We start from the raw sequence: 42,117 nt of genomic DNA, 5'->3' as shown, positions 1-42,117 counted from the left end.
AGGCCGAAGCCCACGTCCGCCCGTCCTTCCTGCACGGCCACGGCGACCTTGTCGCTGGAGAACTCCTGCTCGTCATACCCGTTGATCTGGTCGGGGTACAGCCCCGCGGCCACCAGCAACTGATCGAACAGCAAACGCGTGCCCGAACTGCGCTGGCGGTTGATGAAGCGCGCTTGCGTGCGCGCCAAGTCCCCCAGCGACTGCACCCGCCCGGCCCATTCCGCCGACATCATCAGCCCCTGCTCGCGATCAGCCAGGGCGATCAGGCGCACCGCGGTCGGGCGCAACCACTTGCGCAGTGTCTGGTGCGCGATCGAGCCCGCACCCTGCTGCGGGGCCACATAGAAGCCGGCCACTTCGCATTGTTTTTCCTGCAGGCAGATCAGCCCTTCAACGGCGCTGCAGAACACCGTATCGATGTGTGCCCCGTGGCTTTGCCGCGCAAACGTCTCAGCCAACACTTCCACGGCCGGGTCATGGCTGCCCGAGAACCGGATGCGCGCCTGCGACTGGGATGCGTCTTCCAGCTCCGACAGGAACTGGCCCATGGCTTGGTGGAGCGCCGGATCGAGCTGCTCGCGCAGGCGCATCTCGGCGCGGAGCATGCGCTCACCAAAGAGCGTAAGCGACGCACCCCGGCCGCGCTCCATGTCGAGCAGCGAGCGGCCGAGCATTTCTTCCCACGCGCGCATCACCCCCCAGGCGTGCCGGTACGACAGGCCCACCTGTTTGGCCGCCCTGTGCAGCGACCCCGTCTCGCGCACCGCCCGCAGCAACTGAAACACCTTGCCATTGGCGCGCGGGTTGTCGTCCGGCCCCACCACCGGAAATACCTCGAACTGGAATGTCATTATGTTTATGGTTTCCTATTTACTTCCGCCGGGCCCCAGGAGAACAATTCTGCTCATCCTCGGGGCGGGCTTATCGTGGCCGCTGGCTGCCCCTGACGTTGCCGACATCATGCAGCATCCGACATAAAGCGTCCACGCCTTCCCGCACCCCCCACAACATGCCTGGATTGTCCCAAACCCTTCGGCTGTCTGCAGTCATCTGCATGACACTCGCGGTCGCCACTGCTGCATATGCTGGCGATCTCCGCATGGCCACCACCACCAGCACTGAAAATTCCGGCCTGCTGAAAGTCCTGTTACCGAAGTTCGAAGCGGCCACTGGCATCCATGTGCAGGTGATTGCCGTTGGCACCGGCAAGGCGGTCAAGCTGGGCGAATCGGGGGATGTCGATGTGGTGCTCGTGCACGCCCGCCCACTGGAAGACGCCTTCGTCGCCTCAGGCGGCGGCATTGACCGCCGCGACGTGATGTACAACGATTTCCTCCTCGTCGGCCCCGAGACAGACCCGGCTCACGTGCGCGGCCAGAAGAACGTCATCCAGGGGATGGAGACCATTGCCGCGGCGGGCGAAAAAGCCGGCGCCAAGTTCATCTCGCGCGGTGACAACTCCGGCACCGACGTCATGGAAAAGGCTTACTGGAAGACAGCCAACATCGACCCGAAGGGCAAGCCGTGGTACGTCAGCGCGGGGCTCGGCATGGGCGAAGTGCTGAACATGGCCGCGCAGATGAACGCCTACACGCTTTCGGACCGCGCAACCTACGGTGCCTACCGTGCCAAGACGGGCCTCGACATCGTGCTGGCCGGAGACCCGCGCATGTTCAATCCCTACGGCATCATCGCGGTCAACCCGAAGAAATACCCCAGCGTCAACTACACCGACGCGACCAAGCTGATCGAATGGATCACGTCACCAGCCGGTCAGCAGGTAATTGCCGGCTTCAAGGTCAACGGGGAACAGGTGTTTTTCCCTGATTACGGGAAGTCCGTCACAAGCGGAAAGTAACGCGGCCCGGCGGCATGGCAAAGCGGCGGCGGTGTCGCGTCAAGCCACCGCCGATTCCAACTGCGAATGCTGCGGCAACTCTGCCGCCACCTCGCCGATCATCCGGCGCAACCACATCACATCGGGCGCTGCGTGGCTGCGCTCATGCCAGAGTTGGTAAAAGCGCATCTTTGGGAACGCCATAGGCGGCGGGAGGATGCGGATCGGCAAATACTGGGCGCAGTGCGCGGCGAACTGGCGGCCGGTGGTGAAGACCAGATCGGTGCGCATCAGCACATATGGCACCAGCCCGAAGTACGGCAGCGACACCTGGATCTGGCGCTTGAGCCCCTGCTCTGCAAGTGCCTGATCGATCATGCTGCGCTGCATGACGGCATACGGCGCGGGCGCCAGATGCGGCATCTCCACATAGTGCTTGAGCGAAATGCCCTTGCGCGCGAGCGGGTGCTGCGCCCCCAGCATGCAGACGACTTCATCGTCGAACAGCGGTGAAATATGCAGATGTTCGGGCGGCGACAGCCAGTTGCCGATCACGAGGTCCATGCCGCCCTGCTCCAGTGCGGCCAGGTAATCGACGCCGGCATTGAGCGGATGCACCACCAGCTTGGCTTGCGGGGCCTGCTTGCGCAGACGCTCAACGATGTTGGGCAGGAAGAAGGCATCGAGATAATCCGGTGCACCGAGGTGAAACGTGCGGGTGGTGTTGCCGGGGTCGAATTCCTGCGACGGGCGGGCGATGCGCTCCATCGCCTCCAGGCTCTGCTGGGCGAGCGCCAGCAGATCATGGCCGCGCTCGGTCGGCACCATGCCGTTCTTGCCACGCACCAGGATGGCGTCGCCGGTGATCTCGCGCAGGCGCTTGAGCGTGTTGCTGATGGCCGGCTGTGACTGGCCGAGCTTGACCGCCGTGCGCGTCACGCTCTGCTCGGTGAGCAGCGTGTAGAGAACGCGCAGGAGGTAGGTATCGAGGTGATCTTTGCCGTGCATCTGGAGGCGGGTAACGGCTGCGCCGACCCTTCTAAAAGAAGTGCTTGGGGACGCTGTCAGTGTATGTCACCTGCACGCCGCGCCGCCAGACCGCTACCGGCGGGTATACCCCGGATTTTGGCTTTCCGATGCGGGTTATCACATGGGCCAAATATTGCATTCCTGGCCCGGTGCTATGGTTCCGTTACACACACAAACAGGCGTAGAACCCCCATGGAGACTCAGCCCATCCGCTTCTTCCACCGCGGCCAGGTCCGCACCGTCACGGACGCCCCGATCACTCGGACGGTGCTTCAATACCTGCGTGAGGACGCACACTGCACCGGTACCAAGGAAGGTTGCGCCGAAGGCGATTGCGGTGCATGCACCGTGGTGCTCGGCGAGCTGCAGGAAGACGGCAGCGTCGGCCTGAAGGCCGTCAACGCGTGTATCCAGTTCCTGCCCACGCTGGACGGCAAGGCGCTGTTCACCGTGGAAGACGTGCGCGGCATGGACGGCACGCTGCACCCCGTGCAAGAGGCCATGGTGGAGTGCCACGGATCCCAGTGCGGCTTCTGCACGCCGGGCTTCGTCATGTCGCTCTACGCCCTGTACGAGAACACCGGCAATCAGGCGGCGATCCCGTCGCGCCAGACCATCTGCGATTCGCTGACCGGCAACCTGTGCCGCTGCACCGGCTACCGCCCGATCATCGACGCTGGCGAACGCATGTTCGAACTGCCCGCGCCGGCAGGCATCGACCGCACGCAGTTGGCCGACACGCTGCGCAAGCTGCAGCGCCAGGACACCTTCAGCTATGCACCCGTCGGCACAGAGAACGCACCGCGCTTCTACGCGCCGCGCACCGCATCGGCCTTTGCCGCCATCAAGGCCGCGCATCCGAACATCCGCATCCTGGCCGGCAGCACCGACGTCGGCCTGTGGGTCACCAAGCAGTTCCGCGATCTGGGCGACATCCTGTACATCGGCCAGGTAGCCGACTTGTACGCACTGGAAAAGCGTGACGGCTGGATCGAGATTGGCGCGGCCGTCTCGCTGGAAAAAGCCTACGAATTCCTGGCCGCCGACTACCCCGAGACGACCGAGTTGTGGAAGCGCTTTGCCTCGCTGCCGATCCGCAATGCGGGCACGCTGGGCGGCAACATCGCCAACGGCTCGCCGATCGGCGATTCGGCACCCGCGCTGATAGCCATCGGCACGCGCGTCGTCCTGCAGCGTGGCGAAGTCCGCCGCGAATTGCCGCTCGAAGACCTCTACCTCGCCTATCAGAAGAACGCGATGGAAGAAGGCGAGTTTGTTGCCGGCCTGCGCATCCCCGCGCGTGAGGGCCGCGATGCTTTGCGCTTCCGTACGTACAAGCTGTCCAAGCGCTTTGACGAAGACATCTCTGCCGTGTGCGCGGCGCTGGCCATCGAGCTGGACGGTGACATGGTGCGCAGCGCACGCATCGCTTACGGCGGCATGGCAGCAACTTCCAAGCGCGCCGCTGAAACCGAAGCCGCCATCGTCGGCCAGCCGTGGAACGAAGCAACGGTGCGTGCTGCCATGGCAGCCATGTCGCGCGATTACACCCCGCTGACCGACATGCGCGCGACCGACAACTACCGCCGCATATCGGCTGCCAACACGGTGTACCGCTTCTGGCTGGAAACCCGCACAGATGCGCCGCTCACGCCCGAACAGATCAATGTGCGCGCGGTCGAATTGAATACCCTCACAGCAGCGTAAGAACATGAACAAGCAAACCGAAGCCTTCCTGCTGGCTGAAGCCGATATTGCTGCCGCCATGCCTGATCAGCGCGGTGCTGTGGTGGGCATTTCGCGCCCGCATGAGTCTGCGCACCTGCATGTCGCGGGCACTGCCACGTACACCGACGACATTCCTGAGCTGGCCGGCACGCTACACGCGGCGCTCGGCATGAGCACGCAGGCGCATGCGCGCATCGTCAACATGGATCTGGATCGCGTGAAGGCCGCGCCGGGCGTGGTGGCGGTATTCACATCAGCCGACATTCCGGGCACGAACGATTGCGGGCCGATCATCCACGACGACCCGATCCTCGCCACCGACACCGTGCACTTCATCGGCCAGCCGATGTTCATCGTGGTGGCCACGTCGCACGATGCGGCCCGCCGTGCGGCGCGTCTGGGCAATATCGAATACGAAGTCCTGCCCCCGCTGCTGACGCCTGAAGAAGCGCGTGCCGCCGGCAAGTCCGTGCTGCCGCCGATGCACCTCAAGCGCGGCGAACCGGCTGAGCGCATCGCCTCTGCACCCCACGCTGAAGCCGGCAAGATGTCGTTGGGCGGGCAGGAGCAGTTCTACCTCGAAAGCCAGATCTCGTACGCCGTGCCGAAGGAAGACAACGGCATGCACGTGTGGTGCTCGACGCAGCATCCGACCGAGATGCAGCACATGGTGTCGCACATGCTGGGCTGGCATGCCAACCAGGTGCTGGTCGAATGCCGCCGCATGGGCGGTGGTTTCGGCGGCAAGGAATCGCAATCCGGTCTGTTTGCCTGCTGCGCTTCACTGGCGGCGTGGAAACTCGCCTGCCCCGTCAAGCTGCGTCCGGACCGCGACGACGACATGATGATCACCGGCAAACGGCACGACTTCCGCTTCGCCTATGAAGCCGGCTACGACGACGACGGGCGCATCCAGGGCGTCAAGGTCGACATGACCTCGCGCGCCGGTTTCTCGGCCGACCTTTCAGGCCCCGTGATGACGCGCGCCATCTGCCACTTTGATAACGCCTACTGGCTGCCCGAGGTGGAAATCGACGGCTTCTGCGCGCGCACCAACACGCAGTCGAACACCGCATTCCGCGGCTTCGGCGGCCCGCAGGGCGCGTTCGCCATCGAATACATCATGGACAACATCGCGCGCTCGGTCGGCAAGGATGCCCTCGACGTGCGCCGTGCCAATTTGTACGGCAAGGACAAGAACAACGTCACGCCATATGGGCAGACCGTGGAAGACAACGTCATCCATGAGCTGCTCGACGAACTGGAGGCGACATCCGACTACCGAGCCCGCCGCGAAGCGATTCGCGCATTCAATGCGACCAGCCCGGTGCTCAAGCGCGGCTTGGCGCTGACGCCGGTGAAGTTCGGCATCTCGTTCAACGTGAAGCACTTCAACCAGGCCGGCGCACTCGTGCACGTCTACAACGACGGTTCGATCCTCGTAAACCACGGCGGCACCGAAATGGGCCAGGGCCTGAACACGAAGGTCGCGCAGGTCGTCGCGCATGAACTGGGCGTGTCGTTCACGCGCATCCGCGTGACGGCCACCGACACCAGCAAGGTGGCCAACACGTCGGCTACGGCTGCATCGACAGGCAGCGACCTGAACGGCAAGGCCGCGCAAGACGCCGCACGCCAGATCCGCGAGCGCCTGATCGCGTTTGCCGCCGAGCATTACGAAGCGCCCATCGAAACGGTGGCGATCGTGGGCGACCATCTGGAAATCGGTGCACGCCGCGTGCCGTTCAACGAACTGATCGGCAAGGCCTACGTTGCGCGCGTGCAGTTGTGGTCCGACGGCTTCTACGCCACGCCCAAGCTGCACTGGGATCAAGCCAAGCTCAAGGGCCGGCCGTTCTACTACTACGCCTATGGCGCGGCAGTCTCGGAAGTGGTGGTCGATACGCTCACAGGCGAATGGCGGCTGTTGCGCGCCGACGTGCTGCACGACGCCGGTCGCTCGATCAACCCGGCCATCGACATCGGCCAGGTGGAAGGCGCGTTCATCCAGGGCATGGGTTGGCTGACGACCGAAGAGCTTTGGTGGAACAAGAACGGCAAGCTGATGACGCACGCGCCGTCCACCTACAAGATCCCGACGGTCAACGACTGCCCGCCGGACTTCCGCGTGAACCTGTTCAACAACGCCAACGTGGAAGACAGCATCCACCGTTCTAAGGCGCTGGGTGAGCCGCCGCTGCTGCTGCCGTTCTCGGTGTTCTTCGCCATTCGCGATGCAGTGGCTGCGGTTGGCGATGGCCGCACGAACCCGCCGCTGAATGCGCCGGCCACCAGCGAGGAAATCCTCAAGGCCGTGGATGCGATCCGCAGCGCCCCGCTGACCGCCTGAGTTGGGAGACACCATGGACCACACGCAACTGCGCCCATTCCGCTTCGCCGATGTGCTTGCCACCGTGCAGGCCGGGCAGCCATGCGTGCTGGTCACGGTGACGGACGTGCAAGGCTCTGCGCCGCGAGAACCGGGCACGCTCATGCTGGTGGGCACCGACGGCTTCTTCGGCACCATCGGCGGCGGCCACCTGGAATGGCGCGCGATGGAAATTGCGCAGGCGATGATGGACGTGCCCGAAGCCACCGGCGAAGCGCGCCGTCAGTTCGTACGCATTCCGCTTGGGCCGGCACTCGGCCAATGCTGCGGCGGCGTGGTCCGTCTGTCGTTAGAGCGCCTCGACGCGCGTGATGTGGACTGGATCGCCCTGGCCGATGACGCCATGCGCCAACGCCGCAGCCTGCGCCGCTTTGTCTCCGCTGATCCTGCGGTAGCGGTTGAAGCAAGCGTGGGCGACGCAGCTGCGGCCGGCGTGCAATTCGACGCCTGCGGATTCACCCAAACCGTGCTGCCGCCCGACATGTCGATTGTGCTGTGCGGCGCGGGCCATGTCGGGCACGCGATCGTGCGCGCGCTGGCGCATCTGCCCTGCCGCGTGACATGGGTGGACGAGCGCGATGCGATGTTCCCGTTTCCAGCGGAAGTGCCGCCGAACGTCGTCATCGAATCCACCGATACGCCGGAAGCCGTGATCGATCACGCGCCCGCCGGCAGCTACTTCCTGGTCATGACGCACAACCATGCGTTGGATCTCGCGCTGTGCGAACGGATCATGCGCCGCACGGACTTTGCCTACTTCGGCCTGATCGGCTCCAAGACCAAGCGCGCGCGCTTCGAGCACCGCATGGTCGAGCACGGAGTGGACCCGGCACGCCTGCCGGAAATGGTGTGCCCCATTGGCGTGGCGGGCATCGTGGACAAGGCGCCGGATATCATTGCGGTATCCGTCGTCGCGCAACTTCTGCAGGTGCGGGAGCTGCAACAGCACGCGCTCACCAGCGCCAGCAGCGGCGCGGCGGTCCCTTACCGAGTCCCCACGCCTGTCTAATCATGCCGATTTCCACCGCGCTTGCAGAACGCATCGCCACCAGCCCGAAAGCTGAACTGCACATCCACATCGAAGGCTCGCTCGAACCCGAACTGATGTTCGCGCTGGCTGAGCGCAACGGCGTGAAGCTGCCGTATGCGTCCGTCGAGGAAGTGCGCGCCGCCTACGCCTTCGACGATCTGCAGTCGTTCCTCGACCTGTATTACGCCGGCGCCAGCGTGCTGCTTACCGAGCAGGATTTCTACGACATGACCGCCGCGTACGTGGCACGCGCACTCGCCGACAACGTCCACCACGCCGAAATTTTCTTCGACCCCCAGACGCACACCGCGCGCGACGTGCCCATGCATGTCGTCATCCACGGCATCGTCCGCGCATTGGATGACGCCGAGCGCGAGCACGGTTTTTCCAGCGCGCTGATCCTCTGCTTCCTGCGCCATCTGAGCGAGGAAGACGCATTCGACACGCTCGAAGCGGCCCTGCCCTACATCCAGGACCCGGCCAACCGCATCATCGGTGTGGGGCTGGATTCATCCGAGCGTGGCAATCCGCCGGAGAAGTTCGCGCGCGTGTTCGCGCGCTGCAAGGAGCTGGGCCTGCACCTGGTGGCGCACGCCGGCGAGGAAGGCCCGGCGCAATACGTGATCGACGCCCTCGACATCCTCAAGGTTGAGCGCATCGATCACGGCGTACGCGCCATCGACGATGCCGCACTCGTCAAGCGCCTCGCCGCCGAACGTATCGCGCTGACGGTCTGCCCGCTCTCGAACGAGAAACTGAAGGTCTACCCCGACTTGCGCGACCATTCGCTCAAGCAACTGCTGGACGCCGGCTGCGCTGTGACGCTGCATTCCGACGATCCGGCCTACTTTGGTGGCTACATGAACACCAACTGGCTCGCCACCTTCAATGCCCTCGACCTGTCTGCGGCCGATGCGCACACGCTCGCACGCAACAGCTTCGAGGCGTCCTTCCTGCCCGAACAGGACAAAGCCCTGTGGCTTGCCAAGGTCGACGACCACTGGAAAGCCACACACTAAAAATCTACGAAACGACGATGACCACGATGCCCCCGACTTCCAACAACGTTCACGCTTACCGCGGCCGCGTGCTGCATTTCCTGCACGATCCGCAGTATCGCGAGCGCGATGCCTATGAGTACTGGGAAGACGGCTTGCTCGTAGTCACGGGCGGCAAGGTCGTGCAGGCCGGCGACTACGCGGCACTGCGCGAGAACCTGCCCGCCGGCACGCAACTGCACGATTACAGCGGCAAGCTGATCGTCCCGGGCTTCATCGATACGCACATCCACTTCCCGCAGACGGACATCATCGCGTCGCCGTCGCCTGGCCTGCTGCACTGGCTGGAGACATACACCTTCCCCGAAGAGCGCCGCTTCGAGAGCGAGCAGTACGCCGCTGGCGTCGCATCGTTCTTCCTCGACGAACTGCTGCGCAACGGCACGACCAGCGCCATGGTGTGGAGCACCGTGCATCGCAGCTCGGCCGAGACGCTGTTCACGCAGGCCCAGCAACGCGGCATGCGCATGATCACCGGCAAGGTGATGATGGACCGCAACTGCCCGGAATATCTGCGTGACACGGCCGAATCGGGCGCCCGCGACACGGCTGACCTGATCTCCCGCTGGCACGGCAAGGACCGTCTGGCCTACGCCATCACACCGCGCTTTGCGCCCACGTCAAGCGAAGCGCAACTGCAAGCGTGCGCAGAGCTCGCCAAGCAATACAAGGACGTCTTCATCCAGACGCACGTCGCAGAAAATCCCGACGAAGTGAAATGGGTGGCCGACCTGTTCCCGAACGCACGCAGCTACCTGGACGTCTACGACCGTTACGGCCTGCTGCGCAAAGGCGCCTTTTACGGCCACGCCATCTGGCTGGACGACGGCGACCGCCAACGCATGGCCGAATCCGGTGCAGCCGTGGCGCACTGCCCCACGTCCAACCTGTTCCTGGGCAGCGGCCTGTACAACTTCCACAAGAACGACGCGCACCGCCTGGCGCTCACGCTGGCCACTGACGTTGGCGGCGGCAGCTCGTTCTCGATGCTGCGCACGATGGGCACGGCGCATAAGGTCGCGCGCATGGGCGGCTATCACCTGACCGCCCTGAGGATGTTCTACCTGGCCACGCGCGGCGCCGCTGAAGCGCTGGGCTGGGAAGACCGCATCGGCAGCTTCGTGCCGGGCGCGGAAGCCGACTTCATCGTGCTGGACTCGGCAGCGACGCCGCTGCTGGCCCGCCGCAATGCACGCTCGGAAACGCTGGAAGAGCTGCTGTTCTCGCTCGCACTGCTGGGCGAAGACCGTGCCGTATCCGCCACTTACATCCAGGGTGAGCCGGCCAAATTCGCGGTTGGCGCCAACGCCTGATGCACTTATAATCCTCGCTCCCATTGGGGAGTAGCCGCCCGGGGTCGATACCCTGGGGGCCACGTCAACAGACTTGACCGCTGTCGCAATGACAGGTGGTTATGGCGTGGTCAGCCGCACTCAGGGTGCCACCCCGGCACCCGGTGACGCGCCTGGCGAGACCGATGACAACCCACTGCGGACAGGGCCGGCAGTGGCGCGTCATTGGTTCGCACACGGCCCGGACACCACAACAACATGGAAGCCTTTCTCGTCTCCACCGGCATCGTCGCGCTCGCAGAAATCGGCGACAAGACGCAACTGCTGTCGATCTTGCTGGCTGCACGTTTTCGCAAGCCGGTGCCGATCATCCTCGGTATCTTCATCTCCACCCTTGTCAACCACGCACTGGCCGGCGCTGTCGGTGGCTGGATCACACATGTACTTGGCGAGAACGTCCTGCGGTGGATCCTGGGGGTGGGCTTTATCGCCATGGCCGGGTGGATGCTGATCCCGGACAAGCTCGACGACGAAGAGGCGCCCTCCACAGCCCAGCGCGGTCTGGGCATTCTCGGCACCACCATCGTCGCGTTCTTCTTTGCCGAAATGGGCGACAAGACGCAGATCGCGACCGTGGCACTGGCAGCGCGCTTTAACGACGTGTTCTCGGTCGTGGCTGGCACCACCGTCGGCATGCTGCTGGCGAACGTGCCGGCCGTGCTGATGGGCAACAAGTTCGCTGCGCGCATGCCGATCACGCTGGTGCATCGGATTGCGGCGCTGATCTTCCTGGTGCTGGGTGTGCTGGCGTTGCTGGGCGTCGGGAAGTAAGCCGTCAATTAGAGGCTCTGGGGCTGCCCTGTCGGCGCCCCTTGCGGCCGGTGAGGCAGCGGTGAATCGTGCCCGGCCAAGGACACATCGCTGCAGACGCTTCAAGCGAAAAAAAACGGGGCCGTAGCCCCGTTCAACCCTCACCGGTCATGCCACCCGCTAGGGAACGAATGGCATGCTCCGATAAACCGTTCTGTTGTTGCTCAGCGTGCGCCTCAGTTCGTCTTGGCGCCGTCCTCAAACCACTTGGCGATGATCGCGCGCTCGTCATCGGTGATCTGCGTCACGTTGCCCAGCGGCATCAGCTTCTGCTGCACGACTTGCTGGTAGACGAGCTGCGCATGCTTGCCCAGCTCTTCCGGCGTATCGAGCAACACGCCCTTGGCCGGCGAAGGCATCAGGGTAGGATGAGCCGAGTGACATTGGTAGCACCGTGCGGTAACGACTGCCTGTACTTTGGCGAAGTCCGAGCCGCCAGCGGCTGTCGGGGTGGCCGCTGCGGCCGTACCCGTCGCTGCCGCAGCAGGCGTGCTTTCGGCGCTAGGCGCCGCCGGACGCGACACCGGAGCGAGCCACACCGCCACCCCCAACAGCACGGCCACGCCTGCTGCCGGATAACCCCAGTTCACCACGCCCTTGTGCTTGAGGATGAAGAACTGACGGATCAGCACGCCAGCCAGCATGATCAGCACCAGCACAGCCCAGTTGTACTTGGCGGCGTACGTCATGCTGTAGTGGTTCGACAGCATCGCAAACAGCACCGGCAGCGTGAAGTACGTGTTGTGCACGCTGCGCTGCTTGCCGCGCTTGCCGTGAATCGGGTCCGGCTTCTCGCCTGCCTTGAGCGAGGCCACCACCTTGCGTTGCCCCGGAATGATCCAGAAGAACACGTTGGCACTCATGATGGTCGCGATCATCGCGCCGATCAGCAGGAATGCCGCCCGGCCCGAGAACAGGTGCGTCGCTGCAAAGGCCGCGATCACCACGTAGATCGCCACCAGAATGCCGACCACGCGGTCGTTCTTGCCAAACACGCGGCAGATGGTGTCGTACACCAGCCAGCCGACCACCAGGAAGCCCAGTGCGAGCAGCACGGCCGTCGTCGCCGTCATGTCGAACACGCTGCGATCGATCATGTAGACGTTGGCGTTGAACAGGTACACCACCGTCAGCAAGGCGAAGCCCGACATCCAGGTGGAGTACGACTCCCAGTAGAACCAGTGCAGATGGTCCGGCAACTGCTTCGGTGCCAGCAGGTACTTCTGCGGGTTGTAGAACCCGCCGCCGTGCACGGCCCACAGCTCGCCGTCGACGCCCTTGTCCTTCAGATCCGGCGCGGTCGGCTTGGTGAGGCTGTTATCGAGCCAGACGAAGTAGAACGACGACCCGATCCACGCGATCGCAACGATCACGTGCAGCCAACGCAAGAGCAAGTTGGCCCAGTCGAGGATATAGCCTTCCATGATTGCCCCGCTCCTTAGCTACCGCGATAGGTCGAATACGACCACGGCGACACCAGCAGCGGCACGTGGTAGTGCGCGCTCGTATCGGCCACGCCAAAGCGCAGCGTCACCACGTCCAGGAACGCGGGCTCGGGGAGTTTGACGCCGGCGGCGCGGTAGTACTCGCCCACGCCGAAGTCCAGCTCGTACACGCCGGTTTGCAGCGCGTCGCCTTCAAGCAGCGGCGCATCGCAACGGCCATCGTGATTGGTGCGAACCGATTTGATCGGTTGCCGCTGATTGTCGACAATTTTGAACAGTGCAATCGCCAGGTTTTGACCCGGCGTGCCTGCAGCGGTGTCGAGCACATGGGTGGTCAAGCGTCCCATTTGTCTTCCTCTGTAGTTCGAATTTTCAGAAGCGCCGCTGCCTCCACTTGCACCTCGCGCCAAACCCTTGTGGGACAAGGGCTGGCGTCGGGGCCCGCTCGGTACGTGCTGTGCACGCATCCCGGCGCGCGTCCAGCCGGTTTACGCCTGCCGTCCATCGGGGGAAGACATGCCAAACCGGCAAAGCCGTCGCTCGTTCTGGGTCCGACTCCTTGTCTTCGCCGTGTCTCTAGACCAGGCTCCAAACAGGGATTTCCCTAGTTTGTCGGATTCCCGAACGCATTTTGTTGACAATATTGAAGGCGCCCACGAATAATTGTCAACAGATTTTCGCAGTGGCTGATGCCGCGGCGCACTAATGAAAGGCAGGTCTGCCATGTCCAAGAATCTCAAGCTGGTCTCCACGGAAGCGGTGTCGAAGTCGGGCGCCAAAGCATCGGGGGCAACACGCATGTCGGTCGAAGAGCGGATGTATCACGAGATCTACGACGCGATCATGGAACACCGTCTGCCACCGCGCACGAAGCTGACGGAACATGCGCTTTGCGAAATCTATGCCACCGCCCGCCATACGGTGCGCAAGGTCTTCTCGCAACTGGCCGCCGACGGCTTGGTTGACCTGGAGCCGAATCGCGGCGCGTTCATCGCGGCGCCCTCCATCGACGAAGCCCATGCCATGTTCGAGCTGCGTCAGATCCTGGAGCGCGCGGTGCTCGACAAGGTTGGCCATAGCAGCAACCCCAAGGCGGCCATTGCGCCCCTGATGGAACTCGTCAAGCAGGAACGCCAGGCGTTTGTCACGCAGGATCGCCCGCGCTGGATTCGCCTGTCTGCGGAATTTCACGTGGCGCTGGCCGAGCAATCCGGCAACCCACTGGTGGTCGAGATGATGCGCCGGCTGGTGTCGCGCACCACGCTGATGATCGCCAGCGTCGAGGCCCCGGGCAACAACGCCTGCTCGTTCGACGAACACCTCGACATCCTCAATGCCCTTGAGCGCGGCGACGCCAGCGCCGCCCAGGCCCACATGGCCCAGCACTTGCAATGCTGCGCCGATCGCGTGCGCCCCGAAGCGCCCGCTGATTTCGATCTGCGTTCGGTATTGGGCCCGCGCGGCGGGAAGGACAAAGTCTAGGACCGGTTTAGCTGTATCGGGCGAGCCGGCACGACAGAGGCCAGCCGCCACAAGCCGGACGCCGTCCGGCTTACCACCCAAAGGAGACCTTTATGGCAAGCAGCACCATCGCCGCCCCCACGGCGGATCTGACCAATGAGCGCGTGGCGTACGGACGCCTGCTCGCATTGGGCCTGCAACATGTATTGGTGATGTATGCAGGCACCGTGGCAGTGCCTCTGATTGTGGGCGGTGCACTGCATCTGCCCAAGGAACAGCTTGCGTTCCTGATCAACGCAGATCTCTTTGCCGCCGGCCTAGCCACACTCATCCAGGCCTTCGGTGTGTGGAAGTTCGGCATCCGCATGCCGGTCATGATGGGCGTGACCTTCGCGTCGGTGGGCCCGATGATCGCCATTGGCACCGACCCGAGCATCGGCCTGCTGGGCATCTACGGCGCTGTGATTGCGGCGGGGTTGTTCGGCATCATCGTCGCGCCGCTCATGGGGCGCGTGCTTGGGCTCTTCCCGCCGGTCGTAACCGGCACCGTCATCACGCTGATCGGCATGTCACTGATGGGCGTGGGGATCAACTGGGCTGCGGGTGGCCAGCCGACCATGAAGACGATGGTGGACGGCGTGCTCAAGACCGTGCCCAATCCGGCCTACGGCGACCTGAGCGGCTTGGGCATCGCGCTGGCAGTGCTCGTCATCATCCTGTTGCTGACAAAGTACGGTCGCGGCCTGATCGGCAATATCGCCGTGCTGCTGGGCATCGTGATCGGCACGTTCATCGCCATGGCGTTCGGCAAGGTCAGCTTTGCCGGCATCACCGACGCCGATTGGGTGGCCGTGATCACGCCGCTGCATTTCGGCATGCCGACCTTCCACTTCGGCGCCATCGCTTCGATGTGCATCGTGATGTTGATCACGCTGGTGGAATCGACCGGCATGTTCCTGGCGCTGGCCGAAATCACCGGCAAGAAGCTTTCCACCGATGACCTCACCCGTGGCCTGCGGGCTGACGGTCTTGGCACGGTGATCGGCGGCTTGTTCAACACGTTCCCGTACACCTCGTTCTCGCAGAACGTGGGGCTGGTGACGGTCACGGGTGTGCGCTCGCGCTTCGTGGCAGCCATGGGCGGCCTGATTCTGATTGCGCTGGGCCTGTTCCCGAAGATGGCCCACATCGTGGCGTCCGTCCCGTCCTTCGTGCTGGGTGGCGCGGGCATCGTGATGTTCGGCATGGTGGCCGCCACGGGTGTGCGCATTCTCGGCTCGATCGATTTCAACAAGTACCGCCACAACCTGTTCATCGTGGCGATCTCGATCGGCTTCGGCATGATCCCGACGCTGGCACCGACCTTCTTCCAGTATCTGCCGCATTGGCTGGAGCCGGTCACGCACAGCGGCATCGTGCTGGGCACGCTGGTCGCCGTCATCCTGAACCTCTACTACAACGGCATGCAGTCCGCCGAGCACGCAATGCGCGACGCTGCCGCCAACACCCACGGCACGGAGTAATTGCATGACCGCCACTGTCGCGCACAACGACCCGCTTCTGATCGCCCGTCATGCCGACGTGCTGGTCACCATGGATGCGCAACGCCGCGAGATCCCCGACGGCGCACTGGTTGCGCGCGGTGGCGTGATCGAATGGATCGGCGCCACGGCGGATCTGCCGTCGCAGTATCGCGAGGCAATCGGTCAGCCGAATGTGCGTGTGATGGAGCTGCGCGACCACGTGGTCACGCCGGGCTTCGTCAACACGCACCATCACATGTATCAGAGCCTGACGCGCGCCCTGCCGGCCGCGCAGGACGCCGAACTGTTCGGCTGGCTGACCAACCTGTATCCGGTGTGGGCAGGTCTCACGCCGGAAATGGTGCGCGTGTCGACGCTCACGGCGATGGCCGAACTGCTGCTGTCGGGTTGCACGACCTCCAGCGATCACCTGTATCTCTACCCGAACGGCAGCCGGCTCGATGACTCGATCGAAGCCGCACAGCAGATCGGCATGCGTTTTCACGCGGCGCGCGGCAGCATGAGCGTCGGCCGCAGCCAGGGCGGTTTGCCGCCGGACCGCGTGGTCGAAGGCGAAGAGGCCATCCTGAAGGAAACGCAGCGCCTGATTGAAACCTGGCACAACGCCGATCGCCATTCGATGCTGCGTATTGTGGTGGCACCGTGCTCGCCCTTCTCTGTCTCGCGCGACCTGATGCGCGAATCAGCCAAGCTCGCGCGCAGCTACGGCGTGTCGATGCACACACACCTGGCCGAGAACGATAACGACATCGCTTACTCGCGCGAGAAGTTCGGCATGACGCCCGCCGAGTACGCAGAAGACCTCGGGTGGGTCGGCCGCGACGTCTGGCATGCGCACTGCGTCAAGCTCGACGCCCACGGCATCGACGTCTTCGCACGCACCGGCACCGGCGTTGCACATTGCCCGTGCTCGAACATGCGACTGGCTTCCGGCATCGCCCCGATCCGCACCATGCGCGATGCCGGCGTGCCGGTCGGCCTGGGCGTGGATGGCAGCGCGTCGAACGATGGCGCGCACATGCTGGGCGAGACACGCCAGGCCATGCTGCTCGCACGCGTCGGCTTTGGCCCCGCGGCGATGAGCGCGCGCGAGGCGCTGGAGATCGCCACGCTCGGCGGCGCGCGCGTGCTCAACCGCGACGACATTGGTGCGCTCGCACCCGGCATGTCGGCCGACTTTGTCAGCTTCGATCGTCACCAAGTCAGCTTTGCCGGCGCCGACCACGACCCGGTTGCGGCGCTGGTGTTCTGCGCCCCGTCCAACGTGGCGCACAGCGTGATCAACGGGCGCGTGGTCGTCGAAGACGGCCGCCTGACCACGCTGGAACTCGACGCCCATCTCACGGTTCACCGGAAGCTCGCGCTGGAACTGGCGCAGGCTGCCCGAGCAGTTCCGGCCTGACGCAATGGCGCTTTGTCTCGTTCATGACGCCGCTGTGATGTCGTGAATTTGGAAAGCCGCATTCCACTGTCTGACCGGTGTTGTATGAAGTCTCCTCGACATGAAAAAACCATGACAAACAATAACTATCCGCGCGATCTCATCGGTTACGGCAAGAACCCGCCCAACGCCAATTGGCCGGGCGGCGCGCGCGTAGCACTGCAGTTCGTCCTCAACTACGAGGAAGGCGGTGAAAACTGCGTCTTGCACGGCGACGCCGGTTCCGAGCAATTCCTCTCGGAAATCATTGGCGCTGCGGCCTACCCCGACCGCCACATGAGCATGGAGGGCATCTACGAATACGGCTCGCGGGCGGGCGTGTGGCGCATCCTGCGCGAGTTTGAAAAGCGCGGCCTGCCGCTGACGATCTTCGGTGTGTCGATGGCCCTGCAACGGCATCCGGACGTGACGCAAGCCTTTGTTGATCTGGGCCACGAAATCGCCTGTCACGGCTGGCGCTGGATTCACTACCAGAACATCGACGAGGCGACCGAACGCGAGCACATGCGCATTGGCGTCGAGATCATCCGCGAGCTGACCGGCAACGCGCCGCTGGGCTGGTACACCGGCCGCGACAGCCCCAACACGCGCCGCCTGGTGGTCGAGCACGGCGGCTTTGCCTACGACGCCGACTACTACGGCGACGACCTGCCGTTCTGGACCGAAGTGCAAACCTCGTCGGGCGAGAACAAGCCGCACCTGGTGGTGCCGTACACGCTCGACACCAACGACATGCGCTTTGCCAGCCCGCAAGGCTTCAACACAGCCGACCACTTCTACCAGTACCTGAAGGACGCCTTCGACGTGCTGTACGAAGAAGGCGATCCCAACGGCCTCGCACGGCCGAAGATGCTGTCGATCGGCATGCACTGCCGCCTGCTGGGCCGCCCCGCGCGCTTCCGTGCGCTGCAGCGCTTCCTTGACTACGTGCAATCGCACGACAAGGTCTGGATCTGCCGGCGCATCGACATCGCGCAGCACTGGATCCAGAACCATCCGTATGCCAAGCAACCCGTTTTGAGCACCGCAGCATGAGCCAGACCACCTATACCCTCTCGCAACTCAACGGCATGGACGCATCGCAGTTCGTGCAAGTCCTGGGTGGCATCTACGAGCACTCGCCCTGGGTTGCTGAACAGGCCGCCACACAACGACCGTTTGCTTCGCCCGAGGCGCTCGCGGCTGCCATGCGCAATGTCGTCGACACCGCGGGCATCGAGCCGCAGCTCAAACTCGTGCGCGCCCACCCGGAGTTGGCGGGCAAGGCCGCCGTGCGTGGTGAGCTGACCGCCGAGTCGACGCGCGAACAAAGCGGCGCGGGCCTGAACCTGTGCACGCCGGAAGAATTTGCACGCCTGCAGGCACTCAACGCCCAGTACAACGAGAAGTTCGGCTTCCCGTTCATCCTGGCGGTGCGCGGCTATGACCGCCACGGAATCATCGAGAACTTCAGCCAGCGCGTTGAGAACGACCGCGATACCGAGCTACGTGCGTCGCTCGAACAGATTCATCGCATCGCGGGTTTCCGCTTGGCCGATTTGATTGCAGCACACTGATTTTTCAGGTTCATCAGCAAAAACAACGCTGTGGGCACGGTGTCATGGGGCATGGGACACCGATCGGCATGGAGCCTGACCAGCCGGCCTGTGACCGCATCAAAGAATGCGGCGCAACCCGCAGTGATCTTCAACAACAAAGGAGGTAGCAATGCAGTCGAAATTCAAGCGTGGCGTGGCCGCGCTGGCAGTGGCATCGGCACTGGGGGCAGCAAGTGCCGGTGCGCAAGCGCAATCGTCCGTCACGCTGTACGGCCAGGTGGATGCCTGGGCGGGCGCCACCAAGAGTCTGGGCGCATCGGATCGCGCCTGGGGGGTGAACTCGGGCGGGATGTCGACCTCGTACTGGGGTATGAAGGGCAGCGAAGATCTGGGCAACGGCCTGAAGGCGATCTTCACGCTGGAAGCGTTCTTCCGCCCGGACACCGGCAAGTCCGGCCGTTTTGACGGCGATACGTTCTTCGCCCGCAACTCGTTCGTGGGCCTGCAATCGAGCACGTGGGGCTCGATCAAGCTCGGCCGCCTGACGCCACCGTACTTTGTCTCGACGATCCTGTTCAACCCGTTCATCGATTCGTACACGTTCTCGCCGATGGTGTTGCACACCTACCTCGGTAACGGCCTGAGCGGCCCCGGCGGCATCTCGGGTCTGGTTGGCGATTCGGGCTGGAACAACTCGATCATGTACTCCACGCCGGACTTCAACGGCCTGACCGCCAACTTCATCTACGGCGCGGGTGAGCAAGCCGGCCATAACGGCCAGAACAAGTGGGGCGGCAACTTCCTGTACTTCCATGGCAACTTCGCGGCCACGGCAGCCTTCCAGCAGGTGCGCTTCGACGGCGCGCCGGGTGACCTGAACGCGCTGGTGGCAGGCTTCTCGCGCCAGTCGGCGGCGCAACTGGGCGCCACGTACGACTTTGGCGTGGCCAAGGTCTACGGCCAGTACCAGTACATCAAGAACGCCATCAATTCGGGCGACGCGAAGAGCAACGGCGGCCAACTGGGCGTGTCGGTGCCTGTGGGCCCGGGCAGCATCCTGGCGTCGTACGCGTACACGAAGACCTCGGGTGCGGCTGACGTGAAGCGCAACACGTGGGCAGTCGGCTACGACTACTCGCTGTCCAAGCGCACCGATGTGTACGCCGCGTACATGCGCGACAAGGTGACGAACCTGAGCTCGGCCGACACCTTCGGCGTGGGCATCCGCGCAAAGTTCTAAGCAGTCGGCAGCAAAGAAAAACGGCGCCTGGATTTTCCCCAGGCGCCGTTTTCTTTTGGGCCGCCAACCTTCAGCGGCCCAAATACCGGATCAAACGATCAACGCGTAGCCGACACGTCTGCCACCGCCAGCGCCGTCATGTTGACGATGCGGCGCGATGTGGCCGACGGGTTCAGGATGTGCACCGGCTTGGCCGCGCCCAGCAGGATCGGGCCCACCGTCACGCCCTGCCCGCCCGTGATCTTGAGCAGGTTGAACGCGATGTTGGCGGCATCGAGCGACGGCATCACCAGTAGGTTGGCGCTGCCCGAGAAGGCGCTCTTCGGCAGGAAGTGGTGGCGGATATCTTCCGACAACGCCGCGTCGCCCTGGATCTCCCCTTCCACCTGCAGATCCGGTGCTTCGGTCTTCAGCAGGTCATACGCAGCGCGCATGCGGCGGGCCGAGGCGTTTTTCGACGAGCCGAACATCGAGTGCGACAGCATCGCCACCTTCGGCTCCTGGCCGAAACGGCGCACTTCTTCTGCCGCCAGCTTGGTGATATCGGCCAGCTCTTCTGCGCTCGGCATCTCGTTGACGAACGTGTCGGTGATGAACAGCGTGTGCTTCTCCAGCATCAGGCCGTTCATGGCCGCGAACACCTTGGCGTTCGGGGCCAGGCCGATCACGTCGCGCACGTGTTCCAGATGGGCGTCAAAGCGGCCGACCGTGCCGCACAGCAGCGCATCGGCATCACCCAGACGCACCAGCAGTGCGCCGATCAGCGTGTTCGAACGGCGCAGCGCCGACTTCGCCATGTCCGGCGTCACGCCGTTGCGGCCCATCAGCTCGTGGTAAGCGGTGTGGTACTGGTGATAGCGGCGATCGTCTTCCGGGTCCACCAGCTCGAAGTGCACGCCCGGCTTCAGGCGCAGGCCAGCCTTCTGGATACGCATTTCAATCACATGCGGGCGGCCGATCAGGATCGGCTTGGCCAGGCCTTCATCCACCACCGTCTGCACCGCACGCAGCACGCGCTCTTCTTCACCTTCGGCGTACACGACGCGCTTCGGGTTGGCCTTGGCGGCCGAGAACACCGGGCGCATGGTCAGGCCCGTGTGGTACACGAAGTCGCTCAGTTGGGCGCGATACGCATCCAGATCCTTGATCGGGCGCGTGGCCACGCCGGACTCTTCCGCGGCCTTGGCGACGGCCGGCGCGATCTTCTCGATCAGGCGCGAATCGAACGGCTTCGGGATGATGTAATCGGGGCCGAAGGTCAGGTCCTGCCCGGCGTAAGCCTGGGCCACGGCGTCGTTCGTTTCGGCTTCCGTCAGTTCCGCGATGGCCTTCACGCATGCCAGCTTCATCTCTTCCGTGATCTTGGTGGCGCCGCAATCGAGCGCACCACGGAAGATGTACGGGAAGCACAGCACGTTGTTGACCTGGTTCGGGTAGTCCGAACGGCCCGTGGCGATGATGCAGTCCGGCCGCGCGGCCTTGGCCACTTCCGGGCGGATTTCCGGCTCGGGGTTGGCCAGCGCCAGGATGATCGGCTTCGGAGCCATGGTCTTGACCATGTCGGCGGTCAGCACGCCGGCGGCCGAGCAGCCCAGGAACACGTCTGCATCGCGCACGATGTCGGCCAGCGTACGGGCCGAGGTGTCCTGCGCGTAGCGCGCCTTGTTCGCCTCCATCTTGGCGTCGCGACCAACGTAGATCACGCCCTTGGAATCGACCACGTAGACGTTCTCACGCTTGACGCCCAGGCCCACCATCACGTCCAGGCAAGCAATGGCCGCGGCGCCCGCGCCCGACACGGCCACCTTCACGCTGCCGATGTCCTTGCCAACGACCTTCAAGCCGTTGAGCAGCGCCGCCGACGAGATGATCGCCGTGCCGTGCTGGTCATCGTGAAAAACGGGAATGTTCAGGCGGTCACGCAGCTTCTGCTCGATGTAGAAGCACTCGGGCGCCTTGATGTCTTCGAGGTTGATCCCGCCCAGCGTCGGCTCCAGCGAGGCAATGATGTCGACCAGCTTGTCCGGGTCGCGCTCGGCCAGCTCGATATCGAACACATCGACGCCGGCAAACTTCTTGAACAGGCACCCCTTGCCCTCCATCACTGGCTTGCTGGCCAGCGGGCCGATGTCGCCCAGGCCCAGCACAGCGGTGCCGTTGGTGATCACGCCGACGAGGTTGCCGCGCGAGGTGTACTCCGCCGCCAGCGACGGGTCTTGCTCAATCGCGGTACACGGATACGCCACGCCCGGCGAATACGCCAGCGACAGGTCGCGCTGGTTGATCAGCGCCTTGGTCGGGCGCACCTCAATCTTGCCGCGCGTGGGGGCGCGATGGTATTCAAACGCCGCGCGGCGCAGTTCGGCCTCGGCGCCTTGGTCTTGGGAATCCGGCGAGGCGTCGTGAAGCTTGTCGTTCATAGCAATGAATCCTGATGGGGAGTTCCGCAGATGAGGCGCACATGCGCTCAGGCAGAAACTCCCTGAGACGAAGTGGCGAAAAACAGTGGGAACAGAGAGAAACCGGGGGTGGGGCCGCACGCGTTGCGCAGCACCGTCAGGAGGGTAGCGACGGGGCGGAGGCGGCGCCGGCCAGGGGTGGCGGTCGGCGCGAGACGGGATGAAGTGACAACGCTCAAGCGAGGTACGGCTGGCGGCCTACAGATTAGGTCACGCATTCTAACGTAGACAGCCGGCCAAAACCCACCCTGGCGCCTACTTGGGTGCCGGCCCGGATGCCGGTTTCGCCGCCGGTTTCACCGATGGATCAACAGGCAGCTCTACGACGATGGGCTGCGCGTTCGGCGCCGGGAAATTGGCAAATGCGCTGCGTACCAGGTACGGCATCACCGCCGTCAGCGATCCATCCCCACCCTGCGTTTGCGCCGTCACCTGATAAACGCGCTTGCCGGTGGCTGCTTCGTCAATTTCCACGTGATAGGCATAGAACGGCACCTGCACGTTGGTATCCACATATTGCGGCCCCCACGGGCCCCACGGCCCCCAAGGGCTACGCCATGGCCCCCAGGGCCCCGGCCCCCAATACGGATCCGGGTACACGGGCTGGCGCACCTGCACGAGCCGCGTGGCGGTCGAGTAGTCCAGGCGGACCAAATAGCGTGCGCTGGCACGGGGCACGCTGGAAAAGCCGTGGGCGGCCAGTTGGTCTGATGTCCAGGTCTCGTAGGTCTGGCGTTCGAGATCATTTTGCTGCGCCGCAGTGTGCTCGAAGGCATAGGTGCGCGGCGGGTTGTCGGTCCAGCCGGGTTGCCGGAACGCAGTCACCTGGCTGGTGACCGTGCTCGCGCAGCCCGCCAGCAGGCTGGCCGCCATCAGGGCGCCAGCCATCGGCCAGACGCCCGATGTCTTGATCCATTTCCACATAGAAAATCCCTCTACTCTCAATCAGACAGATAGTCGCGGGCCCAGGAAGCGGGCTGCGCGCGCTCTGTTACTCAGAGTGACGCCCCGCGCGGAAGATTCCCGCCAAGGGCCTGAGTACAATGGCCTTTTGCGACCGCAGACAACGCAGATAAGGATGTTACCGATGTTGCGCACCGATACCGCCGTCACGATTTACCGCAAGGACTACACCGCGCCCGCTTTCCGCATTGACGAAGTGGCCCTGGAGATCGATCTCGTGCCCGAGCGCACCCGTGTCGTCAACCGCATGCGCATGACGCGCACGGACGCCGGCAGGCCGCTCGTGCTGGTGGGTGAGGGGCTGGAACTGGCCGCCGCAACCGTCGACAGCAAAACGCTTTCCGGCCTACAAGCCTCGGGCGACACCCTCACCATCGACGCCGTGCCGGCCGATGTTGGCACCAGCTTCACGTTGGAACTCACCACCTACTGCAATCCCGCAGCCAATTCGTCGCTGATGGGCCTGTACGTTTCCAACGGCAACTTCTTCACGCAGTGCGAGGCCGAGGGCTTTCGCAAGATCACCTACTTCCTCGACCGCCCGGACGTGATGACGGTCTACACCGTCACGCTGCGCGCATCGAAGGCGGACTACCCCGTGCTGCTGTCCAACGGCAATCTCGTGTCGGAGCGCGACCTGCCGGACGGCCGCCACGAAGCCGTGTGGCACGACCCCTTCAAGAAGCCGTCTTATCTGTTCGCGCTGGTGGCGGGCAAGCTGGAGTGCATCGAAGAGCGCATTCAATCCGCCTCGGGCAAGGAGAAACTGCTGCAGGTCTGGGTCGAACCGCATGACCTCGGCAAGACCCGCCACGCAATGGATTCGCTCATCCACTCCATCCACTGGGACGAACGCCGCTTCGGCCTGGAGCTGGACCTCGACCGTTTCATGATCGTCGCCGTGGGCGACTTCAACATGGGCGCGATGGAAAACAAGGGCCTGAACATCTTCAACACGAAGTACGTGCTGGCCAATGCCGAGACGGCCACCGATGTGGACTTCGCCAACATCGAATCGGTGGTCGGTCACGAATATTTCCACAACTGGACGGGCAACCGCGTCACCTGCCGCGACTGGTTCCAGTTGAGCCTGAAGGAAGGCCTGACGGTGTTCCGCGATCAGGAGTTTTCCGCGGACATGGCCGCAGCCGCCGGCAACGAAGCCGCCGCGGCCAGCGCCCGCGCCGTCAAGCGCATCGAAGACGTGCGCGTGCTGCGCCAGGCGCAGTTTCCGGAAGATGCCGGCCCGATGGCCCACCCGGTGCGGCCCGACAGCTACGAAGAAATCAATAACTTCTACACCGTCACGGTGTACGAAAAAGGCGCGGAAGTCGTGCGCATGTACCAGACGCTGCTCGGCCGCGACGGCTTCCGCAAGGGCATGGACCTGTACTTCCAGCGCCACGATGGCCAGGCCGTCACCTGCGACGACTTCCGCGCTGCCATGGCCGATGCCAACGGCCGCGACCTCACGCAATTCGGCCGCTGGTATAGCCAGGCCGGCACGCCGGTCGTGGCAGTCGAAGGCCACCACGATGCCGCCACGCATACCTACACACTCACGCTGCGCCAGCGCTGCGAGCCGGTCGGTATCGAAGTGAACAGCGGCATCCAGAAGCAACCATTCCACATTCCGTTTGCGATCGGCCTGATCGACAAGAACGGCCGCGACTTGCCGCTGCGTTTGCGTGGTGAAACCGCATCGGCCTCGCCCGTGACCACGCGCGTGCTGGACTTTACGGAAACCAAGCAGACCTTCGTCTTCGAAGATGTGGCCGAAGCGCCGTTGCCCTCGCTGCTACGCAATTTCTCGGCGCCGGTGATCGTTGAATACGGCTATACGACCGAGCAGCTCACGTTCCAGCTCGCGCACGATTCCGATCCGTTCAACCGTTGGGAAGCCGGCCAGCGCCTGGCCACCGACACGCTGCTGCGCATGGTGACGGACATCCAGCACGGCCGCGCGCCGGTGGTGGATCCGGCGCTGGTCGAAGCCCTGCGTGCCGTCGTCGCCGACGCCTCGCTTGATCCGGCCTTCCGCGAGCAGATGCTGATCCTGCCGGCCGAAGGCTATCTGGCCGAGCGCATGGACGTGGCTGATCCGACTGCCATCCACACCGCACGCCGCACGCTGCGCCGCACGCTGGCAGAAAAGCTCAACGCAGAGTTGCTGCACGCCTATCAGGCCAACCAGACCGAAGGCGCCTACTCGCCCGATGCGGTGTCTGCAGGCAAGCGCGCACTCAAGAACATTGCCCTCGGCTATCTCGTGGAAACCGAAGCCGCCGAGGCGCTGGCCCTGGCCGAACAGCAATATGCCGGCGCCACCAACATGACCGACCGCATGGGCGCCCTCTCCGCAATGGTCACCAGCTATGCCCCGGGCCGCGAAGCGGCGCTTGCTGATTTCTATACGCGCTTTGCCGACGACGCACTCGTCATCGACAAGTGGTTCTCGCTGCAGGCCATGCAGCCGGGCGCCGCCGGCAAGCCGACGCTGGCGACCGTGCGCGCCCTGATGGCCCATCCGGCCTTCACGCTGCGCAACCCGAACCGCGCGCGCTCCCTGATCTTCAGCTTCTGCTCGGGCAACCCCGCGCAGTTCCATGCCGCCGATGGCTCGGGCTATGCCTACTGGGCCGAGCAGGTGCTTGCGCTCGACGCCATCAACCCCCAGGTCTCTGCCCGCCTGGCACGCGCGCTGGACCGCTGGCGCAAATACGTGCCCACGCTGCGCGACGCCATGCAGGACGCGCTCAAGCGCGTGGCGGCGCATCCGAGCCTCTCGCGCGACGTGCGCGAGATCGTCGGCAAGGCGCTGGCCTGAATGTCACCGCTTGTATCGTAAAATCGCGCCCGTCTCAGGAGAACCCATGAAGCGCATCAACCTCACCCGCTACCTGATCGAAGAGCAGCGCGAGCACAACACCATCCCGGCCGAGCTGCGTCTGCTGCTCGAAGTCGTGGCGCGCGCCTGCAAGGCGATCTCGCACAGCGTCAACAAGGGGGCCCTTGCCGGCGTGCTCGGCTCGGCTGGCACCGGCAACGTGCAAGGCGAAACCCAGCAGAAGCTGGACGTGATCGCCAACGAAGTCCTGCTCGAAGCCAACGAATACGGCGGCAACCTGGCCGCCATGGCCTCGGAAGAGATGGAATCGTTTTATGAGATTCCGCACCGCTATCCGAAGGGCGAATACCTGCTGCTGTTCGATCCGCTCGACGGCTCGTCCAACATCGACGTGAACGTGTCGATCGGCACGATCTTCTCGGTGCTGCACATGCCCAAGGCCGGCGAGGCCGTGACCGAAGCCGATTTCATGCAACCCGGCGTCAAGCAGGTCGCCGCCGGCTATGCCGTGTACGGCCCGCAGACCACGCTGGTGCTGACCGTCGGCAACGGCGTGCACATGTTCACGCTCGACCGCGAAGTCGGCAGCTTCGTGCTGACCCACCGCGACGTGAAGATTCCGGTCGATACAAAGGAATTCGCCATCAACATGTCGAACATGCGCCACTGGGCCCCGCCCGTGCGCCGCTACATCGACGAATGCCTGGCCGGCTCCGAAGGCCCGCGCGGCAAGGATTTCAACATGCGCTGGATCGCCTCCATGGTGGCCGACGTGCATCGCATCCTCACGCGCGGCGGCATCTTCATGTACCCCTGGGACAAGCGCGAACCGGGCAAGGCCGGCAAGCTGCGCCTGATGTACGAGGCCAACCCGATGGCCTTCCTGGTGGAACAGGCCGGCGGCGCGGCCACCAACGGCGAGCAACGCATTCTGGACATCCAACCCGAACAGCTGCACCAACGCGTGGCGGTGGTCCTGGGGTCAAAGAACGAGGTGGATCGCGTCACGCAATATCACCTCGAAGCCAAGAAAACGGCGTAACGCGGCCATGTGAGACTGTTGTTCCAGCGGTTCTTGCGGAGCGACAAAAAGTTCTGTTAGAATCGCTGTTTCCGACGCCGCTGTAGCTCAGTCGGTAGAGCAGCGCATTCGTAATGCGAAGGTCACCAGTTCGATTCCGGTCAGCGGCACCAGAATAAAAAAAGGGTTACAGGTTCTGCCTGTAACCCTTTTTGCATTTCTGCCTCGCCGAGGGTGTCCACCGGCATCTCCCCCGCAAGTAATCCAATTCGCCCCCACCCAAGGCAACTAACTGGCGCCCTTCCCCCTCCTAGCGCGCCCCGCCTATTGCTGATTCGGCGCAACAATCCCGAACCGTTCCATCTGCCGATAAACCGTCGCGCGCGCGATGCCAAGCTCGTGCGCAACGTGGGTGATGCGCCATTTGTTCCGGCGCAGTGCCGCCAGCAGGATTTCCCGCTCGTTGTCCGGTGCGGCATCGGCCACGATGGAAGCTGCGGCGGCCGTAGCGTCCGTCGTGCTTTCGAGCACCTCCGGCGGCAATGCGTCGACATCGATCAGGCCGTCGTCGCTCATGGCCAACGCAAAGCGCAGCACGTTGCGCAACTGCCGGACGTTGCCCTGCCACGGGTAGCTGCGCAGCACCGCCAGCGCGGCCGGCGCGAGTTGCGCGTGCATGTCCAGCTGGCGCGCTTCTTCTTCGACGATACGGGCGATCAGGTAATCCTTGTCGCAGCGCTCGCGCAGCGTCGGCAGGTGCAGCGTTGCGCCGCATAGCCGGTAGTAGAGATCTTCACGGAAGCGCTGCTCGGCAATCAGTTGGCGCAGATCGCGATGGGAGGCGGCAATCACGCGCAGGTCGACCGGAATCGGCTTTTCGGAGCCTAGCGGCATCACCTCGCGCTCGGACAGCACGCGCAGCAGCCGGCTCTGCAGATGCAGCGGCATGTCGCCAATTTCGTCGAGGAACAGCGTACCGCCGTCTGACTGGGCGATCAGGCCACGCATGCCCTTGCTGCGTGCGCCGGTGAAGGTGCCGGGCGTGTAGCCGAACAGTTCGCTCTCGATCAGCGATTCAGGAATGGCGGCGCAATTGACCGCGACAAACGCCTTGCCGCGACGCTCGCTCGCCGTGTGCAGCGCCTTGGCCAGGACTTCCTTGCCGGTGCCGGTCTCGCCTTGTACCAGGATGTTGAGCGGCTTGTTGGCCAGGCGCTTGGCCTGCAGGATCAGCCGCTGCATCTGGGGGTCGTCGGCGCCCAGCGCCTCCAGCGCAGCACTGGCCTCGGGGCTCGGCAACACCGACTGAGCCGCCGCTGCGGACGGCATAGACGGCTTGCCGGGCGCGCCGCGCGGCGGGATCCCCGTCGCGTAATAGAGCCCGTGATCGAACATCCGAATTGCCGTGCGCTCGGATGACGTGCCAGCCCGGGCGATGCGCCACAGCTCGCTCATGTTTTCGCGAAACACTTCGGTCAGCAGGTGGCCACGCACATCGGCGTGCGGATCGCTCTCGAGCCGCAGCTTGCGCCGCCCGCCGCTGTTGATGCCGCGAATCACACCGTTGGCATCGAAGGCGACCATGATTTCGCTGTCCACATCCACCAGCGACCACGTTGACCCCAGCCGCAAGATCCACTGATCGCGGAAGTAGCGCAGGAAGTTCGCGTCTTCGATCTTCTGCGCGTACATGGCGGTCATCTGCAGCGCGAGGTGTTGCCCTTCGCGCGGCGCCGGCGCACTCAGCGCAGACACATCGAGCACGCCCAGGAAGTTGCCCGTCGGGTCAAACAGCGGCGCGCTGTTGCAGGTGAGCGTGATATGGCATGCGTCGAAATGATCGGTCTGATGACACGTCACCGGGGCCTGCTCGACGATGCAGGTGCCGACCGCACAGGTGCCGGCGCGTGACTCACTCCAATCGGCCCCCAGGTACAGGCCCGAACGTTTCAGTTCGCGGTCGAGGTTGTCGTTACCGATGAAGTCGACCGTGACACCGTAGGCATCGGTCAGCAGCAGCACGTAGTCGAGGCCGGAGACGCGCTTGTAGAGCTGCTCCATGCCGGTACGCGCGACGCTCAGGAAGTCCTCGATCTGGTCCTTGTGTTCGCGCAGGCGCTGTGCCTCGACGATGTAGGCGGGTGTGGGGCGGCTCGGGTCGCGGCCGTAGTCGTCCAGGCAGCGCCGCCATGAGCGCTCGATGACGCCCTGCGCCTCGCCCGGCTGCTGCGAGAAGGCGAGCAGCCGCTCGATATGTGCGCGGTGTGCTTTTTGCTGCACGACTGTCTCCTTAGCCGCCGCATTTGAAGGGTGCGATGCCCGCGCCGCCGGTCTTTTGCCGGCCTTTGGGGCGAGGGCGGATGCGGTTCTACGCTAATCGATTTACCCGGTTGCCGCAACGTAGCGGCGCTGCACAGGCAACCGGGCAGACTGGCTTAGATCTCCCTCCGGTTCAATGCCCCGGCAATGTATTCGGCCTGCCGGATCGCCAGGGCCACGATGGTGAGCGTGGGGTTGGCCGCTGAACTCGACGTGAACTGGCTGCCATCGGAAATGAACAGATTCTTCACATCGTGTGCCTGGCCCCAGCGGTTGACCACGCCATCGCTGGCCTTCGCGCTCATGCGGTTGGTGCCCATGTTGTGGCTGGCAGGATAGGCAGGCATATCGATCACGCGCGTTGCGCCCACCGCCTCCGACACCTTCCGCCACTGCACCAGACCATGCGCGGTAATTTTTTCGTCGTTCTCGTGATAGGTCTTGGTGACGATCGGAATGGGCAGACCGTACTGGTCTTTCTCCGTGGGGTGCAGCGTGATGGTGTTCTGCTCGCGAGCCATGTCTTCACCGCAGACCCACACGCAGCTCATGTGGTCGTACATCTCCATGGCCGAGGTGAAGTCGCGCCCCCAGCCGCCCGGCTTCATGAATGCGGCTGTGTACGGCAGGTGAATGGCCAGGCCTTCGAGGTAATAGCCGCCGACAAACCCGCGCTTGGTATTGAGCGGCACCTCATCGGCCACCACCGCCGCAATGTCAAAGCCGCGATACATGTAGACCGGCTTCTTGTGGATCGACACCGCCGCTGCCGTCGCGTGGTTCATGTAGTTCTTGCCCACCTGCCCTGAAGAGTTTGCGAGCCCGTCGGGGAACATGCTCGACGCCGAGTTCAGCAGCAGCCGCGGCGACTCGATGGAGTTGCCTGCCACGCAGACCACCCGTGCCTTCTGCAGTTGCTTGCGGCCCTTGCTGTCGACATAGAGCACACCATTGGCGCGACCCTGCTTGTCATGCTGGATCTGAAGCACCATCGACTCGGGCCGCAGTTCGACATTGCCCGTGGCCTGGGCACGCGGCACTTCGGTGTAGAGCGTCGACCATTTCGCGCCGATCTTGCAGCCCTGCATGCAGAAGCCGATCTGCATGCAGCCCGGGCGACCGTCGTACGGTTCGGAGTTCGACGCCGCCGGCCGCACGATGTGCTTGTAGCCGACCTTCTTTGCCCCCGCCTCGATCACCTTGTAGTGATTGTTGGGCGGCATGGGGGGCAAGCCGCTGGCCTTGGTGCCGCACACGCCCATCTTCTTCTCGGCCAGTTCGTAGTAAGGCTCAAGCTCGGACAGCGTGATCGGCCAATCCAGCACGTTGGCCCCGTCAATGGCGCCGTACGTGGTCTTGGTGTGGAAGTCGTGTTCCTGAAAGCGCAATGCCACGCCCGACCAGTGCACCGTAGAGCCGCCCACGCCCTTCACGATCCACGCAGGCAGGTTCGGATACGTCTTGGTGTGGTGCCAACCGCCCGCCGAGATGCGTTTGTCCAGCCACGAGATCTTGTTGAACATGGCCCATTCGTCGTTCTCGAAATCGGCCTGCGTGTAGTGCTTCCCCGCTTCCAACACCACGCATTTGACACCGCGCTGCGCCAGCTCGTTGGCCAGCGTGCCGCCGCCCGCGCCCGAGCCGACGATCACGACGACGCTGTCGTCGTCGAGTGAAAACTTTGCCTGATCCGTCATGATGGTTGTCTCCGTTTTTTTATGTGCCGAGGCTTAGAGCCAATCGATGTCGTCAAAGCCGCGGTGCAGGTAGCCGCCCTTCTGCCACGACGAGCCCTCGTAGCCGAACAGCGGCCATAGCTTCTTGTTGTTGTAGAGGCCGGTCACCAGATCGCCCTGGACCTTCTTGAAGAAGGGCGTGGACTCGATGTCCTTGAGCAGTACCACGCGTTCGTTCTCGGTCTTCACCTGGGCATAGGGCACGCCATAACGTTGCTTGGCGCGTTGGTCCAGGTCGCGCACGCCATCGATCAGCAGCGCCTTCACTTCGGGGTCCTTGCCTGCGGCCGCGTCATAGGGCGCGACTGCCTCCACGTAGAACTTCTCGGCCAGCTTGTCGTGCGGATAGATGTCGCGCGCCATGCGCACCAGCGTCTTGCCGGTGACGGTGCCCAGACGAGGAAAGCTCTGCTCGAGCACCACATCCTTGGTGACCGCCATGGCCGCGGGGACGACCGTGACGCTGATGGCGGCCAAGCCGCCACCGCGCAGAAAGCCGCGTCGCGACACCTTGGGTTGCTTGTCCAAAACACGCATGGCAGCGCCAGCGGCTGGCGTGGGTTTCATGTTGGTTGCCTCCGTTATCGGGCGTGCACAGCGCGCGCCTTATCTTGTTGAAATGCACAACGTTGACCGCCAGCTCACGGGCCTGCTATGGCGGATCGAGTTAACTGCGCCGAATGCGGCACGCGGCGGGAATGACGGGATTCACTCGTGGGCTCATGCTCGCCAAGCACATCGACGAGCATGTGGTGCAGACCTTCGGCCAGCACCGTCGCCAGCAGCGGCGCACCCAGCTGCTCGGCACACGACGTCGTGCAGGCCTGCAGGCGCTGGGCATCCGCCGGGTTCGCCCCCAATGCAGCGCACAGCAGCGGCCACTCGGGCGACGCGATGAGCGTGCCGCACGTCAGCAGCACACCCGTGCGCCGGCGCACCTGCGCGAGGCCGACGATCTTGCGTTGCCCGACCACCACCTCCCATGGCGACAGCGAACCGAAGCAGGCCCACTTGAGCGACGGGGCCGGCGATGCCAACCGCACTTCCTCCGGCGGCACTGCATAGGCCGGAATGCCGAGATCTCGCAGCAGCCCTGCGTGCAGCACGCCCAGCCATCGGTAGCTCGACACCGTGCCGGTGCCCGCGACGAGCGGATGATCGGCGGGCAGCACGATCGACGCCGACAACATCCAGGGCCCGGCCAGCACTGCGCCACCCCCCGCGTCCCGCACAACTACTGGCGTTGCACCGCCTGCTATGCCCGGATGCAAGGCCGCCTGCGCGCGGCCCAGGACAACACCGGGCCCCGCATACGTCCACAGCCGCACCGCAGGCCGCTGGACCGGCTGCGCAAGTTGCGCGCGGTTCCAGTCCTGCTCTTCTGCGCAGTGGATTCCGTCGGAGAGAAAGTCGGGCGCGAGCATCACAGGCCTTCGAGGGTTTCCAGCCGCGTCTTCAGATCGGTCAGGAAGCGTGCGGCCGGGTAGCCATCCAGCGCGCGGTGATCAAAGATCAGATGCAGGCCCATCATTGGCGCGATCACGATGCTGTCGTCCTTGACCACCGCCCGCTTGGCAACACGCGTCACACCGAGGATGGCCACCTGCGGCACGTTGATGATGGGCGTGAAGCTGTCGATGCCCGTCATGCCGAGGTTCGTCACGGTGAAGGTGCCGTGCTGATAGCTGCCGGCCGACAACGTGCCGGCGCGGGCGCCCGCCGCCAGGCGGCGACTTTCGGCGGCAATGTCGGCCACCGACTGCGTATCGACATTGCGCAGCACCGGCACCATCAGCCCTTCGTCCAGGCTGACGGCCAGACCGATGTTGACGTCGGGCATCAGCTCGATCTCTTTCTCCTGCAAGCGTGCATTCAGGCGCGGATGCTCGCGCAGTGCCAGCGCCACCGCACGCAGCACGAAGGCCGTCAGCGTGACCTTGCACTGCGGCCCGAGCTGCTGCTGCAGAGCTTGCACGGCGGCCTCCAGCCGTGTCGCCTCCACCTCGATCGACTGCGCCACGCGTGGCACCTGCCACGCGGCGCTCATGGTGCGGGCAATGGCACCGCGCATGCCGGAAAGGGGCACGACACGACGCTCGCCGGCATCCGGCACGAAAGTCAGGGCCTGACTCATGCTTTCGGCTCCAGCCGCGCGAGCACAGCGCCGCGCCCGAAGGTGTCCTGGGCAGCCACCTCCAGCGCAGCAACAACGCCATCTGCAGGCGCTGCCACCTCGTGCGTGGTCTTGACCAGCTCGACCACCGCCAGTGCCTGGCCCGCGCTCACCACATCGCCGGGCTTGACCAGCCAATCCTGCAATAAGGCCTCGGTGCCGTCTTCAACGTCCTGCCAGACGGCGTCGGACATCACGATGTCGATCATGCTGCTTCTCGCTTGAGTGAATAGGAAACGGGTTGGTGCTGCACCAGCGCACGCACCTGGGCGACGATGCTTTCGACCTGTGGAATGACGAACTGCTCGAGCGGTCGCGAGTACGGGATGGGCACGTCGGGGACCGCCAGCCGCCGCACGGGCGCGCGCAATGCCACGGTGTCGAGGTTCTCCGCGACGATGGCGGCAATCTCGCCCGACAGGCCGAAACTCAGGTAATCCTCGTCGGCCACCAGCAGACGCCCGGTCTTGGCCACCGAGCGCAGCACGGCCTGGCGGTCGAGCGGCACGATGGTGCGCAGGTCGATCACCTCGACATCGATGCCCTCGGCCGCCAGTTGCTCGGCTGCCAGCAGCGACTTCTGCACCATCTGCGAGAGCGTGACGATGGTCACGTCGCGGCCTTCGCGTGCCACGCGGGCCTGCCCGAAGGGAATCGTGTAGGCCTCTTCTGGCACCGCGTTCGTGCTGCCCTCGAAATAGGACATCCACGACAGGCCCATGATGCCCTTGTGGTAGCAGAAGATGACCGGGTTGTCGTCGCGGATGGCCTGGATCATCAAGCCCTTGGCGTCATACGCGTTGGACGGCACGACCACCTTCATGCCCGGCATGTGGGCAAAGCTGGCGTACAGACATTGCGAGTGCTGGGCCGCATCGTTGTAGCCCCCGCCGATGCCGGTCGTGATGACCGCGGGCAGCGCGACACGGCCGCCTGACATGTAGGTGTTCTTCGCCAGGTGGTTGTAGATCTGGTCGAAGCACACACCGAAGAAATCCACGAACATCAGTTCTGCAATGGGGCGCAATCCTTCTGCCGCCGCGCCGAGCGCAGCGCCGATAAACGCCGTCTCCGAAATCGGCGTGTCCATGATGCGATCCGGCCCGAAGCGGTCGAGCAGCCCGGTGGTGGCGCTGAAAATGCCGCCGTACTTGCCGATGTCTTCGCCCATGACGAAGACACGCTGGTCGCGTTCCATTTCCTGGCCGATCGCTTCGGAAATGGCCTGCGCCATGGTGAGGGTGCGCGCGCCCTGCGCCGCGCCTTGTGAGGCTTGCATGGTGAGTCTCCTGTGATGGCCGCAGGGGCTGCTTAGTGAACGAAAACGTGATTCAGCGCTTCACCCGGTTCCGGGTACGGGCTGTTGCGGCCGAAGTCGTAGGCCGCGTCAATGCGTGCCGAGATGGCGGCCCGCAGCGCGGTGTCTGCGTCGCCGTCGAGCAGCCCCGAAGCCCGCAGACTGTTTCCGAGCAGGTTGATGGGATCGGACTCGCGCAGATGCTTCGCTTCGTCCTTCGGGCGGTAGGTTTCCGGATCGCCCTGGAAGTGCCCGAGGTAGCGGTCGGTCTTGACCTCGATGAGCGTCGGCCCCTCGCCGCGGCGCGCGCGGGCGATCGCCTCGCCGGCTGCGTGATACACGGCCACCGCGTCGTTGCGGTCCACCAGCACGCCAGGCATGCCGTAGCCGGCAGCACGTACATCGTTGGAAGGCACGGCGGTCGAATCGGCCTTCTCGACCGAGATGCCGTACTTGTTGTCTTCGCAGATGAAGACGACGGGCAGCTTCCAGAGCGCCGCCAGATTCAGCGATTCATGGAATGCGCCCTGGTTGGCCGCGCCCTCGCCAAACACCGCGATGGCCACCCAGTCCTTGTTCAGCTTGCGCGCAGCGAGCGCCGCGCCGCAGGCTTGCGGCATGCTCGCGCCAACGATGCCGCTGCAAGAGAACTTGGTCTCCGGGTGGAACAGGTGCATATGGCCGCCCTTGCCGCGGCCCAGGCCCGTTGCCTTGCCGAAGATCTCGGCGGTCATTTCGTTCAGGGGCACGCCCTTGGAGATGGCGAAATGGTGGGCACGGTGCGGGCCGACCACGGTGTCTTCGGGCCGCAGATGCGCACACACGCCCACTGCTACCGGTTCCTGCCCTGCCGACAAGTGCATCTCGCCAGGCACAGGGCCGGCACCAATATCAAAGGCCAGGCCCTTCTGGATTTTCGGCGGCAACTTGCCTTCCAGATAGACCTTCGCCATGGCCTCTTCATACTGGCGAATCTCGATCATCTTCTCGTACATCCACAGAAGATGTTGCGGTGTCGGGTCCATGCAAAGTCTCCTCTTGCTCTCGTATCGGTGTCCGGCTGCTGGGCCGGCTGACCGGGAATTGCAAGAGGGGTGCCAGGTGCATGCGCAAAGAGGATGCGTGCATGGGAACTACCCGCAAAGCCTTTCAGCACAAGGATTTGCGACGATGCAACCGGAGAGGGCCAGGCACCTGAAGACGTCTCGGCAAAGCGCGGCCGAACGAGACAGACGTCGCAATGAATGCGACAGGTGTCTCACTCAACCGTCATGCGTGAGCAAAAGAAAAGGGCCCGAAGGCCCTTTGTCTTGATGCAACCGCCAGACAGATCACGCCGCCGGAATGCGCAGCTTCTGCCCGGGATAGATCTTGTCCGGATTCGACAGCATCGGCTTGTTGGCTTCGAAGATGGCCGGGTACTTGTTGGCATCGCCGTAGAACTTCTTGGCGATGGCCGAGAGCGTGTCGCCGCGCTCCACCGTGTGCCATTGAGACTCTTCCGACTCGGTGTTGACCGACATCTGGTCGTCCACCGACTTGATGCCCTCGACGTTGCCACAGCACAGGATGATCTTTTCGCGCGTGGCCTGGTCGGGCGCTACGCCGAACACCTTGGCAGCATCGCCTTCCACCTGCACTGACAGCGCCGTGGCGCTCAGGCCCTGCTGTGCGATGTAGTCCTGGATGGCTTGGCCCTTGGCATCGTCGGCCGCCTTGGCGGCATCGGCATCCGCCGACGCATCGGCTGGCGCAGCTGCAGCGCTGCCGTGGAACAGCTTCTCGCCAGCCTCTTTGATGAAGTCAAAAAAACCCATAACGACCTCCATAAGTACACAACGGGGAACGGGAAAGCAGAAAGGCGTGCCCCAGTCGGGCTCGCCCGTCGCGGCAGTGTAGCCGCTCACCCACGGTGTCTCCATGACAGTCGCGCGCGCAATTGCAAACTTTGCCGCCCGCGTGGGCGGCCATGAGGCGCTTTGCCCACTTTGAATGCTGCGTTGCAACAAAATCGCTGGCACACTGTCTTACCAACATCGAAACTCCTTGCGACCTCTCGGAGAGCACGGGCACCATCGTCCTCATCCGAGCCACTTTGCCGCCGCCATGCACCGTAATTGGATGAAATCCATCACCCGGCTGGTCGACGCCCTGACCACACCGGGCTTTGGCCGCCAGTCATGGCCGCCCAAACCGGTCAAGCCGCTCAAGCCAACCACCCGCCGCGACAGCCCGCGCCGCGTACGCCCCACACCCACCCAGGGCACCTTCGTTCGCGAACAATTCATCTACGAACCCGAGTCGCCCGCCGTGGTGGCGCGCCGGCCGGAATACTGGCTCTACACACCGCCCACACGCGGCAGCAAGCCCCCCGCATTGATGGTGATGCTGCATGGCTGCAAGCAATCGGCAGAAGTGCTCGCGCATGGCACGCGCATGAACGCACTGGCAGACCGCGAGGGCTTTATCGTGCTGTATCCGGAGCAGCCGCGCCGCGCGCATCCGCAATGCTGCTGGCACTGGTATGACCCCGAGCACGCCGGCGCGCGCGAGGCGGACGGCATTGCCCAACTGATCGAGCAAACCCTCGAACAAACTGGCGCCGACCCTTCGCGCGTGTATCTGGCAGGCTTGTCAGCCGGCGCGGGATTGGCCGGCCTGATCGCATTGCGTCATCCGAAGCTGTTCGCCGCGTTGGCGCTGCATTCGGGCCCGGCGTTGGGCGTGGCGCGTTCGCCGGCGTCTGCGTTGAACCTGATGCGCCGCGGAGCCCGCGTCGACGCTGTCGAGGCGCTCTCAAGCGTGGTGAACGTGGCCACCTACCCCGGCATGCCGACGATGCTGTTGCACGGCCTGCGCGACGAGGCCGTCAACCCCGCCAACCAGGCGCAGTTGGCCGCGCAGTTCCGCGCGCTGAATCATCTTGGCGATGGGGGCAACGTCTCACGCCAGACCACGCGCGGCGAGGGCTATGTCCTGCGCAACGACATGCGCGACGGCGAATGCATCGTCAGCCTGTGCCAACTCACCACCACGGGCCACGCCTGGAGTGGCGGCGACCCGCGCTATGCCTTCCACGCGCCGGGGCCCGACTCGACGTGGCTGTGGTGGCAATTCGCACGCCAGCACGTTCGCGACACAGCGCTGGCGGCGTAAGCGCGCCTCAGAGATCAATCGACTGCTGGACGGGGCTACGCCCCAGCAATTCATCGATCAAGCCATAGCCCCGCGCGAGCCCGGCCTCTTCGGCGGCCTCACGTGTGGGCAGCGGGCGCTCGTCGTGCGAGTGGGCGACGAGGGTTTCGACCGCCGTCGGGTCTGCACCCGACTCGCAGATGCGCACGACAAAATCCCACTGCGTGGGCCCCTGCCCGCCCTTGTCGGATTTGCGCTCAGCACGCGGTATGGCCAGCACGTAGACGTCGAAGTCCTTGTACAGCTCGGTGCGCCAATTCGATTCCATTGTCATGTTGCCTCCCGGAAGACGCCGCAACTTCTCACTTGGCGGTTGCGACATCGACAGAATCGCCTGCAAAAAACAGGCCGGTACATGACCGGCCTGTCGTTGCATCGTCAGCATTCGCCCTTGCGCGCGTGGCCCGGGGGGCAGTGATACCGGTCGTCGCGATCCCGGCCACGGCCATGCCAGCGGCCGTCGTCGCCTCGGTCCCAGCCGCCGTCACGCATTTGCCAGCCGTGCGGCCCCTGCTCCCAGCGCGGCTCGCGCCAGTGGTAACCCGGCCGTCCATGTTCACGATAGCCGCGACGCCAGACATAGCGGCCGTCGCGCCATTGCCAGTAACCCGGTACCCATACGTAGCCCGGCTGCAAGACTGGCACGGGCTCATACTGGGGCGGCGGGGGCGCGTAGGTCGGGCCGATCTGCACGCCGATCGACACCTGGGCCTGCGCCGGCAAGGCGATCGAACCAGCGACACCGGCAGCCGCCAAGCATGCAGCGAGAATCCATGCGTTCTTCTTCATGTGGGGACCTCCTTTTCAAAGCAATCGAGCGTGATTGCATCGTAGCATCGCGTTTCGCCTCCGCCTCTAGGGTGTTACGCGGCGTTACCTCCGTTACCGGAGGCCGGAAATGTATTCACGTTTGCGTGACGTTGCGGTCGTTCCTCCCCCAGCCACGCGCAAAAGGCCTGCACGACCTCGTCACCCAGATTGCGCGCGGGGCTGTACCAGTAGTAGCTGCGCGCGACCAGCGCGAGATCCGGAAACGGCGCCACAAGACGCCCCTCCTCCAGATCCTCCGCGATGAGCGCCGATGGTCCCATCGCGACACCCAACCCATCGATGGCGGCTTGAATCGACAGATAGAAATGCTCGAACGTGAGCGCATGCGCTGGCCGCAGGTTCGGCACGCCTGCCAGCACCAGCCAGCTGGGCCACACCGAAGGCAGCGTGTCCGAATGCAGCAGCGTGTGATGCCGCAAGTCGGACGGGGTCGATAGCGGCAAGCGCTCCAGCAACACCGGGCTGCACACCGGAAAGCGGCTCTCGTCCAGAAAGCGCCCGGATTGAAAACCCGCATGAATCTCCGGCCCGCCACGGATGATCACGTCGAAATGATCAGGCAAGTCGGCGATCTCTTCGATCGACGTGGTGAGCCGCACCTCCACGCGCGGAAAGCGCATCTGAAACGTGGAAAGCCGCGGAATCAGCCAGCGCATCGTGAACGTCGGGATGCTGTTCACACGGAGAATGCGCACGGCATCGCGGTCGCGCAGCGCCTGGCTGGCCATGCTGATGCGGTCAAGCGCTACGCCAATCTCGGCAAGGTAGCGTTGGCCCGCATCGGTCAGTTCCACACGCCGATTCAGCCGACGAAACAACGACACACCCAGCCACGCCTCCAGCGCCTGGATATGACGGCTGATCGCGCCATGCGTGACGCTCAGTTCTTCGCCCGCGCGCGTAAAACTGAGATGGCGCGCCGCCGATTCAAAGGCGCGCACGGCATTCAGAGGGGGCAGCTTGCGCATATCGCGTGAGTTTTTTGCACAGATCGAGTCAGTATATATCGATTGTTGATCACACTTTGCGGCGTTACGCTGGCGTCTTCTTGCTCTCGCTGCCATAGCATCGAGTGAGAAAAATCGACCCGATTCTCGCTTTCGCACATCGCGCACATCGTCATCGTGACCGCCGCCGTCATCGCCCTGGTTCTCTGCGCCGCCCTGCTCCACGCCTCATGGAATGCCTTGCTGAAAAGCGGCTCCGACCGCCTGCGCGCCATTACGCTGATGACGCTGGCCTCTGGCGTGGCCGCAATACCGATGGCGATTGCATTGCCGTTGCCGGCGCCGGCCGCTTGGCCTTATGTGGCGCTGTCCGCGGTGCTGCACGTCGGCTACAACGTGTTCCTCGCGCGCGCGTACCGGTTTGGTGAATTCGGGCAGGTGTACCCGATTGCGCGCGGATCGTCGCCGCTGCTGGTAACGGTGGGCGCCGCACTGTTTGCGGGCGAAATGCCCGGCGCGACTGCGCTCGCGGGCGTGGTGCTGGTGAGCGGCGGCATTCTGAGTCTGGCGCGCGGCCGCAAGGCCGACCTTGGCTCGACGCTGGCGGCCCTCACCACGGGCGTGTTCATCGCGTGCTACACGGTGTGCGATGGCATCGGCGCGCGGGTAGCCTGCAATGCGAATGCGTACTCGGCTTGGCTATTCATGCTCGACGGTCTGCCGATGGTGCTGCTCTATCGCGTGTGGAAAGGCCCTTTAAACATCGACCTGCGAGACGCCGCTACGCTCAAGACGTTTGGCGGCGGCGTGGTCTCGCTCATCGCATACGGCATAGTCATCTGGGCCGTGACGCTCGCGCCGATGGGGCCCGTGTCGGCCCTGCGCGAAACGTCGGTGGTGTTTGCCGCGCTGCTCGGCCGACTGTTCCTAAAGGAGTCACTCACGGCGCGGCGCCTCTCGGCGTGCTCTGTCATCGCTTTCGGCGCCTACTGCCTGGGGCACCCGGCGTGAGGACACAACTCATGCAGAGCGCTGCGGATATTTGACTTCAAGGATGTCGATCTGCTCGACGCCCGTGGGCGTGCGCAGCGGCACCGTATCGCCCTCGCGCGCTTTGATCAGCGCTCGCGCAATCGGCGAGATCCAACTCACGTGTCCGATGTCCAGATCGACCTCGTCCATGCCGACGATGGTGACGGTGGTCTCGTCACCGCGCTGGTTGGCGTAGGTGACCGTTGCACCAAAGAAGATCTGATCGTTGTCGCCCTGCAAACTGGCGTCGACCACCTCGGCCTTCTCGATACGGCGCGTGAGAAAGCGGATGCGGCGATCGATCTCGCGCAGGCGCTTCTTGCCGTAAAGGTAGTCGCCGTTCTCAGAGCGGTCACCATTGGACGCAGCCCACGACACGATGCTGACCACTTCGGGCCGCTCCGTGTCGATCAGGTGCATCAGCTCGGTGCGCAGGCGCTCGTAGCCCGCTGGCGTGATGTAGTTCTTGGAACCCGGCGGCAAGGGCGCAGCGCCCTCGGGCAGATCGTCTTCGTCATCGCCGGAATCTTCCCGGACGAAAGCCTTGTTCATGATGGAAGCCACGGTGGATCAAGGCTCCATTATAGAAAGTTGGCCCCACTCGAAGAAAAAGTGAAGAAGGGGGTTCACAAGACGGAAAATCTCTGTATAATCTCATTTCTCGGTTGCGGCTGTAGCTCAGTTGGATAGAGTACTTGGCTACGAACCAAGGGGTCGTGGGTTCGAATCCTGCCAGCCGCGCCAACCTAATACGAGGACGAAAAGGGCTTCCAGAAATGGAAGCCCTTTTCTTTTGTGCGCATCCGTCTCGCATGCGGCGCAATGTCCCAGCGCTCTTGGGTTCGCCGCAAGCGGCCACAAACAAAAAAAGGCGAAGCCCGCTGGCCTCGCCTTTTTGTTTGGGCGTGGAGCATCAATCTCCGCCGCGATCTCGCGCAATGCGAATCACATCCGGGTTGCGCCGCAGCGCGCGCATCACATCGGCAAGGTGCACGCGGTCGTGCACCTGAATCAGGAACGTCATGTACGTCGCTTCCTGATCGCCCTCCTGCTCCATCGACACGTGTGCCACGTTGGCGTCGGCCGAGGTCAAATCCGCTGCTACGCGCGCAAGAATGCCCTTCGTATTGCGCACCAGCACCTTGATCGACACGTCGAACGCACGCGTCGTGTGCTCCGCCCACATGACGTCGATCCAGTGCTCCGGATCCTTGCCATGCAGGCGCTTTGCCACGCGGCATTCCTGCACGTGGATCTGCAAGCCTTCGCCCTTGCCGATATAGCCGACGATCGGATCGCCGGGAATCGGGCGGCAGCACGACGAGAACACCATCGCCATGCCTTCGTCGCCACTCACGGTGACGGCAGGCGCTTCTTCACCAGCAAAGGTATGC

37 protein-coding genes, 2 tRNA genes and 1 riboswitch (1 of these 40 cut by a window edge) are annotated in these 42,117 nt (G+C 64.1%); of the genes, 19 read left to right on the top strand and 20 right to left on the bottom strand.

Translation table 11 applies throughout. The annotated features are described in order from the left end of the window. Positions 1-851, bottom strand: an 851-nt coding sequence (locus ACTJK4_RS09080) for a substrate-binding domain-containing protein (protein ID WP_440817589.1), incomplete at its 3' end; no start/stop codon positions are given. Positions 852-1,009: 158 nt separating this feature from the next. On the opposite strand from ACTJK4_RS09080, the gene ACTJK4_RS09075 reads away from it, so the two are divergent. Further along, positions 1,010-1,858 carry a substrate-binding domain-containing protein gene (locus ACTJK4_RS09075; RefSeq protein ID WP_232040486.1) on the top strand — a complete coding sequence of 283 codons (849 nt, stop codon included), beginning with the start codon at positions 1,010-1,012 and terminating at the stop codon, positions 1,856-1,858. Positions 1,859-1,897: 39 nt separating this feature from the next. Here the strand turns inward: ACTJK4_RS09075 and ACTJK4_RS09070 are convergent, their stop codons facing one another. Then, positions 1,898-2,845 carry a LysR substrate-binding domain-containing protein gene (locus tag ACTJK4_RS09070; protein ID WP_065858913.1) on the bottom strand — a complete coding sequence of 316 codons (948 nt, stop codon included), beginning with the start codon at positions 2,843-2,845 and terminating at the stop codon, positions 1,898-1,900. A gap of 213 nt (positions 2,846-3,058) precedes the next feature. On the opposite strand from ACTJK4_RS09070, the gene xdhA reads away from it, so the two are divergent. The 6 genes from xdhA to ACTJK4_RS09040 all read left to right on the top strand — a co-directional run bounded on the left by xdhA (position 3,059) and on the right by ACTJK4_RS09040 (position 11,194). Next, positions 3,059-4,573 (top strand): xanthine dehydrogenase small subunit, encoded by a 1,515-nt coding sequence (gene xdhA / locus ACTJK4_RS09065; RefSeq protein ID WP_440817585.1) that lies wholly within the window; start codon positions 3,059-3,061, stop codon positions 4,571-4,573. A gap of 4 nt (positions 4,574-4,577) precedes the next feature. Next, positions 4,578-6,944, top strand: a complete 2,367-nt coding sequence (gene xdhB / locus ACTJK4_RS09060) for a xanthine dehydrogenase molybdopterin binding subunit (protein WP_440817583.1) — start codon at positions 4,578-4,580, stop codon at positions 6,942-6,944. A gap of 13 nt (positions 6,945-6,957) precedes the next feature. Further along, positions 6,958-7,992 (top strand): xanthine dehydrogenase accessory protein XdhC, encoded by a 1,035-nt coding sequence (gene xdhC, locus ACTJK4_RS09055; RefSeq protein WP_232040489.1) that lies wholly within the window; start codon positions 6,958-6,960, stop codon positions 7,990-7,992. A 2-nt stretch (positions 7,993-7,994) separates the two neighbouring features. Beyond that, complete coding sequence (locus tag ACTJK4_RS09050; protein ID WP_440817580.1) at positions 7,995-9,032, top strand: adenosine deaminase; 1,038 nt, start codon at positions 7,995-7,997, stop codon at positions 9,030-9,032. A gap of 17 nt (positions 9,033-9,049) precedes the next feature. Further along, positions 9,050-10,384, top strand: coding sequence for a guanine deaminase (guaD, locus tag ACTJK4_RS09045; RefSeq protein ID WP_440817577.1), 1,335 nt, complete (start codon positions 9,050-9,052; stop codon positions 10,382-10,384). Positions 10,385-10,397: 13 nt separating this feature from the next. Next, positions 10,398-10,567, top strand: a riboswitch (yybP-ykoY riboswitch). Positions 10,568-10,621: 54 nt separating this feature from the next. Then, on the top strand, positions 10,622-11,194 hold the full coding sequence (locus ACTJK4_RS09040; RefSeq protein WP_260801854.1) for a TMEM165/GDT1 family protein: 573 nt from the start codon (positions 10,622-10,624) through the stop codon (positions 11,192-11,194). A gap of 215 nt (positions 11,195-11,409) precedes the next feature. Here the strand turns inward: ACTJK4_RS09040 and ACTJK4_RS09035 are convergent, their stop codons facing one another. Both ACTJK4_RS09035 and uraH read right to left on the bottom strand, forming a co-directional pair. Then, on the bottom strand, positions 11,410-12,657 hold the full coding sequence (locus ACTJK4_RS09035) for a urate hydroxylase PuuD (protein ID WP_232040493.1): 1,248 nt from the start codon (positions 12,655-12,657) through the stop codon (positions 11,410-11,412). Positions 12,658-12,671: 14 nt separating this feature from the next. Further along, positions 12,672-13,025, bottom strand: coding sequence for a hydroxyisourate hydrolase (uraH, locus tag ACTJK4_RS09030; RefSeq protein WP_027681000.1), 354 nt, complete (start codon positions 13,023-13,025; stop codon positions 12,672-12,674). Between the two features lie 376 nt (positions 13,026-13,401). Between uraH and ACTJK4_RS09025 the strand changes: the two genes are divergently transcribed. The 6 genes from ACTJK4_RS09025 to ACTJK4_RS09000 all read left to right on the top strand — a co-directional run bounded on the left by ACTJK4_RS09025 (position 13,402) and on the right by ACTJK4_RS09000 (position 19,902). Next, complete coding sequence (locus ACTJK4_RS09025) at positions 13,402-14,160, top strand: GntR family transcriptional regulator (protein WP_440817572.1); 759 nt, start codon at positions 13,402-13,404, stop codon at positions 14,158-14,160. Positions 14,161-14,252: 92 nt separating this feature from the next. Beyond that, a complete protein-coding gene (locus ACTJK4_RS09020; protein ID WP_260801855.1) occupies positions 14,253-15,662 on the top strand; it encodes a nucleobase:cation symporter-2 family protein in 1,410 nt (469 codons plus the stop codon). Between the two features lie 4 nt (positions 15,663-15,666). Further along, complete coding sequence (locus ACTJK4_RS09015; protein ID WP_316869803.1) at positions 15,667-17,085, top strand: 8-oxoguanine deaminase; 1,419 nt, start codon at positions 15,667-15,669, stop codon at positions 17,083-17,085. 111 nt (positions 17,086-17,196) lie between these two features. Further along, positions 17,197-18,159, top strand: coding sequence for an allantoinase PuuE (puuE, locus tag ACTJK4_RS09010; protein ID WP_440817569.1), 963 nt, complete (start codon positions 17,197-17,199; stop codon positions 18,157-18,159). After that, on the top strand, positions 18,156-18,680 hold the full coding sequence (gene uraD, locus ACTJK4_RS09005; protein ID WP_440817566.1) for a 2-oxo-4-hydroxy-4-carboxy-5-ureidoimidazoline decarboxylase: 525 nt from the start codon (positions 18,156-18,158) through the stop codon (positions 18,678-18,680). Before puuE ends, uraD begins: the two co-directional genes overlap by 4 nt. Before the next feature lie 151 nt (positions 18,681-18,831). Next, positions 18,832-19,902: a porin gene (locus ACTJK4_RS09000; RefSeq protein WP_440817563.1), complete on the top strand. Its 1,071-nt coding sequence runs from the start codon at positions 18,832-18,834 to the stop codon at positions 19,900-19,902. Positions 19,903-20,000: 98 nt separating this feature from the next. Here ACTJK4_RS09000 and ACTJK4_RS08995 read toward each other — a convergent pair whose 3' ends face one another. Both ACTJK4_RS08995 and ACTJK4_RS08990 read right to left on the bottom strand, forming a co-directional pair. Next, on the bottom strand, positions 20,001-22,322 hold the full coding sequence (locus tag ACTJK4_RS08995) for an NADP-dependent malic enzyme (RefSeq protein ID WP_316878981.1): 2,322 nt from the start codon (positions 22,320-22,322) through the stop codon (positions 20,001-20,003). Between the two features lie 294 nt (positions 22,323-22,616). Then, entirely contained in the window at positions 22,617-23,285 is a 669-nt protein-coding gene (locus tag ACTJK4_RS08990) for a DUF4136 domain-containing protein (RefSeq protein WP_232040502.1), read from the bottom strand. Positions 23,286-23,448: 163 nt separating this feature from the next. Between ACTJK4_RS08990 and pepN the strand changes: the two genes are divergently transcribed. From pepN to ACTJK4_RS08975, 3 genes are all read left to right on the top strand, one after another. Continuing rightward, positions 23,449-26,151 (top strand): aminopeptidase N, encoded by a 2,703-nt coding sequence (gene pepN, locus ACTJK4_RS08985; protein ID WP_440817558.1) that lies wholly within the window; start codon positions 23,449-23,451, stop codon positions 26,149-26,151. A 46-nt stretch (positions 26,152-26,197) separates the two neighbouring features. Further along, on the top strand, positions 26,198-27,214 hold the full coding sequence (locus tag ACTJK4_RS08980; RefSeq protein ID WP_232040504.1) for a class 1 fructose-bisphosphatase: 1,017 nt from the start codon (positions 26,198-26,200) through the stop codon (positions 27,212-27,214). Between the two features lie 76 nt (positions 27,215-27,290). After that, a tRNA-Thr gene (locus ACTJK4_RS08975) sits at positions 27,291-27,366 on the top strand. A gap of 151 nt (positions 27,367-27,517) precedes the next feature. Here ACTJK4_RS08975 and ACTJK4_RS08970 read toward each other — a convergent pair. The 9 genes from ACTJK4_RS08970 to lysM all read right to left on the bottom strand — a co-directional run bounded on the left by ACTJK4_RS08970 (position 27,518) and on the right by lysM (position 36,535). Continuing rightward, positions 27,518-29,473: a sigma-54-dependent Fis family transcriptional regulator gene (locus tag ACTJK4_RS08970; protein WP_440817556.1), complete on the bottom strand. Its 1,956-nt coding sequence runs from the start codon at positions 29,471-29,473 to the stop codon at positions 27,518-27,520. Positions 29,474-29,628: 155 nt separating this feature from the next. Continuing rightward, positions 29,629-31,209: a GMC family oxidoreductase gene (locus tag ACTJK4_RS08965; protein WP_316869871.1), complete on the bottom strand. Its 1,581-nt coding sequence runs from the start codon at positions 31,207-31,209 to the stop codon at positions 29,629-29,631. A 33-nt stretch (positions 31,210-31,242) separates the two neighbouring features. After that, positions 31,243-31,815, bottom strand: a complete 573-nt coding sequence (locus ACTJK4_RS08960; protein ID WP_316869872.1) for a gluconate 2-dehydrogenase subunit 3 family protein — start codon at positions 31,813-31,815, stop codon at positions 31,243-31,245. A 74-nt stretch (positions 31,816-31,889) separates the two neighbouring features. Continuing rightward, positions 31,890-32,672 carry a lipoate--protein ligase family protein gene (locus tag ACTJK4_RS08955; protein WP_440817552.1) on the bottom strand — a complete coding sequence of 261 codons (783 nt, stop codon included), beginning with the start codon at positions 32,670-32,672 and terminating at the stop codon, positions 31,890-31,892. Continuing rightward, complete coding sequence (locus tag ACTJK4_RS08950; RefSeq protein ID WP_440817550.1) at positions 32,672-33,382, bottom strand: dihydrolipoamide acetyltransferase family protein; 711 nt, start codon at positions 33,380-33,382, stop codon at positions 32,672-32,674. The genes ACTJK4_RS08955 and ACTJK4_RS08950 overlap by 1 nt, the downstream gene beginning before the upstream one ends. Continuing rightward, positions 33,379-33,630 (bottom strand): lipoyl domain-containing protein, encoded by a 252-nt coding sequence (locus ACTJK4_RS08945; RefSeq protein ID WP_232040559.1) that lies wholly within the window; start codon positions 33,628-33,630, stop codon positions 33,379-33,381. The genes ACTJK4_RS08950 and ACTJK4_RS08945 overlap by 4 nt, the downstream gene beginning before the upstream one ends. Continuing rightward, positions 33,627-34,700 (bottom strand): alpha-ketoacid dehydrogenase subunit beta, encoded by a 1,074-nt coding sequence (locus tag ACTJK4_RS08940; RefSeq protein WP_260801864.1) that lies wholly within the window; start codon positions 34,698-34,700, stop codon positions 33,627-33,629. Before ACTJK4_RS08940 ends, ACTJK4_RS08945 begins: the two co-directional genes overlap by 4 nt. A 32-nt stretch (positions 34,701-34,732) precedes the next feature. Continuing rightward, a complete protein-coding gene (locus ACTJK4_RS08935; protein ID WP_260801865.1) occupies positions 34,733-35,743 on the bottom strand; it encodes a thiamine pyrophosphate-dependent dehydrogenase E1 component subunit alpha in 1,011 nt (336 codons plus the stop codon). 306 nt (positions 35,744-36,049) lie between these two features. Continuing rightward, positions 36,050-36,535 (bottom strand): peptidoglycan-binding protein LysM, encoded by a 486-nt coding sequence (gene lysM / locus ACTJK4_RS08930; protein WP_009241111.1) that lies wholly within the window; start codon positions 36,533-36,535, stop codon positions 36,050-36,052. 304 nt (positions 36,536-36,839) lie between these two features. Here lysM and ACTJK4_RS08925 point away from each other — a divergent pair, with 304 nt between their 5' ends. Next, a complete protein-coding gene (locus ACTJK4_RS08925) occupies positions 36,840-37,874 on the top strand; it encodes an extracellular catalytic domain type 1 short-chain-length polyhydroxyalkanoate depolymerase (protein WP_440817546.1) in 1,035 nt (344 codons plus the stop codon). A gap of 7 nt (positions 37,875-37,881) precedes the next feature. Here the strand turns inward: ACTJK4_RS08925 and ACTJK4_RS08920 are convergent, their stop codons facing one another. The 3 genes from ACTJK4_RS08920 to gcvA all read right to left on the bottom strand — a co-directional run bounded on the left by ACTJK4_RS08920 (position 37,882) and on the right by gcvA (position 39,712). Next, positions 37,882-38,187, bottom strand: coding sequence for a hypothetical protein (locus tag ACTJK4_RS08920; protein WP_232040563.1), 306 nt, complete (start codon positions 38,185-38,187; stop codon positions 37,882-37,884). A 104-nt stretch (positions 38,188-38,291) separates the two neighbouring features. Next, complete coding sequence (locus ACTJK4_RS08915) at positions 38,292-38,702, bottom strand: hypothetical protein (RefSeq protein WP_232040564.1); 411 nt, start codon at positions 38,700-38,702, stop codon at positions 38,292-38,294. A gap of 74 nt (positions 38,703-38,776) precedes the next feature. Continuing rightward, positions 38,777-39,712 carry a transcriptional regulator GcvA gene (gene gcvA / locus ACTJK4_RS08910; RefSeq protein WP_260801867.1) on the bottom strand — a complete coding sequence of 312 codons (936 nt, stop codon included), beginning with the start codon at positions 39,710-39,712 and terminating at the stop codon, positions 38,777-38,779. Between the two features lie 156 nt (positions 39,713-39,868). Between gcvA and ACTJK4_RS08905 the strand changes: the two genes are divergently transcribed. Then, positions 39,869-40,702, top strand: coding sequence for a DMT family transporter (locus ACTJK4_RS08905; protein ID WP_260801868.1), 834 nt, complete (start codon positions 39,869-39,871; stop codon positions 40,700-40,702). Between the two features lie 9 nt (positions 40,703-40,711). Here ACTJK4_RS08905 and greB read toward each other — a convergent pair whose 3' ends face one another. Continuing rightward, positions 40,712-41,275, bottom strand: a complete 564-nt coding sequence (gene greB, locus ACTJK4_RS08900) for a transcription elongation factor GreB (RefSeq protein WP_260801869.1) — start codon at positions 41,273-41,275, stop codon at positions 40,712-40,714. 115 nt (positions 41,276-41,390) lie between these two features. Between greB and ACTJK4_RS08895 the strand changes: the two genes are divergently transcribed. Further along, a tRNA-Arg gene (locus ACTJK4_RS08895) sits at positions 41,391-41,467 on the top strand. Between the two features lie 169 nt (positions 41,468-41,636). Here ACTJK4_RS08895 and ACTJK4_RS08890 read toward each other — a convergent pair. After that, positions 41,637-42,117: the end of a RelA/SpoT family protein gene (locus ACTJK4_RS08890; protein ID WP_232040568.1), read on the bottom strand. 1,940 nt of this gene lie beyond the right edge of the window; only the last 481 of its 2,421 coding nucleotides appear in the window; its start codon lies off the right edge, out of view; its stop codon occupies positions 41,637-41,639.

Origin of the sequence: Ralstonia sp. 22111 (assembly GCF_052045895.1) — a bacterium.
Taxonomy (GTDB): Bacteria; Pseudomonadota; Gammaproteobacteria; order Burkholderiales; family Burkholderiaceae; genus Ralstonia; species Ralstonia wenshanensis.
Note: the sequence above shows the minus strand (reverse complement) of the source record. Positions and strands in the feature narration are given on the sequence as shown.

Coding starts and splice junctions, on each gene's coding strand:
- ACTJK4_RS09075 (WP_232040486.1), top strand. CDS start 1,010: ATGCCTGGATTGTCCCAAACCCTTCGGCTGTCTGCAGTCATCTGCATG.
- ACTJK4_RS09070 (WP_065858913.1), bottom strand. CDS start 2,845: ATGCACGGCAAAGATCACCTCGATACCTACCTCCTGCGCGTTCTCTAC.
- xdhA (WP_440817585.1), top strand. CDS start 3,059: ATGGAGACTCAGCCCATCCGCTTCTTCCACCGCGGCCAGGTCCGCACC.
- xdhB (WP_440817583.1), top strand. CDS start 4,578: ATGAACAAGCAAACCGAAGCCTTCCTGCTGGCTGAAGCCGATATTGCT.
- xdhC (WP_232040489.1), top strand. CDS start 6,958: ATGGACCACACGCAACTGCGCCCATTCCGCTTCGCCGATGTGCTTGCC.
- ACTJK4_RS09050 (WP_440817580.1), top strand. CDS start 7,995: ATGCCGATTTCCACCGCGCTTGCAGAACGCATCGCCACCAGCCCGAAA.
- guaD (WP_440817577.1), top strand. CDS start 9,050: ATGACCACGATGCCCCCGACTTCCAACAACGTTCACGCTTACCGCGGC.
- ACTJK4_RS09040 (WP_260801854.1), top strand. CDS start 10,622: ATGGAAGCCTTTCTCGTCTCCACCGGCATCGTCGCGCTCGCAGAAATC.
- ACTJK4_RS09035 (WP_232040493.1), bottom strand. CDS start 12,657: ATGGAAGGCTATATCCTCGACTGGGCCAACTTGCTCTTGCGTTGGCTG.
- uraH (WP_027681000.1), bottom strand. CDS start 13,025: ATGGGACGCTTGACCACCCATGTGCTCGACACCGCTGCAGGCACGCCG.
- ACTJK4_RS09025 (WP_440817572.1), top strand. CDS start 13,402: ATGTCCAAGAATCTCAAGCTGGTCTCCACGGAAGCGGTGTCGAAGTCG.
- ACTJK4_RS09020 (WP_260801855.1), top strand. CDS start 14,253: ATGGCAAGCAGCACCATCGCCGCCCCCACGGCGGATCTGACCAATGAG.
- ACTJK4_RS09015 (WP_316869803.1), top strand. CDS start 15,667: ATGACCGCCACTGTCGCGCACAACGACCCGCTTCTGATCGCCCGTCAT.
- puuE (WP_440817569.1), top strand. CDS start 17,197: ATGACAAACAATAACTATCCGCGCGATCTCATCGGTTACGGCAAGAAC.
- uraD (WP_440817566.1), top strand. CDS start 18,156: ATGAGCCAGACCACCTATACCCTCTCGCAACTCAACGGCATGGACGCA.
- ACTJK4_RS09000 (WP_440817563.1), top strand. CDS start 18,832: ATGCAGTCGAAATTCAAGCGTGGCGTGGCCGCGCTGGCAGTGGCATCG.
- ACTJK4_RS08995 (WP_316878981.1), bottom strand. CDS start 22,322: ATGAACGACAAGCTTCACGACGCCTCGCCGGATTCCCAAGACCAAGGC.
- ACTJK4_RS08990 (WP_232040502.1), bottom strand. CDS start 23,285: ATGTGGAAATGGATCAAGACATCGGGCGTCTGGCCGATGGCTGGCGCC.
- pepN (WP_440817558.1), top strand. CDS start 23,449: ATGTTGCGCACCGATACCGCCGTCACGATTTACCGCAAGGACTACACC.
- ACTJK4_RS08980 (WP_232040504.1), top strand. CDS start 26,198: ATGAAGCGCATCAACCTCACCCGCTACCTGATCGAAGAGCAGCGCGAG.
- ACTJK4_RS08965 (WP_316869871.1), bottom strand. CDS start 31,209: ATGACGGATCAGGCAAAGTTTTCACTCGACGACGACAGCGTCGTCGTG.
- ACTJK4_RS08960 (WP_316869872.1), bottom strand. CDS start 31,815: ATGAAACCCACGCCAGCCGCTGGCGCTGCCATGCGTGTTTTGGACAAG.
- ACTJK4_RS08955 (WP_440817552.1), bottom strand. CDS start 32,672: ATGCTCGCGCCCGACTTTCTCTCCGACGGAATCCACTGCGCAGAAGAG.
- ACTJK4_RS08950 (WP_440817550.1), bottom strand. CDS start 33,382: ATGAGTCAGGCCCTGACTTTCGTGCCGGATGCCGGCGAGCGTCGTGTC.
- ACTJK4_RS08945 (WP_232040559.1), bottom strand. CDS start 33,630: ATGATCGACATCGTGATGTCCGACGCCGTCTGGCAGGACGTTGAAGAC.
- ACTJK4_RS08940 (WP_260801864.1), bottom strand. CDS start 34,700: ATGCAAGCCTCACAAGGCGCGGCGCAGGGCGCGCGCACCCTCACCATG.
- ACTJK4_RS08935 (WP_260801865.1), bottom strand. CDS start 35,743: ATGGACCCGACACCGCAACATCTTCTGTGGATGTACGAGAAGATGATC.
- lysM (WP_009241111.1), bottom strand. CDS start 36,535: ATGGGTTTTTTTGACTTCATCAAAGAGGCTGGCGAGAAGCTGTTCCAC.
- ACTJK4_RS08925 (WP_440817546.1), top strand. CDS start 36,840: ATGAAATCCATCACCCGGCTGGTCGACGCCCTGACCACACCGGGCTTT.
- ACTJK4_RS08920 (WP_232040563.1), bottom strand. CDS start 38,187: ATGACAATGGAATCGAATTGGCGCACCGAGCTGTACAAGGACTTCGAC.
- ACTJK4_RS08915 (WP_232040564.1), bottom strand. CDS start 38,702: ATGAAGAAGAACGCATGGATTCTCGCTGCATGCTTGGCGGCTGCCGGT.
- gcvA (WP_260801867.1), bottom strand. CDS start 39,712: ATGCGCAAGCTGCCCCCTCTGAATGCCGTGCGCGCCTTTGAATCGGCG.
- greB (WP_260801869.1), bottom strand. CDS start 41,275: ATGAACAAGGCTTTCGTCCGGGAAGATTCCGGCGATGACGAAGACGAT.